Below are 57,671 nucleotides of genomic sequence, written 5' to 3'. Positions count from 1 at the left end.
TACGGAATAGAACGTCTTGCAATGTATATTCAGAGTGTCGATTCCGTTTATGATCTCGTCTGGACGGACGGGCCTCTGGGTAAAGTCACCTACGGTGACATCTATCATCAAAATGAAGTGGAACAGTCCACTTATAACTTTGAACATGCTGATGTGGACTTTTTGTTCAGCTTCTTCGATCAATGCGAAAAAGAGTGTCAGCATCTGCTGGCATTAGAAGCGCCACTCCCACTGCCTGCCTATGAGCGCATTCTCAAAGCAGGGCACGCATTTAACCTGCTCGATGCGCGTAAAGCGATCTCTGTCACAGAGCGTCAACGCTACATCTTACGGATTCGTAATTTGACCAAAGCAGTCGCAGAAGCTTATTACGCATCTCGTGAAGCGTTGGGCTTCCCAATGTGCAAAAAGCAAGACCAACAGGCATAAGGGGAGAGAAAAGCATGGCTAAAGAACTTTTAATCGAATTGGGAACGGAAGAACTCCCACCGACACAGCTTCGCACACTGGCTGAAGCGTTTTATCACAACTTTCAAGCTGAGCTGAAAACAGCTGATCTACCTTTTGAAACAATGCAGTGGTACGCCACACCACGTCGTCTGGCCCTGAAAGTTGCCGGTTTAGCGGAAAATCAACCCGATAAAGTCGTCGAAAAACGCGGCCCGGCAGTTACCGCCGCATTTGATGCTGACGGAAACCCAACTAAAGCGGCAGAAGGCTGGGCCCGTGGCAACGGGATTACCGTCGCACAAGCAGAACGGTTGACCACCGATAAAGGGGAATGGTTGCTGTTCAAGCAAGCAGTCAAAGGCCAGCCGGCAAAAGCCCTGATTGTTGAACTGGCAGCAAAAGCGTTAGCAAACCTACCAATTGCCAAACCGATGCGTTGGGGCGACCAAGACACCCAATTTATTCGTCCGGTCAAAACCCTGACCATTTTGTTGGATGAAGACTTGATCGAAGGGGAAATCCTCGGCGTTCAGTCAGGCCGGGTAATTCGTGGTCACCGCTTTATGGGTGAGGCCGAATTGACGCTCGAATCAGCAAGCCAGTATCCAGACATTTTGCAAGAACGCGGCAAAGTCATCGCAGATTACGAAACCCGTAAAGCAATCATTATCGCGGATGCCAAAAAAGCAGCGGCAGACGTTGGCGGGGTTGCCGATCTGGAAGAAGATTTGGTTGAAGAAGTTGCATCGCTGGTCGAATGGCCGGTCGTTTTAACTGCTTCTTTTGAAGAAAAATTTCTTAAAGTTCCTTCAGAAGCACTGGTTTACACCATGAAGGGTGATCAGAAGTATTTCCCGGTTTACGACGTCAATAAAAACCTGCTACCGAAGTTCATTTTCGTCTCGAATATTGAATCGAAAGAACCACGCCACGTCATTGAAGGGAATGAAAAAGTAGTTCGCCCCCGTCTCGCGGATGCGGAATTCTTCTTCAATAATGACCGCAAACGTCCGTTAATTGATCGTCTGCCAGAACTCGAAACGGCCATCTTCCAGAAACAACTGGGCAGCATCAAAGATAAAACCGACCGGATTGCGGTGTTAGCCGCCTATGTTGCAAAAAGCATTGGTGCCGATGTCGAGAAAACAACTCGCGCAGCGTTACTGGCAAAATGCGACCTGATGACCTCAATGGTGTTTGAGTTCACCGAGACTCAGGGCATCATGGGGATGCACTATGCCCGCCATGACGGTGAAGCGGAAGAGGTTGCTCTGGCACTCAACGAGCAGTATATGCCACGCTTTGCCGGTGATCGCCTGCCAAGTAATGCCATCTCATCGGCCGTTGCCATTGCCGATAAGCTTGACACCATTGTCGGGATTTTTGGCATTGGTCAGGCTCCGAAAGGGTCAGATCCATACGCCTTACGCCGTGCATCATTAGGCATTCTGCGTATCATCGTCGAAAACGGTTACCAGCTGGATCTGGTTGACTTAGTTGCCGAAGCGGCAGCGCAGTTCGGTGACAAACTCACCAACGCAAGTGTCGAACAGGAGGTGATCGAGTTTATGTTAGGCCGTTTCCGTGCCTGGTACCAAGATGAAGGGTTCAGTGTTGATGTCATTCAGGCGGTACTGGCTCGTCATCCGACGAAACCAGCTGATTTTGACCAACGGGTCAAAGCGGTTTCTCACTTCCGAACTCTCGATGCAGCAGATTCACTGGCTGCGGCCAATAAACGTGTCGGTAATATTTTGGCCAAATTTGACGGTCAACTGGCAGAAGAGGTAGACCTAGCCCTGCTTCAAGAAGGGGCAGAAGTGGCACTGGCAGAGAATGTCGCCGTTCTGAGTGAAGCGCTGGAACCGGCATTCGCGAACGGTGATTATCAGTCAGCGCTAAACCAGTTGGCGGCACTCAAAGAACCGGTTGACGCATTCTTTGAAGACGTGATGGTCATGGCGGATGATGAAGCCCTGAAAATCAACCGTCTGACACTGCTGAACAACTTACGGAATCTATTCTTAGAAATCGCGGATATTTCGGTATTGCAGAAATAATCCGATCAGACAGAAACAGCGTTCACAAAGCCCTGTTCATTCTGCATAATGCCGATCGTTTAAGAAAACTTGAATGATCCTAGGGTGGCCTCATAATCGGTCTCAGAGTAATTTCTGAGGCCGTTTTTTATGTCTGAATTTTCTCGCGAGTTACAAATCGCAGCTGAATTTCATTACCCTGAATCAATCGATTCATTTCAGAAAAATATTCCTATTGAATGGATTTCTGAAGCAGTAAAGCAAACTGGCCGTGCTGCGGTTAGAAAACGAAGATTTCCTGCGGAACAAGCCGTTTGGCTGGTGTTGGGGATTGGGCTAATGAGAAACCGCTCTATCAGCGACGTCTGCGATAAGCTTGAACTGGCCTTTCCTGATTCAAAGGGGGAACTTCCCCCTCTTGCGACTAGCAGTATTGTGAAAGCAAGGCAGCGTATCGGTTTTGAACCATTACGTTACTTATTCCATACCACCGCGACTGAGTGGGAAAAAGAAGATACCGCGACCTCAGTTTGTGGGCTGAAGGTTTTGAGTGTAGACGGAACTCAATTCAGGGTGCCTGAAACAAAAGATAATCAACAATTTGGCTATAGAAGTGCCACATCCACATTCCCTTCTGTATTAGCCGTCACATTAACGTCTACCCGAACTCATTTGGTATCCGATGTGGCTTTTGGCCCGATAACCAATAGTGAAATATCTTACGCTCAGCAACTTGTTGGCTCTGCGCCAGATAACTCACTCACTCTTTTTGATCGTGGTTTCTTATCAGCGGAGCTTTTCCAATCATGGCGCGGAGCTGGCAAGAATATCCATTGGCTGACACCAATCAAGAGTAAGTTCAGATATGAGGTTCTGGAGGAGTACTCTCCCTATGACAAACTCATCAAAATGCCGGTCTCTCCTCAAGCTCAAAAAGAATATCCTCATCTGGGACAAAACTGGCAAGCTCGCTTGGTACTCATTCCTGAGCCAAAAGGAGAAATCAAAGGCTTCATCACATCAATGGAATGCCCAGAAACCTATCCATTGAAGGAGATGGTCAAAGTATACTGGGAACGCTGGGAAATTGAGCAAAGCTACGGTGAGCTGAAACAGAATCAACTGGACAACACCACTGTTCTTAGAAGTCAGAAAGCGGAAGGGATTTATCAAGAGCTCTGGGGAGTTTTTATCTCTTACAATCTTGTCCGCTTAGAAATGAAAAGGATGGCAGAGTATTACGGTGTGGAACCACTCAGAATTAGCTTTATCAATGCGCTAAGACTGATACAAGATGAGTTTTTATGGTGTTCTGGCCGTACACCAGGGACGGTACCAAAGAAACTTCAAAACCTGAGAGAGAATGGCAAACGGTTCATCTTACCAGAGAAGAGAAAACGCAAACCGATACCAAGACAGGTACTCTACAAAGCCCCTCGTTATCCCTATAAGAAAAGAGTCGCTCGCTGTTAAGCGAGCGGCATTAGTTCATTCTGCAGGGCTTTTTTGTCTCCCCCGCTCACCGAAACAGTGCAAAAATGCACCAACGCAGTGACCGCCCCACCAGCAAAAAAATCAAAATATCAACCCAACCTAATTGTTATTTATAATAAATTTAATATTGGCATAGCCTTTGCTCTTTTCTCTCGTTAGTTGCGAAGAGCATAAGCAGTAGTATTTTTAATCACAATTTGTCAAATAGATGTCTAGGGTTCCGGCTGCCACGGCAGTGACTGGTCCGAGAGACGTCAACCTCAGCTGAGGTCACACGGAGGGACAAAAGCCCGGGAGGCCAACCAATTATATTATTGGTTATGTCTCTGATGCGCTTGTTCATACCGATGACCCACAGTGGAGGTGGTCTATGAAATTTTTCCTGAAACCGTATCTCACGGCACTCGTTTTATCTGTCACGCTCATATCTTCTCTTACGCTTTCCCGTCCGGCATCTGCCGAAGAAAAATCACAATTTACGTTAGCATGGTCGATTTATGTGGGTTGGATGCCATGGGATTATGCTGATTCCTCCGGCATTCTGAAAAAGTGGGCCGATAAATATGGAATTCAAATCAACGTCGTTCAGGTCAATGATTATGTTGAATCGATCAATCAATACACCGCAGGACAGTTCGATGCAACCGTGATGACCAATATGGATGCCCTGACGATTCCGGCAGCCAGTGGCGTTGATTCAACGGCTGTCATCGTCGGTGACTTTTCCGCGGGTAATGATGGCATAGTTTTAAAAGGCGCACATAAAACGCTGGCTGATATCAAAGGTCAGAATATCAATCTGGTCGAACTCAGCGTGTCACATTACCTGCTGGCTCGGGCACTTGAAGCCGTTGGCTTGTCAGAAAAAGATGTGCATGTCGTTAACACCTCCGATGCCGATATTGTCGCAGCCTATCAGACTCAGGATGTCACCGCTGTCGTCACTTGGAATCCATTACTCAGTGAAATTACCGCACTTCCCGACACCTCACTGGTATTTAACTCGGCAAAAATCCCCGGTGAAATTATCGATCTGCTGGTCGCCAATACCAAAACCCTGCAAGACAACCCCAAGTTTGCCAAAGCCCTGACCGGTGCGTGGTATGAAGTGATGTCAGTGATGAAATCACAAGACAAGGCCGACGCTGCCAAAACGATGATGGCGAAAGCATCAGGCACCGATCTGGCCGGTTATAACGCCCAACTACAGGCCACCCAAATGTTCTTCTCGCCTGCCGATGCGGTGCAATTTACCAACAGCGCTTCATTAATGAAAACCATGCAGAAAGTCGCGCAGTTCTCTTTTGATCACGGTCTGCTGGGCGAAGGCGCCCCGGATGCCAACGTTATCGGCATCGAAACGCCGACCGGGGTATTCGGTAATGCTGACAATATTAAGCTCCGCTTCAATCCGACCTACATGCAACTGGCGGCCGAACAAAAACTGTAATCGTGTGAAGTTGACTGTCGCACCGAACCAACTGTGGATCTGGAGTAGTTATGACCCGACTCATTAACCGGAAACCCTCACCGTTACTGCGCCTGATGTTAGGGGCTTTGCCCTTTGTGATTGTCCTTATCATCTACCTTGTCGCCTCGGATGCCCGTCTGAGCGTCAACCCGGCAGATAAATTGCTGCCCTCTTTCAGCAGCTTTGCCACTGCTGTTGAGCGGATGGCATTCACACCAAGCAAACGGACCGGAGAGTATCTGCTGCTCAACGATACACTAGCCAGCCTGCAACGGCTGGGTATCGGTGTCGGGTTGAGTGCGCTCATCGGTCTCTGTTTTGGGGTCGCCAATGGAATTCTCCCCCTGATCAGGTCTTCGTTGTCCCCTTTCGTGACTGCGATTTCCCTGATCCCTCCCATGGCGATCCTCCCCATTCTTTTCATCATGCTCGGGTTGGGAGAGGTCTCTAAAGTGACCCTCATCGTGATTGGGATCTGCCCCATCATCATCCGGGATATCCAGTTAAAAACCCAGTCACTTCCGGAGGAACAACTGATCAAAGCGCAGACCCTCGGAGGCAATAGCTGGCAAATGATTGTCCGCGTGATTGTCCCGCAAATCTTGCCACATCTCATCGATGCCGTCCGGCTGACGCTGGGCAGCGCCTGGCTGTTTCTGATTGCTGCTGAAGCAATCGTCGCCACCGAAGGGCTGGGATATCGGATTTTTCTGGTCCGGCGTTATCTGTCCATGGACATCATTCTGCCGTATGTCTTGTGGATTACCCTGCTGGCTTTTGCGATGGATTGGCTGCTCAGGCACCTCTCCCGCCGGCTCAGCCCATGGCATCACCAGACTCAGGGAGGGTAAGCAGATGAAACAACCGATGCTGCAAATCCGCAATCTGTGGAAAGAATACGACGATAACATCGTCCTTGAACGGCTCAACCTCAACGTCCATGAAGGCGAGTTTATCAGTATTGTCGGCGCCTCCGGCTGTGGTAAAACCACCTTTCTCAATCTGTTACTGGGAACCGAATCAGTCAGCCGGGGTGAGATTCTGCTCGACAGTCAACCGCTTCGGCAAGAACCCAGCGTCGAGCGGGGCATTGTGTTTCAGAAATATTCAGTCTTTCCCCACCTGACCGTACTGGAGAATGTCATGATCGGGCTGGAATTCGGCTGTTCTCAGTTGAGTGGTCACCTGTTGGGCCGTACATTTGGCCACCAGCGGCAACTGGCTCAGCAACAGGCTCGCGCCATGTTGGCACAAGTCGGACTCAGTCATGCCGAACATCAGTATCCCCACCAGCTCTCCGGGGGAATGCGCCAACGACTATCAATCGCTCAGTCACTGGTCAAACAGCCGCGCATTCTGTTACTGGATGAGCCATTCGGGGCGCTGGATCCCGGCATTCGTAAAGACATGCACGAACTGGTACGGAAGCTGTGGCAGGAACAACATCTGACGGTATTCATGATTACCCACGATTTGAGCGAAGGCTTCCATCTTGGCAGCCGGATTTGGGTGTTTGACCATCCGCGTATTGACCCACAATCACCGGAACGCTACGGCGCACAAGTGACCTTCGATATTCCTTTACATAAAACCGCGGCTCAATCCGATCAGACACTTCATCTGCTGACTGAACGTTTCAGTCCGGTGAGCCCACCGATTCCTGATGCAATCTGAGGAACGCACAATGTCTAATACAACCATATCTAATGAAAACGTGTCTAATGAAAAGATGCCGAATGAAAAAATAATGTCTTATACCAAACCGACGCAACCTTCAGCCCCAGAAGTTATTTTTACTGAAGTCATTCCCGGTGCCTCTCACTGGTCGATGAAAATACCACGCGGCTATACACTGACAGCGACCGATATTGAAGGTGGTGCGAATCTGAGTGTACTGTTTTACAACCCGGAAAATCTGCTGGAGCGCTACAATGCCCCCGATACACTCAAATGCCAGCACACCTTTAAACTCACGGCCGGCCACTGCCTTTACTCGGATATGGGGCGGATTTTTTGTCGCATCGAACACGATGATACCGGTTGGATCGACACCGTCTGTGGCGTCACCAATAAAGCCAAAGTAGCCCAAAAATGGGGAGAGCGCAGTTATCAAACTGACCGGAATCAATGGAAACAGAACGGCTATGACGCTCTGCTGGTTGAAGTTGCCAAATATGGCCTCGGCAAACGCGATCTGGCCGCCAATCTGAACCTGTTCAGCCAGGTGCGCACCGATGCGGCGGGTCACCTCATCTATGAGAAAGACCATAGCCAGCCCGGTGATAGTATTGCCCTGTATTTCGAAATGGAAACACTGGTCATCCTGACCACTTGCCCGCATCCGCTCAACCCGGCGTCTGAATATCCGTTTAAGCCCGTACAACTGACACTGACCCAATCCAGTGCAACCGCCATTCTTACCGAACCCGCACACGGAAAAGATGAAAATCAACGCGGTCTTGAAAATAACCGCCGCTACCACTGCACATCCCCTCAGGAGGTATTCTGATGATTATTGAAAGTTCACTACGCGCTGAAGATGCAATCCGCCGGGATACCGTTGCGGCCGGTGACTACTACATGAAAGTCGTTCATCAGGGGCAGACGGTCCGTATCCTTGATCTGGAAGGAAATCAGGCTGCGGATACTCTGTTTTACAACGCAAACAATCCGGCGGAACGCTACAGCGCCATCGATACGATTCGCGAACAAGGCAATGTCTATCTGACTGCCGGTAGCCGAATCCTCTCCGATCAGGGCAATCTGATGCTGGAAATTGTCGCTGATACGTGTGGCCGTCACGATACTCTGGGCGGTGCCTGTGCGACCGAAAGCAACACGGTTCGCTATGCGATCGACAAAAAATGTATGCACGCTTGCCGTGACAGCTGGCTACTGGCGGTCAGCGAACATGAAGAATTCGCCATGACCAAACGCGATATTACCCACAATATTAATTTCTTTATGAATGTGCCGATCACCGAATCCGGCGGTCTGACCTTTGAAGACGGCATCAGTGCACCGGGCAAATATGTCGAGCTCAAAGCAGCGATGGATGTCATTGTGCTGATTTCTAACTGCCCGCAACTGAACAATCCTTGTAATGCCTACAACCCAACGCCGATAGACGTGTTGGTTTGGGACATCTGAACCCTCGCCCGTCTGAAACCTGAGCCGGGGACGACCCCGATTCTGCTCACAATCCCCACGGGACGACCCGAAAACGACGGAATCACTTATGTTGAATAAGGTATTGATTGCTAACCGCGGTGCGATTGCCTGCCGGATTATCCGAACACTCAAGCAGATGAATATCGCCAGTGTCGCGGTATACAGCGAAGCGGATGCTGAAAGTCTGCATGTCCTTCAGGCTGACGAAGCCTATTCTCTCGGAGAAGGCGCTGCGGCCGCGACTTATCTCGATCAGCAAAAAATTATCGCGCTGGCGAAATCCTGCCAAGCGGATGCCATTCATCCCGGTTACGGTTTTCTGAGTGAAAACCCGGCATTTGTCACCTTATGTGAGCAGTCCGGCATCACTTTTCTCGGCCCCACGCCGGAGCAAATGACCATATTCGGCCTGAAACATTCCGCCCGGGCGATAGCCTCACAAGCCAATGTCCCCCTGCTGCCGGGCAGTGATCTCATCAGCCATCTTGAGGATGCACAAACACAGGCAGAACAAATCGGCTATCCGGTGATGCTCAAAAGTACCGCCGGGGGCGGGGGCATCGGCATGCAGCGATGCAACAATGCCGCGGAGTTGGCTCAGTCGTTTGACTCGGTACGACGACTGAGCGAAAACAATTTCAGTCACAGCGGCATTTTCTTAGAAAAATTTATCGAACAGGCCCGCCATATTGAAGTGCAAATTTTCGGTGACGGACAAGGACAAGTGATCGCGCTCGGTGAGCGGGACTGCTCGGCACAACGTCGCAACCAGAAAGTCATCGAAGAAACACCGGCCCCGAATCTGAGTGAAGCCACACGTCAGGCGCTGCGCCAGACCGCTATCCGGCTGGCAACCGCGGTGAACTATCGCAGTGCCGGAACTATTGAGTTCGTACTCGATCAGCAAAGCGAGCATTTCTATTTTCTGGAAGTGAATACCCGCTTACAGGTCGAACATGGCGTCACAGAAGAAGTCTTCGGTATCGATCTGGTCGAGTGGATGGTTCAGCAAGGCGCCGGCACACTCGACTTATCCGCATGGCAGCACGACAACCAGCCCAACGGTCATGCGATTCAGGTGCGCCTTTATGCGGAAGACCCGAATAAAAACTTCCAACCCAGTGCCGGATTAATCAGCCACGTCGAATGGCCGCAACTACCGGGTTTACGCATCGAACACTGGATCGAAGCCGGGGTAGACGTCTCCCCATATTTTGATCCGATGCTGGCAAAAATTATCGTTCACGGCGCGAATCGCGCTCAGGCACTGGATCGCATGATCCAATCCCTCCGCCAGATCAGTCTGTACGGCCCGGAGCATAACCAGTGTTATCTACAACAGCTGATTCAGACGCCATTATTCCAAGCGGGTAAGATTCTGACTCGCAGTCTGGATGACTTTGTTTATCAACCACAGACCGTCGATATTCTCAATGGCGGCACTCAGACGACGATTCAGGATTATCCGGGCCGTCGGGGTTACTGGCATGTCGGCGTACCACCCTCCGGGCCGATGGATTCTCTCAGCTTCCGGCTGGCCAACCAGTTGCTACACAATGATGACCATTGTGCCGGACTGGAGATCATCGTGACCGGTCCGATACTGCGATTCAACATGACCAAACAGATTGTTCTGACCGGTGCAGAGATTCAGGCCACGCTGGACGATAAACCACTGAAAATGGGCGCTATCACTGAGGTTCAAGCCGGTCAAACCTTACGGCTGGGTAAAATTACCGGCCCCGGAGCCCGCAGTTATCTGGCGGTTGAAGGTGGCTTTCAGTGTCCGGATTATCTCGGCAGCAAATCAACGTTTACCTTAGGTCAGTTCGGTGGGCATACCGGACGCGCCCTGCGTAGCGGAGATGTGCTGCATCTGGATCCGTCTCCGTCCGTCAGCCGACCGCAAAGCGTGACGGAACATCCGGCTGCCCTGCCGGAACTGTCCGACAGCTGGCAGATTCACGTCATATATGGTCCGCATGGTGCTCCGGATTTTTTCACCGATGAGGATATTCAGGCATTCTTTGCCGCCTGTTGGACGGTGCATTTCAACTCCAGCCGCACCGGTGTCCGTTTAGTCGGCCCGAAGCCGGACTGGGCCCGCCCGGACGGCGGCGAAGCCGGGTTGCACCCGTCCAACATCCACGACAATGCTTATGCGATCGGCACCATCGATTTTACCGGTGATATGCCGGTCATTCTGGGACCGGACGGCCCCAGTCTCGGCGGATTCGTCTGCCCGGCCACCGTGATCAAAGCTGATTTATGGAAAATCGGTCAGCTCAAAGCGGGTGATAAGGTTCACTTTGTGCCGGTTTCGCTGGCCGAAGCGGAAGATGCCGAGCAACGGCAACATGCACAGATCCGCCGGTGTCAGGTTGAGCCCTATCCATTCACACCAGCGCTGCCAGACACCCCGATTGTCGCCGAAATCCCGGCCTCAGCCAATCAGGAACAGGTCGTCTACCGCCAGTGCGGTGAAGATTTTCTGCTGGTGGAATACGGGCCTCAGGTGCTGGATATCCGGCTGCGTTTTCGCGTACACGCGCTCATGCTCAGACTGGAGCAACGCAAATTATCCGGTGTTCAGGAACTGACGCCGGGGATTCGCTCGCTGCAAATTCACTATGACAATCTGCATCTGCCCCGCCGACAACTGCTCGATACACTGATCGAATTAGAGCAACAACTGGGGGATATTGACCAGTTAACAGTGCCGGCGAGAATCGTTCATCTGCCGCTGTCCTGGGATGATGAAGCCACCCGGCTGGCGATTCGTAAATACGAAGAAGTGGTCAGAAAAGATGCGCCGTGGTGTCCGGATAATATTGAATTTATTCGCCGGATTAACGGCCTGCAATCGGTCGATGACGTTAAGCAGATCGTCTTTGATGCCAGCTATCTGGTGATGGGGCTAGGTGATGTGTATCTCGGTGCACCGGTCGCAACCCCGCTGGATCCGCGCCATCGACTGGTCACCACCAAATACAATCCGGCCCGGACCTGGACACCGGAAAACGCGGTCGGTATCGGTGGCTCGTATTTGTGTGTCTATGGAATGGAAGGCCCGGGCGGCTATCAGTTCATCGGGCGCACCTTACAGATGTGGAATCGCTACCGCACCACGCCTTACTTCCGACAACCCTGGCTGTTGCAATTTTTTGATCAGATTCGCTTCTATCCGGTCAGTGCCGATGAGCTACAAACCATTCGTCAGCAACATCCGCGAGGGCAGTACCCGTTAAAAATAGAAACCACGACTTTCTCGCTGGGTGAATACCAAAAGCTGCTTGAAAACCATGCCGATGCAATTGCGCAGTGCAAATCCCGTCAGCAAACGGCTTTCGAAGCTGAAAGACAGCGTTGGGCTGAGAGCGGTCAGGCTAATTTTATTGCTGAAGATGTCACGCTGGAAACCGAAACTGAGAGCTGGGCTGTCGATGAGGGCTGCGAAGCGGTGGAAAGTCATGTCACCGGTAATATCTGGCAAATACAGGTTCAGCCCGGCCAAACCGTCACGGCAGGTGAGACCATTGCGGTTCTCGAAGCGATGAAAATGGAGCTGGAAGTCACCTCACCGATCAGCGGCACCGTTGAGACCATTTGTCATACAGCCGGTTCACCGATTCAGGCCGGTCAGCCCATTTTAACCATAAGAACGGCTGAGTCAGCCAGCCTGACGACTCATCCCGTTTCATGATGTAAGGAAGCAAACCGATGACCATACTCACCATCTCACAATTACAGACCGCGTACCGCAGTGGAGATCTCTCGGTACGGCACTTTTTACATCAACAACTAAAGCTGGCTCAGGCAGACTCACACCAAGCCTGGATCAGTACCATCACCGCCGCACAACTCGATCAATACCTTGATGATTTGTCTGCCTGCGATGTAGACGAACTCCCGCTGTATGGCGTTCCTTTCGCCGTCAAGGACAATATCGATCTGGCGGGGCTGGCAACCACTGCCGGATGCGAAGCATATCGCTACCATCCGGAACATTCCGCGTTTGTGGTCGAACGCCTGATTGCTGCCGGTGCGATTCCGCTGGGGAAAACCAATCTGGATCAGTTTGCGACCGGGCTGGTCGGAACACGGAGTCCGTGGGGAGCCACCACCAACAGCTTCAATCCTGAATATATTTCCGGGGGCTCAAGTGCGGGCAGTGCCGTGGCAGTTGCCACCGGTCAGGTTCTGTTTGCGTTGGGAACGGATACCGCGGGTTCGGGTCGGGTGCCGGCCGCTTTCAATAATATTTACGGGCTCAAACCAACCAAAGGCGTACTCAGTTGCCGTGGGGTGGTGCCCGCCTGTCGCAGCCTCGACTGTGTCACTTTTTTTACCAGTCACGGTGAAGATCTGGCGTTGTTGCATCAGGTCGCTGCGACCTATGATCGTCAGGACAGCTACGCCCGACCGGATGTCCACCCGATTCATACGCTCCCGAAAGTTACATTTCAGGGACTACGTATCGGTGTACCACAACCGGAGCAACTGAATTTTTTCGGGAATCAGGCATACCAGACCAGTTTCGAACAGGTACTCGAGAGACTGACGGCTCTGGGCGCAGAACTGGTTCCGTTTGATTTATCGCCGTTTCTCGCCGCCGCTAAATTGCTGTATCAGGGGCCGTGGGTTGCTGAACGTTATGCTGCCATTCAGTCGTTTTTCGAACAGGATGCCTCACGCTGTCTGCCAGTGATTCAGACCATTATCGGCCAGGCCACACAGTTGTCAGCCGTGGATACTTTCCGAGGGTTTTATCAGTTGCAGGATTACCAAGTCACCTGTGATGCCCTGCTGGACAATGTCGATGTGGTAATCACACCAACCGCAGGAACGACCTACACGATTGAAGCGGTCAATCAGGATCCGGTCACACGTAACAGCAATCTTGGTTACTACACCAACTTCATGAATCTGCTCGATTACTGTGCCATTGCAATCCCGGGCGGATTCACCAACACAGCCATGCCATTCGGCTTTACCCTGTTTGCCCCGGCATTCTCCGACAGAAAGCTGATGGATCTGGCTTGCGAATGGCAACAACGTATCCGTTTACCCGTCGGAGCCAGTGGCCAGTATCCGCCTCAGACGTCGCACCTTGATCTGCTGGTCTGTGGGGCTCACATGCAGGGATTACCGCTCAACCACCAGCTCACCAGCGTGGGAGCAACCCTCAAACAACAGACTCACACAGCGGCAAACTACCGCTTGTATGCGCTGGCCGGCGATCCACCGCAACGGCCCGGTCTCGTCCGTCGTGAAACCGAAGGCACCAGAATTGAGGTTGAAATCTGGTCGGTGCCGATTCAGGCAATCGGTGCCCTGCTCGCTCAGATTCCACATCCGCTCGGACTGGGGACGGTTGAGCTGGCCGACGGTGACTGGGTGAAAGGATTTATCTGTGAACCGATCGGCCTCAGCGATGCCACAGATATCAGTCACTTTGGCGGCTGGCGAACCTATTTGCGCACATCCCCGGTTCAGAGGTAGCACACAACACGGTCTGTCAGCAAACCTGTACGAAATCCCCCCAAAGATGGAGGAGATAAAACAAGAGGTAAGAGTTGCTTTTCAAGCAAAAATCATTACGGTTAACTCAGGTATCGGTGCATTGTGGGTGAGTGCCGTAATCATCCTACTGATGTCCCGGCATCATTTCCGGTCACGAAAAGCGATTCTTTCCTATTACAAAAATATATCAGGTAATTCAGTCATGCAGTTCTCTTCGTTTGGTGAAAAATTTAACCGATACTCAGGTATCACTCAGCTCATGGATGATCTCAACACCGGCCTTCGCACTCCCGGAGCCATTATGCTCGGTGGCGGAAACCCGGCAGCAATCCCAGCCATGCTCGATTATTTTCATCAGGCGAGCCAGTCGCTGCTCGATAGCGGCGAGCTGGTTGCTGCCATGACAAACTACGACGGCCCGCAAGGAAAAGACGCCTTTCTGCGGACGCTGGCAGCGCTGCTGCGAGAAAACCTCGGTTGGGATATCTCAGAAAAAAACATCAGCCTGACCAATGGCAGTCAGAGCAGCTTTTTTCATCTGTTCAACTTGCTGGCAGGCAAACAACCGGACGGCTCACATAAGAAAATTTTGCTGCCTCTGGCCCCGGAATATATTGGTTATGGGGATGCCGGTATCGATGAAGATATTTTTATCTCTTACCGCCCGGAAATCGAGATGCTTGACGGGGGGCTGTTTAAATACCATGTCGATTTCGAACATCTGCAAGTAGATGATTCAATTGCCGCGATCTGTGCCTCCCGCCCGACCAATCCAACCGGCAATGTGCTGACAGACGAAGAAGTCCGTAAACTCGATCAACTCGCACGCCAGCACAATATTCCACTGATTATCGATAGTGCCTATGGCCTGCCGTTTCCCAATATTACTTTTGAAGATGTGACGCCGTTCTGGAATGAAAACACCATTTTATGTATGAGCCTGTCGAAACTCGGCTTACCGGGCGTCCGCTGCGGAATCGTGATAGCGAATGAAGAAATCACCCAAGCCATGACGAATCTCAGCGGGATTATTAATCTTTCCCCCAGCAGTATCGGCCCGGCAATCGCCAATTATATGATTGAACAAGGCGATCTACTGCGCCTCAGTGACCATGTAATCCAACCGTTCTACCGGCAAAAATCCCAACGCGCCATCAAACTGCTCCAACAGGCGATTCCTGACCCGCGTTTTCGGATCCACAAACCGGAAGGTGCCATCTTCCTCTGGCTATGGTTCGACGAACTGCCAATCACCACCATGGAACTCTATCAGCGCTTGAAAGATCGGGGGGTACTGATTATCCCCGGAGAGTATTTCTTTATCGGTCAGCAGGAAGAATGGGAACACGGTCATCAATGCTTGCGGATGAATTATGTGCAAGACGACGAACAGATGCAAAAAGGGATTGATATCATCGCAGAAGAAGTCACAAAGGCCTATGGGGAAGGGATTTAAGTATCAAGGGGGAATATCCCCCGTCCTATTTTATCCTATCAACGTGGCAAATCACTCGTCAGACGTGGTTTGCTGATAGACCTTCATCCCTCTTGCCTGATAGTTTGCCAGCGCATATTCGTGGTCAAGGGTACAAGTGTGAACCCAGACTCGCTGCGGGTTATCCCACCCCCATGCAGACTGAAGTGCATGGGTCAGCAGGTAACCGCCGAAGCCATGTCCCATAAAATCAGGTGCCAGGCCAAAATAAGCGATTTCAATATTCCCGTCAGCCTGTTGCTCTAGTTCATAATAACCGGCGATACTTCCCTGACTTAAAGCAAACCAAGTTCTCACCTGTGGCGATTCAGCGTATGCCTGCCATTCTTGCTCAGAAAGTGCCAGTTTATCTCGCCACAGCCACGGTTCACCGACTAACTGATAGAGATAACGGTTAAAGCGATAATTCTTGATTTGCGCTTCAATGACCTCAAAACCTTCCGGCTGGGGTTTTTCATTCAACGCCGCCAGCGAGTGCATTTCAAGATAGTATGTCGTGACTTCCGGTTCTTTCATTCCAACTCCGTCGGATCAAACTGTATTCTGATCAACTGATTGTATCAAAACTATCAACAAGAGTGGGGACAATGAAGAGAAAGATAAAGCACCGAGCATTCACCAAGATACCGACCACCGTTGAAGACGGTATCTTCACCAACAGAACGTTCATCCAGCTTAATGAGTCTTGAGTGATGCGCTGTGTCGCCGACGCAAGCGAGACTGAGCAAACCGCCACAGCTGTGGTAGGCGAAAACTGAGTAATACCACCCCAATGATGCCATAAAATGCAGCTTCGTAATAACTGGAACGAACCTGCCAGAACAGGTGAATCCACCCCAGAATCAGCGCAATATAGACCAGACGGTGCAGCGTTTGCCACCGTTTGCCGAGCCGTTTCATCCAACCTTTGGTTGAGGTGATCCCCAAGGCAATCAAAATCAGCAGTGCCGGAGCACCAACCAAAATATAAGGCCGCTTCACCAATTCCGAGCCAAACAAAGTCAGATTACCGCCTAGAATAAACTGGTAGTAAGCCAGCAGGTGCAACAATCCATAAAACAGCGCAAACAGCCCCAACATCCGTCGATGGGTCATCAGCCAACGCCATTTCAAATGCCGGACCAATGGTGAAACCATTAAGGTGATCAGCAGAAAGCGTAATGTCCAAAGTCCGGTTTCCAACACAATGGTTTTCGCCGGATCACCGCCTAAATTCTGAGTAAAAACACCCCAGACCAACAGTGACAACGGTGTACAGCCGAGTATAAACATCACGATACGACGGAAAGTAACCGGCATCTATTTCTCCTTACATACGTACTCGACGCTCAAAGCCTGCCACGACGTTAACGAACTCAATTAATAGTAACGGGCTAAATCCATCCCCTGATACAAAGGCGCAACTTCGTCATAACCATTAAATAGTCGTGTCGGAATAATATTCGGGCTTAATAACCCCGAAGGCAAACGCCGCTCTTCTTTCTGACTCCAGCGTGGGTGATCGACCTGTGGATTCACATTGGCATAAAACCCGTATTCATGTGGTGCTAATTGGCTCCATGTCGTCGGTGGCTGTTTTTCCGTCAGCTCGATTTTGACGATTGATTTGATACTTTTGAAACCATATTTCCATGGCACCACCAAGCGAAATGGGGCACCATTTTGATTCGGTAGGGTTTTGCCGTACAACCCCACCGCAATCATAGTCAACGGATGCATCGCCTCATCGATTCGCAATCCTTCGACATACGGCCAGTCAATCGAGCTAAACAAACTCTTCTGTCCCGGCATCTGTTCCGGGCGCTCTATCGTGGTAAAGGCGACATATTTGGCTTTACTGGTCGGTGCAAACCGCTTGAGTAATGTGGCTAAAGGAAAACCAATCCAGGGAATCACCATCGACCAGGCTTCCACACAGCGCAGACGGTAAATGCGTTCTTCCAGTGTGATTCCTTTGAGGAGATCTTCTAAATGATAGGTGCCGGCTTTCGCGACTTCACCACCGATTTCGACCTGCCACGGAAACGGCTGAAAATCCCCGCTGTCATCAACCGGATCACTTTTACCATAGCCAAACTCATAAAAGTTGTTGTACTGCGTGACATTTTTGTAAGGCGTTAAGGGTTCGTTGATGACTTGCTGATTTGCCTGCGCATCATTTAACTGCTGTTTCAGCCATTGCGGTGCATTCGGCTGGAATGTTCCGGCCTCCTGACTGGGTTTGGCCAGTACATTCAATGATGGGAGCAAGACGCTGGCACCGAGAGCGAGCGAACCTTGCATAAATTTCCGGCGAGAGCGATAAATGGCTTCCGGTGTCACATCAGCTTCGGTGAGCTGTGGTTTTTTCCTGATCAACATAAGCTATCCTTCCATGCTCTCATGAGAGTTGGTTATTAATTCGCCTTTACCAAACTGTATCGTGCAATGGTTATCTTAGCCAATACGAATGTGATAAATTCACGATGACTCAACAGCCTTTATGATAGTTAGACGGATAAAAGAGCAATTTATTACAGCCGGTTGGATGTTTTTTGGATATTTAATGCCACCAAATGATCATTCGATAGTGGTCTGTCCAATAATGGTAATGGTAAATGAGAGGCGATCAAAAAGAGCGCCTAAAGGCGCTCTTTCACAACTTTCCCTAACTGATCGTTATTCTTTATTTTCAATTAGGTTTTTACCGTTAATCGCAATTTTGCGTGGCTGCATTGCTTCTGGAATTTCACGTTCCAAATCAACATGCAGCAGGCCATTTTCCATGGTTGCACCCACGACCTTGACATAATCTGCCAACTGGAACTTACGTTCGAAGTTGCGTTCTGCAATGCCTTGGTAGATATAGGTTTTCTCATCTTCAGGTTTACGTTCACCTTGTACAATCAGGGTATTTTCCTGTTGGGTGATATCGAGGTCCTGTTCAGCAAATCCAGCGACAGCCATCGTAATCCGATACTGATTTTCGCCTTTTTGCTCAATATTGTATGGGGGATAACCTGAAGAGCCATTTTTTGCGTTGGCTGTTTCCATTAAATTAAACAGGCGATCAAAGCCAATGGCATTCCGGTATAAAGGTGTGAAATCGACAGTTCTCATATTTCTATCCTCTCTATGAAGCAATAGTTTCATGAATTTTTGTCCGACTATCTGTTCAGATGACCCAGAAAGCGAACAGTTGTACTTTGGTTAACTCACCTTCTCATCAGAGCAAGGCGGTCTTCCGATTCAGAGGCCCGGTTGGCATCCTCTTCATACCTAGATATATGGTCGTTCAAATTCGGATCAAGGGGATCAAATAAATTTTTTTAAAATTTTTTGTCTCCTTTCTCATATCCAATTGGTATCAAGTACAGACAAAAAAACAGCCACCGACTGGTAGCTGTTTTCCATAACTTTCCATAACAAGGTATGGTTTCTCATGAGAGGGATAGGCTAGACATCCAAGTTTGCAACTTTCAACGCATTGTCTTCAATGAAGGCACGACGCGGTTCAACTTGATCGCCCATCAGGGTCGTAAACAGCTCGTCGGCACCAACCGCATCATCAATGGTCACCTGCATCATCCGGCGTGTTTCCGGATCCATGGTGGTTTCCCACAGCTGATCGGGGTTCATTTCTCCCAGACCTTTGTATCGCTGTACCGCCAAACCACGGCGAGACTCTTTCATTAGCCATTGAACGGCTTCGGCAAAACTATTCACCAATTGAGTTCGCTCACCGCGCTGAATATACGCACCTTCTTCAATCAACCCGTTCAGTTCTTCAGATAAGGTAGCCAATGAGCCGTACTCTTTCGAATTCAACAGATCGACACTCAGCGTATATTCGTAAGTGACACCATGCGTACGAACCGTTATTTTCGGAGAAAAAATCCCGGTATCTTGATTTTGTTCGACCTTATAACTGTACTGACTTGCACCCACTTCTTTTGCATTGAGCTGCTCAATTAACTGTTTGGTCCAAGCTTCAACTTTATCGTGATCAGCACAATCGGTTTCCGTCAATCGAGGAATATAGATAAACTCGCCAACCAAAGCATATGGATAACGGCGGCTCATCCGTTCAATTAACTTCATCGCGGAATTATAACGCTGAACCAACCCTTCCAGCGCCCCACCAGACAGTGCAGGTGCATCAGGGTTGACATGGAATGATGCCCCATCCAACGCCAGTGAAATCTGATACTGGGTCATTGAATCTTCATCTTTAATATACTGTTCTTGCTTCCCTTTTTTGACTTTATACAACGGTGGCTGAGCAATATAAACATAACCCCGCTCAATCAACTCAGGCATTTGACGATAGAAAAAGGTCAACAATAAGGTACGGATGTGCGAACCATCAACATCGGCATCAGTCATGATAATGATGTTGTGATAACGCAGTTTGTCCGGATTATATTCGTCACGGCCAATGCCACAACCCAATGCAGTGATCAGCGTGGCAACTTCCTGAGAAGACAACATTTTATCAAAGCGGGCTTTTTCAACGTTAAGGATTTTACCTTTCAGCGGCAAAATTGCCTGATTCTTCCGGTTACGGCCTTGTTTGGCAGAACCACCAGCCGAATCACCCTCCACAATATAGAGTTCAGAAAGGGCCGGGTCTTTTTCCTGACAGTCCGCCAGTTTGCCCGGCAGACCGGCAAGATCCAACGCACCTTTACGGCGAGTCATCTCGCGCGCTTTGCGAGCCGCTTCACGGGCACGAGCAGCATCGATGATTTTCGAACAAACGATTTTGGCTTCGTTCGGGTTCTCAATCAGAAACTCGGACAATTTTTCACCCATTGTGGTTTCAACCGCAGATTTCACCTCTGAAGAAACCAGTTTGTCTTTTGTTTGGCTGGAGAATTTAGGATCCGGCACTTTCACTGAGATAACAGCTGTCAGACCTTCACGGGCATCATCACCGGATGTTGCGGTTTTCTCTTTCTTACTGAAGCCTTCTTTATCCATAAATGTGTTCAGCGTCCGAGTCAATGCTGCCCGGAAACCAGCCATGTGCGTTCCGCCATCACGCTGAGGAATGTTGTTGGTAAAGCAGAAAATACTTTCTTGGAAACTGTCATTCCACTGCATTGCGACTTCAACCGTAATGCCATCTTCCCGCTCCTGATTGAAGTGGAAAACTCTGTCATGGATCGGGGTTTTATTGCGATTCAGGTGCGAAACGAATGCCTTGATACCGCCTTCATACATGAAGTGATCCTGTTTGCTATCACGCTCGTCACTCAGCTTGATTGACACACCGGAGTTGAGGAAAGACAGCTCACGCAGACGCTTGGCAAGAATCTCATAGTGGAACTCGGTATTGGTAAATGTTTCGTTACTCGGCCAGAACCGGACCATCGTGCCGGATTTTTCGGTGTCGCCAACCACCGCCAGCGGTGCCTGAGGGACACCGTGACGATAGGTCTGAGTATAGATGTGTCCACCACGATAAATCGTCAGGACAACCTTTTCAGACAGCGCGTTCACGACCGAGATACCGACACCGTGCAAACCACCGGAAACTTTGTACGAGTTATCGTCAAATTTCCCGCCGGCGTGCAGCACCGTCATAATAACCTCTGCCGCAGAAACATTTTCTTCCTCGTGAAGCTCAGTCGGAATACCACGGCCGTCATCACTGACTGAGACGGAGTTATCTTCGTGAATCGTCACGATGATGTCTTTACAGTAACCCGCTAACGCTTCATCAATTGAGTTATCTACCACCTCAAAGACCATGTGGTGCAGACCCGTACCATCATCCGTGTCGCCGATGTACATCCCCGGACGCTTTCTGACTGCGTCCAGACCTTTCAGTACTTTAATACTCGATGAATCGTAATTATTCGACATGAGTTACTCTCTTTATTTTTTATCCTTGCTCTATCCGTCCTTGTTCCATGTGGAACAATTTGCTGTCCGACATACACATGTCATCCACCTGATCTCGGGTAATAGAGCTTACAAAAACTTGCGCTCCGGTCGCTTTTAAACAGTCTGCCAACCTTTTACGGCGCTCGCTGTCCAGCTCGGAAGCAAAATCATCAATGAGATAAATACATTGCTTACCCGTTAAGGATGTTAAGTGTTGTCCTTGTGCAACCCGTAGGGCACAAACCATCAACTTAAGCTGACCGCGCGACAAAACATCTTCAACCGGTGTACCGTTCACTTTTATTCTTAAATCCGCTTTATTCGGCCCACTGAATGTGTAACCCAACATTTTATCGCGTTCAAAATTTCTTTCGAGAAGCGTTTGATATAACGTCTCTTTTTCCCAGCCACGATAGTATTGTAACTGGATTTTAAATTCCGGTAAAAATGACTGACACAAAGCTTCTGCCACTGGCTTAATTTGTGCCACATAATCGGCACGCCATGCATCAATCTGCTCAGCCAGACGTGACAGTTCCGCATCCCAATATTTGAGTTCTCGATAGTCCGTCGCAGTTTTAAGTAACGCATTGCGTTGCTTATTCAGCCGACGAAAGCGTCCCCAAGCCTCAAAAAAAGCCACTACGGAATGAAATACTCCCCAGTCAAGAAATGCCCGTCGCTGTTTCGGACCATCCGTAAGCAATTCAAAGCCTTCAGGATGAATCAATTGCAGGGGTAATACCTGTGCCAGCTGAGCCAATTTTTGTCCGGACTGACCCCCTATTTTAACCTCAACCGAGCCATCGCGCTGCTTATTAATACCAATCGGTATCTCAATTTGGTCGGGGTTCAAAAAACGGCCATGGACAAACAGCTCCTGACACTCATTCTGGATCACTCGGCCGGTTAAACTACTTTTAAACGAGCGGCCGTGGCCGAGCATATAAATCGCTTCAAGGACACTGGTTTTACCGCTTCCGTTGGCCCCGATAAGAAAGTTAAAGCCTGATGATAATGAGATATCACAGGCTTTGATATTCCTAAATTGCTGAATCATTAAACGCGAAAGTGGCATACTTCAATCTATCGTTCGAATGTATTCATTGTCTGCTTAGACTTATAACCGGATCGGCATGACGACATACATAGCACTATCGTCTTCGACATTTTCGATCAAAGCACTGGCATTCGAATCTGACATCGACATTCGAACATTATCGCACTTCAATGTATTGAGGACATCCAGTACGTAACTAACGTTAAAGCCAATCTCAATCGGCTCACCTTCAAAATGAACATCCAACAATTCTTCCGCTTCTTCCTGCTCCGGGTTATTCGCAGTGATCCGCATGTCACTACCATCAATATTTAAGCGGACACCGCGGAATTTTTCATTCGACAGAATCGCAGCGCGAGAAAACGCATGACGCAAGACATCACAAGCAGCTACCAGAATTTTATTGGTACTCTGAGGCAACACTCGGCGATAATCAGGAAAACGACCATCGATCAATTTTGAGGTAAAAATAAACTGATTCACTTCAACACGGATGTTCGCGCTACCGATTTGCACGATGACCGGCTGTTCCGGCATATCGAGCAACTTGACCAGTTCAAGAACCCCTTTGCGCGGCACAATAATTTGTTGTGCCGCCAATGATTCGGATAAGGCAACTTGAGCAACGGCCATACGGTGACCATCGGTTGCCACTGAACGCAATGTTGTCTCTTCAATATCAAACAACATCCCGTTGAGGTAATAGCGAACATCCTGATTGGCCATCGAGAATTGCGTTTTTTCGATGAGTCCGCGTAAGTCCGCCTGCGATAAAGTAAGCGATAACTCACTCTGCCAGTCTTCAATATTCGGGAAATCTTTTGCCGGCAGCGTTGCCAAAGAAAAACGGCTGCGACCTGAACGAATCTGTAATCGATCTCCATCTAATAAAACTGAGATCACTGCATCATCGGGAAGTCCGCGACAAATATCGAGGAGTTTGCGGGCTGGCACAGTCACTCGGCCCGTTTCCACATCACCTTCCAGAGCAATTTTACCAACCAATTCAACTTCCAGATCGGTGGCCGTCAGCATGAGGGTATCACCTTCAACCGCCAACAACAGATTACCGAGGATCGGCAACGTTGTCCGTCCACCAACCGTTCCGGATACCTGCTGAAGCGGTTTAATCAAATTGCTACGTTCAATGGTAAATTTCATAGTTCGCTCTTTATTATATGTCACCCCACCGATCTGGTCGGGGGGATCGACCGACACCGTGCTATTTGTTCTGTATGACTATTTATTCCCGAGAAACATCAAGAAGAGAGCGTCCGAATCAAATTAGAATAGTCTTCCTTGATATCATGACTTTCTTCTCTGAGTTGCTCTATCTTCCGACAAGCATGAAGAACCGTCGTATGATCACGTCCGCCAAACGCATCACCGATTTCCGGTAAGCTATGGTTGGTCAGTTCCTTCGCTAACGCCATCGCTAATTGACGAGGCCGGGCAACCGAACGTGAACGACGCTTCGACAGTAAATCTGCAACTTTGATTTTATAATACTCAGCCACGGTTTTCTGGATATTATCAATCGTGACCAATTTTTCCTGTAAAGCCAATAAATCACGCAAAGCTTCACGAACAAAGTCAATCGTAATTGGCCGACCGGTAAAGTTAGCATTGGCAATGACACGGTTCAGCGCACCTTCCAGCTCACGGACATTTGAACGCAGTCGTTTGGCAATAAAGAAAGCAACCTCATCAGCCAGATGGATCTGGTGATCTTCTGCTTTCTTCATCAAGATGGCGACTCGCGTTTCCAATTCAGGAGGTTCGATCGCCACCGTCAAGCCCCAGCCAAAGCGGGATTTAAGACGATCTTCTACCCCGTGAATCTCTTTCGGATAACGATCTGAAGTCAGAATAATTTGTTGATTACCTTCAAGTAACGCATTAAAAGTATGGAAAAATTCTTCCTGAGAACGCTCTTTGTTGGCAAAAAACTGAATATCATCGATCAAAAGGGCATCGACACTGCGATAGTAGCGTTTAAATTCTTCTATAGCATTGTTTTGCAGCGCTTTTACCATATCCTGCACAAACCGCTCAGAATGCATATAAACCACTTTTGCTTGTGGATTATGATCAACGATCGCATTGCCAACCGCATGTAACAGGTGCGTTTTACCTAAACCGGTACCACCGTATAAAAAGAGGGGGTTATAGGCTGCTCCCGGATTATCAGAGACTTGTTTTGCCGCTGCGAGACCAAGCTGGTTCGATTTACCCTCAACAAAGTTATTGAACTTATGCTTCGGGTTCATATTCGATCGGTAATTAATCTCGATCGGTGCCGAATCATCATCCCAAGTTTTATGAACCGGTTTTCTGGCTTGCAATCGGGCTGGCGCTGAGGACTCGGCCGCAACATCTGCCGGTGTACGTATCGGTGTGCGTTTTTGCTCAGCAACCGGACGGTTGCCAATTTCAAAACGTAAACTTGGAATATCACTCCCACAATACTCGTTGAGAAGGCGATTGATGCTATTGAGATATTTATCCCGTACCCAATCAAGCACAAAACGGTTTGGGGCGAATAAAGTGAGAGTATTGTCATTGAGCTCGGCTTGCAGCGGTCGAACCCACATACTGAATTCTGTCGCAGGAAGCTCTTCCTGAAGCTGTTGCAAACATTGCAACCAAAGAGAAGATGACACTGTTCCCTCACTCTGATTAGATGATCGATAAAGACTGGCAATTCTACCTGTTGATCTTCAAGATCGCCAGCAATTGATCGTCAATCCTGTAAACTAGATCCAAGTTATTCACACTTTTTGGCCAATTTATTCTTGGATCTACCCTAAATGTCCCTAGTTTACCCACATGTACGTGCACAAAAGCGTGGATCTTACAAAGTTATCCCCAGCTTAGCACAATCACACTTTGTGAAATTGAACCGCTGTCGAATCCCGTGAAAGATCGTGATAAGAAACAAACATATGAATAAACACGCATATTTTATTATAGGTTATGACCCATAACTTATGGTTATTTCTTTTGTTATGCTATATGTCATTAAAATAGTCGCCCGAAAGATTTTGGAGATCAACATGAAAAAATGGTTTATTGCTGCAATTGCGGCTCTCGCTTTTACAACAATCAATGTCCATGCAGCAACAGAAGTTAAAGTCGGCATGTCCGGCCGCTACTTCCCGTTCACGTTTGTCAAAAAAGATGAACTACAAGGATTTGAAGTTGATCTATGGAAAGAAATAGCCAAGCGCAACGACTATCAAGTGAAATTTGTTACTGCAAGCTTCTCTGGTCTGTTTGGTCTATTGGAAACAGGACGAGTTGATACGATCTCAAACCAGATCACGATCACGGATGCTCGCAAACAAAAATATCTATTTTCAGACCCGTACGTGATTGATGGTGCACAGATAGCTGTACGCAAAGGGAATAATACCATCCACAGTCTGGATGACCTGAAAGGCAAAACCGTTGCGGTCAATTTAGGTTCCAACTTTGAGCAACTGTTGCGTGAGCACGATAAAGACAATCAAATCAACATCAAAACTTATGACTCAAGCTTTGAACAGGATGTTGCTTTGGGTCGAATCGATGCCTTCGTCATGGATCGTCTTTCTATTCTGGAAGTGATTCAAAAATCAGGGTTACCACTGCAACTGGCAGGAAAACCATTCGAAACTATTGAGAATGCCTGGCCTTTCCTCAATAATGAAAAAGGTAAGAAGCTTCAGGGTGAAGTCAACAAAGCACTCGCAGACATGCGCGCCGACGGAACTCTGAGCAAGATTTCAGAAAAATGGTTCAACACAGACATTACACAAAGATAATGAACCATCGGCATGATTCCTGATGAATCATGACACCAAATAAACCCACTGTCTGAATCAGCACAGTGGGTTTATTTTTAAACACACAGATGCATTGACACCAATATTCAGGAATCACTGACCTCTGCCAGTTGTTGATTTCCTGATAAAACAGAAGACACACATTATGGGTTTTGATTTTCAATATATGCTGGAGCTGATGCCAATCCTGCTTAAATATCTCGGCATTACAATAGAGTTAGCCTGCTGGGGCATGATACTTTCCATCATTTTATCGGTCATCATTGCGAATATCCGAGTCTTCCGTATCCCTGTTCTCGATCAGATTTGCCAACTTTATATCAGCTATTTTCGAGGCACACCGCTGCTGGTCCAGCTTTTCCTCTTTTATTATGGATTACCGCAAATTTTCCCGATCATGACCGGTATGGATGCCTACAGCGCAGCAATTCTCGGTTTGGCACTTCACTTTTCGGCCTACATGGCGGAAACCATCCGCGCTGCAATTATTGGCGTGGACAGAAGCCAAATGGAAGCGAGTCTGTCTATCGGTATGACGACCACTCAGTCGATGCGTCGTATCATTCTGCCGCAAGCCACCCGGATCGCTTTACCTTCTCTGATGAACTATTTCATCGATATGATCAAATCAACCTCACTGGCATTTACGCTCGGGGTTGCTGAAATCATGGCGAAAGCACAAATGGAAGCCTCTTCCAGCTTTCATTACTTTGAAGCCTTCCTCGCCGTCTCTTTCATTTACTGGGGAATCACCATTATCCTGACCCGGGTCCAGAGCTGGGCAGAACACAAACTCAATAAGGCGTATATGAGATGATCAAGTTAACCAATATTCATAAACGTTTCGGAGAGAGTGAAATTCTCAAAGGGATTGATCTTGAAATCAATCAAGGTGAAATCATTGTCATCATCGGATCGAGTGGCACCGGTAAATCAACACTGCTGCGCTGTGTGAATTTTCTTGAGAGTGCAGACCAAGGCACGATTACCATTGGTGATGTGAGTGTCGATAGTACCAATCCGAATAAAAATGATGTGCTGGCACTGAGACGCAAAACCGGATTCGTCTTTCAAAACTATGCTCTGTTTGCCCATCTCACCGCAAAACAAAACATTGCGGAAGGATTGATCACTGTCCTCGGCTGGAAAAAAGATCAGGCTTATGAGCGTGCTCAGCAGATTCTCAACGACATCGGGCTTGGGGATAAAGGTGATCAATATCCGGCATCACTTTCCGGTGGTCAGCAACAGCGAGTGGGAATTGGCCGGGCAATGGCTCAGGAGCCAGAACTACTATTATTCGATGAACCGACATCGGCTCTCGACCCGGAGTGGGTGGGCGAAGTGCTGAGTTTAATGAAAAAACTGGCCCGGGTTCATCAAACCATGCTGGTGGTCACCCATGAGATGCAATTTGCCAAAGAAGTCGCGGATCGCGTGATCTTTATGGCTGAAGGCAAAATTGTTGAACAAGGATCTCCACAGGATATCTTCGATAATCCACAGGATATCCGCTTGCAAAAATTCTTAAATCAGGTCGGGATCGAATAAGGATCCTTGAGATTTTATCCGTACAACGTATAATCGCCCGACCAAATTGAAATGAAGCGGCTTTGCTTTATATATCCGTTCTTGAAAACATCGGTTCTTGAAAACAGAGATAAAAGCAATTTATAAGCCAGAGATTCTGGCGCTTCGTTTCCCCAATTATTGACACCTTCGGTGGCAGTGATTACAATTCCGCCTCTTTGTTGCAAGGTGTCGGAATTTTCCCTCTTGTAAAAGGGGCAGAAAGAGCCCGACACCGGGTTTAACAAGAACCTAGAAACTACTGATCAGTAAGGTAAAAACAATGAAACGCACTTTTCAACCTACAGTTCTGAAGCGCAAACGTACTCACGGTTTCCGTGCTCGTATGGCAACTAAGAACGGTCGTAAAGTAATTAACGCACGTCGTGCGAAAGGCCGTGCACGCCTGTCAAAATAATCTGACTTATTTTGAACAAGTACGCTTTTCGTCGGGAGTTACGTTTGTTAACTCCCGAACACTACCGATACGTATTCCAGCAAGCCCATAGTGCTGGCTCGCCTCATTTTACCATCATTGCCCGTAAAAACGCTCTTTCCCACCCAAGACTGGGATTAGCCGTTCCGAAAAAACAGATAAAAACTGCCGTTGGGCGCAATCGTTTTAAGCGACTTGCTCGGGAAAGTTTTCGCCTGAAGCAGCACGAATTACCGCACAAAGACTTTGTCGTGATTGCGAAAAAAAGCGCTCAGGAACTCAGCAATGACGAAATAACAAAGCTGTTTGATAAACTATGGCAACGCCTGTCTCGCCCTTATCGTGGTTAGTCATCGGACTGATTTATCTATACAGATGGCTGATTAGCCCTCTGTTAGGACCACGTTGCCGATTTACACCGACCTGCTCCCGATATGCGATAGAAGCATTGAAAGCTCACGGTTTTGTAAAAGGATGTTGGTTATCAGGCAAACGTCTATTAAAATGCCACCCTCTGAATGAAGGGGGCTATGACCCCGTTCCACCTAACCCAAGACAAGACAGAGATAAATAACGATGGATTCTCAACGTAATATCCTGTTAATCGCTTTGGCGCTGGTTTCTTTCTTACTGTTCCAGAAATGGCAAGCAGCACAGAATCCAGCACCAACTGCGGTTGAGCAGACACAATCAAGTAGTTCAGTTCCTGCTGCTCTTCAAAGCTCTGATGAGTTTGAACCGGTATCAACTCAGGATGTTGCAGGAAAAATAGTGACCGTGAAAACGGATGTTCTCACGCTTTCCATCAATACGGTGGGCGGTGACGTAATCTCTGCAAAACTGAATCAATACTCCAAAGAACTGAATTCCGATCAACCTTTTGCGCTGCTGAAAAAGAACAGTGATTTTCAGTTTATCGCTCAGAGTGGTCTGATTGGTCCACAAGGGATCGATAAAAGAGACGGTCGCCCAACTTACCAAGTTGCCCAAAATAATTATCAACTGGCAGATGGTCAAGATGAGGTTCGCGTCCCGCTGACTTATCAGGCGAACGGCATTACCTATACCAAAACATTTATCCTGAAACGGAACAGCTATGCGATTGATGTTGATTTCAACGTCAATAACCAGTCAGGCCAAAATGCTGCTGTCGGCATGTATGCACATCTGCGTCAGACACTGGAAGCAACCGGAAGTAGCTTTGCCATGTCAACATACCATGGTGGTGCTTACTCGACGGAAAATACTCGCTACAAAAAGTTCAGCTTTAGTGACATGAAAGATCATGCACTCAATGAGACCTTGAACAATGGTCAAGGCTGGGCAGCAATGATCCAACACTATTTTGCTGCAGCGTGGATTCCACGTCAGGCACCGGATACGAAACTATTTTCTCGGGTAATGGCCAACCGTAATATTGGTGATATCGGGATCAGAGAACCAAACCGGATCATCGCAACAGGTGAAAGCACCGACTTCGATGCAACACTATGGATTGGCCCAAAACTGCAAGACCAAATGGCAGCAACCGCGCCAAATCTGGATCTCGTTGTGGATTACGGCTGGTTATGGTTTATTGCCAAACCACTGCATAGCCTGCTTTCCTTTATTCAGGGCATTGTCTCTAACTGGGGTATCGCGATTATCTGTCTGACCTTTATTGTCCGTGGTGTGATGTATCCACTGACCAAGGCTCAGTATACTTCCATGGCCAAAATGCGCATGCTGCAACCGAAGTTGCAAGCAATGCGTGAACGCATTGGTGATGACCGCCAACGCATGAGCCAGGAAATGATGGCGTTATATAAATCAGAAAAAGTGAACCCGCTGGGCGGCTGTTTCCCGATTCTTCTGCAAATGCCGATCTTCATCTCGCTCTACTGGGCGCTGATGGAATCTGTTGAGCTCCGCCATCAGCCGTTCTTTGGTTGGATTCACGACTTGTCTGCCCAAGACCCATACTACATCATGCCACTTTTGATGGGTGCCAGTATGTTTATGTTGCAGAAAATGAGCCCGACAACGGTTACCGATCCGATGCAACAGAAGATTATGACCTTTATGCCTGTCGCATTTACGGTTTTCTTCCTGTTCTTCCCATCCGGTCTGGTGCTTTACTGGTTGGTGTCAAACATCGTGACCCTGATCCAGCAAATGGTGATTTACAAAGCGCTGGAGAAGAAAGGTTTACACTCGAAGAAGTAAACCGGAACAATGCGAAAAGAGGCGGCCAAAGGGTCGCCTTTTTATTAGCGGCTGATTACAATGCCCATCATACGATCCATCATGACTATCCATAATGGATACTGCCTTTTTGACTGAACAGACCAATTCACTATGACTACAGACACAATCGTTGCACAGGCAACACCGACAGGCCGTGGTGGTGTCGGAATTATTCGCGTATCCGGCCCGAAAGCGGCTGACGTCGCCCAAGCGTTGACCGGCAAAATACTCCGGGCCCGATATGCAGAATATCTTCCCTTTCAGGATGAAGACGGCACCCAGTTGGATCAGGGAATCGCCTTGTTTTTCCCCAATCCCCATTCGTTTACCGGTGAAGACGTTCTTGAGCTCCAAGGACACGGTGGTCCCGTCGTCATGGATATGCTGATCCGCCGGATTCTCACTATTCCCGGTATTCGCACAGCGCGTCCCGGAGAGTTCTCAGAACGAGCGTTCCTCAACGATAAACTGGATCTCGCACAAGCAGAAGCCATTGCTGATTTAATCGATGCCAGTTCAGAACAGGCAGCCAAATCAGCCCTGCAATCGCTGCAAGGGCAATTCTCGACCCGAATTCATACGCTGGTTGAGTCTTTAATCCATCTGCGAATCTATGTTGAAGCTGCAATCGACTTCCCCGAAGAAGAGATCGACTTTCTGGCTGACGGTAAAGTGGCAGGCGATCTGCAAACGATTATCGATAACCTGAACATGGTCCGGCGCGAAGCCAGCCAAGGTGCACTGATGCGTGAAGGCATGAAAGTGGTGATTGCCGGGCGGCCCAATGCCGGCAAATCCAGCCTGCTCAATGCACTCTCCGGTAAAGAATCCGCGATTGTCACAGATATCGCCGGAACCACCCGGGACGTGCTGAGAGAGCATATTCACATTGACGGTATGCCACTGCACATTATCGATACCGCAGGGCTGCGGGAAGCTTCAGACGAAGTCGAACGCATCGGGATTGAGCGCGCTTGGGATGAAATCAAACAAGCCGATCGCGTTTTGTTCATGGTGGATGGCACCACAACCGACGCAACCGATCCCAAAGAGATCTGGCCTGATTTTGTTGATCGTCTCCCGGAAAGCATCGGCATGACAGTGATCCGTAATAAAGCGGATCAAACCAACGAAACGATGGGGATCTGCCACGTCAATGACCCAACATTGATCCGCCTGTCAGCAAAAACCAGCGAAGGGATCGAAGCCTTGAGAAGCCATCTCAAAGACTGTATGGGCTTCACCGGCAGCCAAGAAGGCAGCTTCATGGCCCGCCGCCGCCACCTCGATGCGCTGGATAAAGCCGCCGAGCACCTCGCCATTGGTCAGCAACAACTCGAAGGCTACATGGCCGGAGAAATCCTCGCAGAAGAACTGCGCATCACCCAGCAGCATCTCAATGAGATCACCGGTGAGTTTAGTTCTGATGACTTACTGGGACGGATCTTTTCGAGTTTCTGTATCGGGAAGTGAAGTCGCTTTTTAATCAGAGAAACGAGTGAAACCCTTCACAACAAACCAAGCCAATTATGGTCATTTTGGAATTTTGTTTATGAATCGGTTTTACTCCCTTTTACATACCTTACATACCTTACATACCTTTGCTTCATGCCTTGTTGCTTGCTATTCATGCCCAGTCAAAAAGTCCCATTACAAACTATTAAAAACTATCTATTCAATAAAATCAGAGCATTCTCCGGCACAATATCTCATCATAAAAAGAAAATGAAACTGAATGTATAATTAACTAAGTGATAAATTTAGAATAATTCCTCTCCAAGTCAGTGGGGCATCTATGGTGTCATCCCTTCAAGCCTGACCTTATAGGTTTTCTCCAAATAAACAACACCACGAAAATCGTATAAAGCAAAAAATCAACAACCACATCATTCTGAGGACAACAACCAAATGAAAAGCGGTCGGTATTGGGTAACATGGGCAAATTCACATGCAAAGAATAGCCAGAGTGTTGAGGCTCTTGAAGCTGGATTCAAAGCCAACGCCAAAGCTTTTATCAAAGCATTAACCGATGCTGGTGCAACCGTGAAAGTATCAACGACCAAAAGAAGCGCCAAACGAGCCTATCTGTTTCACTGGTCGTGGAAAATATCACAGGGGAAATGCAAGCCATCAGAAGCTAAAAAAATGTCTGGGGTTGATATTCAATGGGATCATAACGATCTGGCAAAAAGTAAGGCCGGCGCTCTGGAAATGGTCAAAGGGTTTGGGTTAGCCGTTCCTCCCAGAAGTATTTATCCACCTTCACTGACAAGTAATCATATTGCTGGAAAAGCTATCGATATGACCATTACATGGAGTGGTACAATCACGATCAAGAAAAACGATGGTACTAGTGTTAAAGTGACTTATATGAAAAATGTCAATGATAATACGGTATTGCACACTGTTGGAGCGTCTTATAGTGTTAAAAAGCTAAAAAGTGACGCACCACACTGGTCATATAATGGAAGATAAAATGAAACAATTATTACGCTTCAGCACTGTTTTGTTACTCACATCCTGCCATACAATACCAGAAAGCAATCATCACTCTGGTTTTCATGATATTGGCTGGATGCATGGTAAATGTCTGGCGATCAAAAATTCAAAACTGAAATTACCTGTTGAAGTCACTGTCGTTCATCTGGAAAACAACAATCAAATCACCCAGGGCCATGTCATCAATAAGGCCACATCGGCTGACAACTGTTATGCGCTAACAGAAGACAGAAAACAAATAAATATCGACAACGGCTATAGTTTTTATCAGGTCAGTTCAGAGAGTGATATTGGCTTGGCAATCGGACTGATTCATATTCCTGAGCCCAAAAAGTATAGTTACCATTACTGTACAACCAGCGAAGGAATTCAATACTCGATGAAACTTCAGGGAAACAGTGTCTGGCAAGGGTATTACTATCTTGGCTATGATTCAGAAGAAACCTGCTCAGCCGAAGCCAATCTCTGATCATACCTTCACGAGCCACATATTTTGCATCGACTCCATACAAAGAGCAGGTGCAAAAATCGGTTTATTCCAGCCAACCGCCTTGATCCCAGTTATCATATCCTATCGTTCCGCTTATGTTATGCCGCCAAATAATCTCCTTATAGCTTAATTCAAGGACTTCATTCATCTCTTCTTTATGATCAATAACAGTGTGAGGAAGTTTAAAACTGATTCCTGTAATCACTGCTTTTTTCAATTCAATAGAATAAAATTTTTCGTTATATCCCTGCTCATTGGTTCTGAAGAAGTCAATCACACAATCCAAATATTCTTGTTTAGCAAATGCCGTCGATAGTAGGGGGCTGGATTTATCAATATTTTTGATAATTTGAATCGGATGATGTGTCTTCCCGTGTTGGCCCTGATCTTTAAACATATTTTGTTCACAAGCCAGGATGGTAATTTCATCAGTATGAGTTTCCTGATATTTATTTCCCATTGAATCTTTAGTGTTACAACCACTGGAAATCATCCCTTGCTTCTCACCATTAACCGTCATATATGCTATATGTGCCATCTGCTCATACCCACCATTATGTAAATAATGAAATATGATGACTAACAGGAATGCTGTCTATAACTTCTTTATGAGATTAGTTGCAAAATGATTTTGTACCAAAATTTTACACATACAAATCAGTTGATTATCAATAATATTTTCTGACGCTGTTTACTTTTGATTTAGCAGCCACAGTAAAATCAGATCTTCATCCTTACATATAATAAAGGAGAGCCGCGCTCTCCTTTGCTTTTCAGGGTTACACCTCATCCTCTTGCTGTAACTGCATTTCATCAAAGGTAATCAGATTATTGAGGTACAGCAGCACTTCTCGCAGTTCGTGCTGGTTGGTTCCGGCATCGGTACACAGGCCGAGAAAATCGATCAGATAACCTCGGGCGGTCAGCGGTAAATTAGGGGTAAAGGTGTTGAAACTGGACATTTCACTCTCCTTGAGTTGATGAATGATTTCACCACCAGAGGAGGTTCGAATCTCGGAAGGTGGTGAGCTGAACGGGTTCGAACTACCGCACTCAAGGAAACGGTCTGACCGAAGCCAGCCTCATTCAGCCCACCATAATTAGATATGGCAAGACTGTGTATAGTAAAGTCAGTGCAGACTGACGTCTATACTCCTTAAGCTTGAATGCGGGGTTCGAATCCCGACGCCGGAGATCACCGACGTGTGTTCAGCTTAAACAGCCGCGGGGATTACAGCGACTCCCCAAAGAGAAATATTTGTTCTGACTCGAAGAAAGTCATCCTTTGGCCAACATCTTCATTACCTATTTTTACGAGTGATTTCACGGTTTGAGGGTGATACCTGTATATCAAAGTAGCGGCAGAGATGAGAATTACGCCAGCAGATCATATATTCGATGGATCCGCTTAAAAGCCGTCATGTTTTACAAAGAACACAACGATGATCCTCGATTGTTACTCATACAGTTACCCACACCAAACACACATGAGTATACAAAGATGATCATGATCTGAGGTCTCGTTCATGCACCGGTTAGTCTCACCCTATCCACACAATATACAGTTGTGTCTTTCTTTCCCGCTTCGGTTTGATTACTCTTATGTTGAAAATTTGTATCTCGACACATGTTTCTGATGAGATTTGGTGTCAATACGTTTTATCTAAAGCAATCAAAGCATTCCATTTGTGAAATTCCATTGTGAAGAGGATGAGTATGATCCATATCATTACGGGGAGCACGCTAGGCGGCGCTGAATATGTCGGTGATCATCTTGATGAGCTACTACAACAACAAGGACATGAAACCGAGATCCATAATCAGCCGGATTTAGCGGATATCCCAGCAGAAGGCATCTGGCTGATCATTACATCAACACACGGTGCCGGAGAATATCCTGATAATATTCAGCCGTTTATTCAAGCACTTCAGGATACGCCACCCAGAACGGACAAATTATCATTTGCTGTTGTCGCTATCGGTGATTCCAGCTATGACACATTTTGTGCTGCGGGAAAACATGCTTACGAGCTCATGCTCGATATCGGAGCAACTCCACTGACTGACTGCTATACGATTGATATTATTGAGCATCCGGTACCTGAAGATGCCGCAGGGGAATGGCTCTCTCAGCATATTGAACAATTCAGTTCATAATCAAATTGTGCATAAGTAGTTACCCACAGGGTGGTTAAAGCTGCCCTGAAATAGCTCCCAAGCTTTTCCACATCATCAATAACAAGCCAATTGAGATAAAATAGCCGCCAGTATCCTTTATCCGAACAAAATGCATACCATAAACATAATTAAGGTTAAGATATTGATTTAATTATTTTTGTTCATCATTTCTCAGAAAGGGAATATTAAAAAAGCGTGTTTTGATCACACTCAACTTGAGTAAGCCAGCATTGATCGCTTCTCTCAAATGCCTCGATGAAAGTAAATACGTCCAGATCAATCCCACCAGCCGCATCTCCGGTTTAAAACTTTGATCGAGTACTTCATTTGATTTTTTAACCAAAAATAACTGTGGATAAATATAGAAAGATCCAGTGCAAAAGCTATAGTTATCCCAATAACAACTTAGCATCATTACTAGGGCTGTGAATAAGTACTGTTTTTGATCCCAGCTAGTCCTCGATTTGATCAATGCTTGATCACAAGGATTGATCGCTCTGAAAGTGATGATCATGTTGATCATTTTAGGCTTATCCACAAAGATCCTCTTCCCTAATAGTAGATCTAATAAAAAGATCTATATAAAGATCTTATATATTTATAAGGTTCAAGGATCATGTGTAAAAGCACAAAATCAATTTTCTAACGGAGATAAAAAAGGTAGAATGCGACTCTTTTATTTCTTACACAGATCTGAATATCTGAGGTCGGTTCATGCTTTATCACGAAAATTTTGACGTCATTGTGGTTGGTGGCGGTCACGCAGGAACGGAAGCCGCTCTCTCATCTGCACGCACAGGACAAAAAACATTACTCCTAACGCATAATATTGATACGTTAGGACAGATGTCATGCAATCCAGCCATTGGTGGGATCGGGAAAGGTCATCTGGTTAAAGAGGTTGACGCTTTAGGCGGGCTCATGGCTCAGGCGATCGATCATGCAGGTATTCAGTTCAGAACTCTGAACGCTTCAAAAGGCCCGGCTGTACGGGCAACGAGAGCTCAGGCGGATCGGGCACTATACAAAGCGTATGTACGTCATGCGCTGGAAAATACTCCGAATCTGACGCTGTTTCAGCAAGCTGCCGATGATCTGATCGTCGAACAGGATCGAGTGATCGGGGTCGTAACCCAGATGGGGCTCAAATTCCACGCTAAAGCGGTTGTACTCACCGTCGGTACCTTTCTCGGTGGCAAGATCCATATCGGTATGGAAAACTACTCAGGCGGCCGTGCTGGCGATCCTCCGTCGATCGCATTGGCACAACGCTTACGTGAATTACCATTCCGAGTTGATCGTTTAAAAACGGGAACACCACCCCGGATTGACGCTCGTTCAGTTGATTTTTCTCAGTTAGCGGTACAGCACGGTGATGATCCAACACCGATCTTTTCATTTTTAGGTCGTCGTGATCAGCATCCGCGTCAAATTCCTTGCTACATCACTTACACCAATGAAAAGACACACGATGTTATCCGTAATAATCTGGATCGCAGTCCGATGTATGCGGGGGTTATTGAAGGCATTGGTCCACGTTACTGTCCGTCAATCGAAGATAAAGTCATGCGGTTTGCTGACAAAAATAGTCATCAGATCTTTATTGAACCGGAAGGGTTAACCACAACAGAATTATATCCAAACGGGATCTCCACCAGCTTACCGTTTGATGTGCAGGTGCAGATCGTGCGTTCTATGCAAGGCTTTGAGAATGCACATATTGTTCGTCCGGGATACGCAATTGAGTATGATTTCTTTGATCCGCGTGATTTAAAACAGACCTATGAAACTAAATTTATTCACGGGCTGTTTTTTGCCGGACAGATCAACGGCACGACTGGTTACGAAGAAGCCGCTGCGCAGGGATTGATGGCTGGTTTGAATGCGAGTTTGTATGCGCAAGAGAAAGAAGGTTGGAGCCCGCGTCGTGATCAAGCCTACATGGGCGTATTGATCGATGATCTGTCAACGCTCGGCACTAGCGAACCTTACCGGATGTTTACCTCTCGCGCCGAATATCGTCTGCTACTCCGTGAAGACAATGCTGATCTGCGTTTAACTGAAAAAGGTCGCGAGCTTGGTTTGGTCGATGATATACGCTGGGCTCGTTTCAACCAAAAGATTGAAAATATGGCGCGTGAGCGTCAACGTTTGAAAGATATATGGGTCAATCCGGAATCAACAGGTGTTGAGGCTCTGAATGAGATGCTCAAGACTCCGATTTCCAGAGAAGCCAGCGGTGAAGATTTATTACGTCGCCCGGAAATGACCTATGATTTACTGACGCGTCTGCCACAGTATTCTCCCGCGTTAGATGATCGTCAGGCTGCTGAGCAGGTCGAAATTCAGGTCAAATATGAGGGGTATATTCAACGTCAGCAAGACGAAATTGAAAAATCGCTGCGCCATGAAAATACCAAGTTGCCGATTGATCTGGATTACAGCCTTGTCAAAGGGTTATCGAATGAAGTTGTGCTAAAACTGAATACGGCAAAACCTGAAACGGTTGGTATTGCATCACGTATTTCTGGTATTACTCCGGCGGCTATTTCTATTTTGCTGGTTTATCTCAAGAAAAATGGGATGCTTAAGAAGGGAGAAGCAGCATAACATGGGGACGCTGGCAGCACGTCTGGCGCAGTTGATTGCACAGACAGATCTCACGGTAAGTGAACATCAGATGATGCTTCTGCTCGGATATGTTGAGCGTTTGAACAAATGGAATAAAGCTTATAATTTGACATCGGTTCGCGATCCGGAAGACATGTTGGTGAAACATATCATGGATAGTATCGTTGTAAGTCCTCACTTACCCGGTAATCACTTTATAGATGTCGGTACTGGGCCGGGATTGCCCGGTATTCCACTGGCGATTATGAACCCTGATAAGCGTTTCATTTTGCTGGATAGTTTAGGCAAACGGATTCGGTTTATTAAACAGGTGATTTATGAATTGAACATTCATAACGTGACACCGGTTCAAAGCCGAGTTGAAGATTTCCAGCCGGAAGATAAATTTGATGGTGTGCTCAGCAGAGCATTTGCTTCCATGGTAGATATGGTAAATTGGTGTCACCACCTCCCTAAAGCAGATGGTGGAGTTTTTTTGGCATTGAAAGGACAAATACCGCATGATGAGATAGATATGCTTCCTGAATGGTGTTTTGTGACGGATATCCAATCTTTAGCCGTTCCTGAACTCGAAGGTGAGCGTCATCTTGTAATCTTATCGCGCAAGGAATAGACAACGAGGCATGCCGTGGGAAAAATAGTAGCAATCGCCAACCAGAAAGGTGGTGTTGGTAAAACAACGACTTGTGTCAATCTTGCTGCCTCTATGGCGGCAACGAAACGTAAGGTATTAGTGATTGATCTTGACCCGCAGGGCAACGCAACAATGGCAAGCGGTGTTGATAAGTACCAGATTGATTATACCGCTTACGATTTATTAGTTGAGGAAGTACCGTTTCAGGAAGTTGTCTGTCAAAAGACGACTGGCCGTTATCATCTGATCGCTGCAAACGGTGATGTGACAGCTGCGGAAATCAAACTGATGGAAGTTTTTGCCCGTGAAGTCCGGCTGAAAAACATACTCTCTTCGGTTCGTGATAACTATGATTTCATCTTTATTGATTGTCCTCCCTCTCTTAACCTCCTTACAATCAATGCGATGGCTGCTGCGGATTCAGTTTTAGTACCAATGCAATGTGAGTATTTCGCGCTTGAGGGATTAACGGCCCTGATGGATACCATTAGTAAGTTGGCAGCTGTTGTGAATAGTAATCTGAAAATCGAAGGGTTACTGAGAACGATGTACGATCCTCGTAATCGACTCTCCAATGAGGTATCCGATCAATTAAAACAGCACTTTGGTGATAAAGTGTATCGTACCGTTATCCCACGTAATGTTCGTCTTGCTGAAGCGCCAAGTCATGGTAAACCAGCAATGTATTACGATAAATATTCTGTTGGTGCCAAGGCTTATCTCGCATTAGCCGGAGAGATGTTGCGCCGAGATGAAGTCATTGCATAACCCAAAAGGAATCCGCTTACATGTCTAGACGTGGTTTAGGAAAAGGTTTGGATGCGTTGCTTTCGACAAGTTCTATGGCAAGAGAAAAGCAACAAATGGCGACTCAGAGTCAAACGATGTCATCCGACGGTGAATTAGCTGAAATTTCTATCGCCCACCTGAGACCCGGAGTATATCAACCCCGGAAAAATGTATCTCCTGAAACATTGGAAGAACTATCGGCTTCGATTCAGGCGCAGGGAATCATCCAACCGATCGTTGTACGGCCGATTGATAACGGAAATTATGAAATTATTGCCGGAGAACGGCGGTGGAGAGCGGCCAGACATGCAGGCCTGAAGCAGGTCCCTTGCTTAGTCAAACATGTGGAAGATCGTGCGGCCATAGCCATGGCTCTGATTGAGAATATTCAGCGGGAAGATCTGAACGCGATTGAAGAAGCTCAAGCACTGGAGCGATTGCAAGACGAATTTAAACTGACTCATCAACAAGTTGCTGATGCGATTGGTAAATCCCGGACAACGGTGACAAATTTATTGCGTTTGAATCAGCTTGATGAAGTCGTCAAGTCTCTGGTTGCTGAGAAAAAACTAGAAATGGGCCATGCGCGTGCGCTGCTGATGTTAGAGGGAGAGGCTCAGGCTGAGATTGCCAGTCAAGTCGCGAAAAAGCAGTTAACCGTTCGTCAGACAGAACAACTGGTCAAGAAAGAGCTGTCGCCTAAAACTGAAAAACAGAAACCTATTGTAACGAATCATGCATTGAATTTATCCGACAGATTGGGTGAAATGCTGCAGGCGAAAGTTTCTGTGAACTTTTCTGATAAAGGGCAAGGGAAAATCACCATCAGTGTTGCTGACAGCCAAGCTTTGGAAGAAATATTGCAATCATTGACTGCAAAACTAGAGTCATAACCCCCATAGAACAGATATGTTTATTTTTGCAATCATTGATTTACATTTTATGGGTTTTTGTGATGTATCTAGAGGAATTGTAGGTCCGGCTTTATTGTAAAAGGTAAAGGCGGATGTATAATCGGCCTATAGTTAACGGGTGGTAACTTATGTTAAATAAATGGTTTATTCTGTCATTTTCGTGGCAGTTAGCCTTTTTTATAATATTAGCTACCATTGTCGGCTATGTGCTGGATGAGAAAAGTGGTATTTCCGCTTTTCTTGGGGGACTTACGTACATCGTACCTTCACTATTGGCGAATTTATATATGCATAGAAAGTTGGACCGCGAAGACAATGCGGGTCTGGATGTTGGTCGTGCATATATGGGCAATCTATACAAATTAATGATGACCGCTGGCGTTTTAGTGTTTATTTTTAGGGAAATTGACATAAATGCCGGGGTTCTTATTGTGTCTTATTGTCTGGCAAGTGTGGTGCAGTTCGTAACGTCATTTTTTTCAATCAACCGTGAATAGATAGGATATTCAATGTCTGGTTCAGGTGAAACCACTCTAACCTCTCAAGAATATATCTCTCACCACCTGACCTTTTTAAGTTCAGGAGACGGCTTTTGGAGTTTGAATATAGACTCAATGGCTATTTCTGTGCTTTTGGGGGTTGGCATGCTTTGGCTATTTTTTCGAGTCGCCAAAAATGCAACAAGTGGTGTCCCCGGGAAACTACAGTGTTTCATCGAGATGATCGTTGAATTCGTAGACGGGACTGTCAGAGATGTATTCAGCGGAAAAAGTGCGTTAATTGCTCCATTGGCGATAACCATTTTCGGATGGGTGTTCCTGATGAACTTAATGGACTTGATCCCGGTAGATTTTCTTCCTCATGCAGCAAGCTTAGTTGGAATCCACTATCTTCGTGTCGTTCCTTCTGCCGATGTCAATATTACGCTATCGATGGCGTTGGGTGTCTTTGTTTTGATTCTGTTCTACAGCTTCAAAATTAAAGGGCCAATCGGGTTTGCAAAAGAGCTAACACTGCAGCCATTCAATCATTGGGCATTCATTCCAATCAACTTGATTTTGGAAGGGGTGACTTTGATTTCGAAGCCGGTATCACTGGGTCTTCGTTTGTTCGGTAACATGTATGCGGGTGAATTGATCTTTATATTGATTGCCGGATTGTTACCGTGGTGGTCACAGTGGGTGTTGTCAGTGCCTTGGGCTATTTTCCATATACTGATCATCACATTACAAGCATTTATCTTCATGGTATTGACGATAGTTTATCTGTCTCAAGCTTCTGAAGATCACTAATTCAACTTAATCAATCAGAAACTCAATTAGTATAAAACTTGGAGTCAATAATGGAAAACTTGAACATGGATCTGCTGTATCTTTCAGCGGCAATCATGATGGGCTTGGCAGCAATTGGTGCAGCAATCGGCATCGGTATGCTGGGTGGTAAGTATCTTGAAGGTGCTGCTCGCCAGCCAGATCTTATCCCACTTATCCGTACTCAGTTCTTTATCGTGATGGGTCTTGTGGACGCGATTCCTATGATCTCTGTCGGTCTAGGTTTGTACGTCATGTTTGCGGTTGCCGGTTAAGTTAGCACAGTAGATTTGTGTCTATAAATTGGCTGGTGTTTTTAATTATTTGCAAACATAGAAGGAGTCTGCGGTGAATATAAACGCAACTCTGCTAGGTCAGGCTATTGCGTTTGCTCTCTTTGTTTGGTTTTGCATGAAATATGTATGGCCACCATTGATGGCAGCGATTGAAGAACGTCAGAAAAAGATTGCTGACGGTCTATCAGCTGCTGAGCGCGCTGAAAAAGACCTCGATTTAGCGAAAGCGAATGCTTCTGAACGTATCAAAGAAGCCAAGCAAGCAGCGGCTGAAGTCATTGAACAGGCGAATAAACGTAAAGTACAAATTCTTGATGAAGCGAGAGATGAAGCCATTGTTGAGCGTAATCATTTGATTGCTCAGGCTGAAGCTGAAATTGAGTCTTTGCGTATTCGTGCCAGAGATGACTTGCGTAAACAGGTTGCTGCTCTTGCTGTGGCTGGAGCTGAGAAGATTCTTGAGCGTTCTATTGATAAAGATGCGCATAAAGATATTCTCGATAGCATTACTGCGAAACTTTAATTAGGGGGGCGCAAATGTCTGATTTGACAACAATAGCACGCCCCTATGCTAAAGCAGCATTTGACTTTGCGGTAGAAAAAGGGCAACTCAACGAATGGGGTGAGATGCTTACTTTTGCTGCTGAAATCACTAAAAACGAACAGATCCATGAGCTACTGAGTAGTTCTATGGCTGCCGATAAGTTGGCAGAAATTTTTGTTGCAGTTTGTGGTGAACAGTTTGATGAATACGGTCAAAACCTGATTCGGGTGATGGCTGAAAATGGGCGCTTAAGAGCGCTCCCTGATGTTTGTGAACTGTTTTTCGTGTTGAAAAAAGAGCATGAAAAACAGGTGGAAGTTGAAGTTGTTTCGGCAACGGAGCTTTCCGCAGAACAAAAAGCAGAGATCAGCAGCAAACTGGAGCAGCGCCTCGAGCGCAAAGTTCAGCTGAATTGCAGTATAGATGAGGCCCTACTCGGTGGGGTAATTATTCGAGCCGGAGACTTAATCATCGATAACTCAGTACATGGCCGTTTGAGCCGTCTGAGCGATGCATTACAGTCTTGATGGGGATTGGAGCATGCAACTTAATTCCACGGAAATTAGCGATCTAATTAAACAGCGTATTGAACAATTCAATGTTGTTAGTGAAGCTCGCAATGAAGGTACTATCGTCTCGGTAAGCGATGGTATTATCCGCATCCACGGCCTGAAGGACGTGATGCAAGGTGAAATGATCGAATTACCGGGTGGCCGTTATGCCTTAGCACTTAACCTTGAGCGTGACTCGGTTGGTGCGGTTGTAATGGGCCCGTATGCTGACCTTAAGGAAGGCACAAAAGTTACAGGTACAGGTCGGATTCTTGAAGTACCAGTTGGTCCTGAAATGCTTGGTCGTGTGGTAAACACACTGGGTGAGCCAATTGATGGTAAAGGTCCAATTGATGCGAAATTGACTTCTCCAGTAGAAGTGATTGCACCTGGTGTTATCGATCGTAAATCGGTTGATCAACCTGTTCAAACTGGTTACAAATCTGTTGACTCAATGATTCCTATCGGTCGTGGTCAGCGTGAGTTGATTATCGGTGACCGTCAGACTGGTAAAACAGCTATGGCGATTGACTCGATTATCAACCAGAAAGATTCTGGTATTTATTCTATTTATGTTGCGATTGGACAGAAAGCTTCCACGATTGCTAACGTTGTGCGTAAGCTTGAAGAGCATGGCGCATTAGCGAACACAATCGTTGTTGTTGCTTCTGCTTCTGAATCTGCGGCACTGCAATATCTGGCGCCTTATGCCGGATGTGCAATGGGTGAATACTTCCGTGATCGTGGTGAAGATGCACTGATTGTTTATGATGATCTGTCAAAGCAAGCCGTTGCTTATCGTCAGATTTCTTTACTATTGAAGCGCCCACCGGGCCGTGAAGCATTCCCTGGGGATGTATTCTACTTACATTCTCGTTTGCTTGAGCGTGCATCACGTGTCAGCGAAGGGTATGTAGAAAAATTCACAAACGGTGAAGTGAAAGGTAAGACAGGTTCTTTAACAGCATTGCCTATCATTGAAACTCAGGCTGGTGACGTTTCTGCATTTGTACCGACAAACGTAATCTCGATTACCGATGGTCAGATCTTCCTGCAAACAGAATTGTTTAACGCGGGGGTTCGTCCTGCTGTTGACCCGGGTATCTCGGTATCTCGTGTGGGTGGTGCTGCTCAGACGAAAATTATCAAGAAACTCTCTGGTGGTATCCGTACGGCACTTGCACAGTATCGTGAATTGGCTGCGTTTGCTCAGTTCTCTTCTGATCTGGATGATACGACGAAGAGACAGCTGGATCATGGTCAGAAAGTTACTGAACTGATGAAACAGAAGCAATACTCACCGATGTCCGTTTTTGAACAGGCACTGGTTATCTTTGCTGCGGAACGCGGTTATCTTGGAGATATTGAGTTAAATCGACTCCTCGATTTTGAAGCCGCACTACTGTCGTTCGCTCGTAATCAATATGCTGATTTAGCAGCTGAGATCAACAAGACAGGTGCTTATAACGATGACATCGAAGCGCAGCTGAAGAAGCTGGTCGATGAGTTTAAAGCAACTCAAACTTGGTAATCAAAGTCGGTGGCTTGATTGCCACCAACTAATGGAGAGTGACGATGGCCGGCGCAAAAGAGATACGTAGTAAAATCGGGAGTGTGAAAAGCACTCAGAAGATTACGAAAGCGATGGAAATGGTAGCGGCTTCTAAAATGCGTCGTAGTCAAGATGCAATGGAGTCTTCCCGTCCATACGCGGAAACAATGCGTAAAGTGATCGGTCATGTGGCAAACGCAAATCTGGAATATCGTCATCCGTATCTGGAAGAGCGTGAAGCCAAACGTGTTGGTTATATCATCATTTCTACTGATCGTGGATTGTGTGGTGGCTTGAACATTAACTTGTTCAAAAAAGCCCTGCTGGATATGCAATCCTGGTCGGAGAAGAATGTTGACGTTGAATTGGCCGTTATCGGTTCAAAAGCGACAGCGTTTTTCTATAACAGCGGTGCAAAAGTTGCTGCTCAGACTTCCGGATTAGGAGATGTTCCATCTTTGGAAGACTTGATCGGCTCTGTTAATGTGATGCTGAAAAAATATGATGAAGGTGAGTTGGATCGCCTCTATGTTGTGTTTAACCGTTTTGTGAACACCATGGTGCAAGAACCAACGATCGATCAATTGCTACCTTTGCCTAAATCAGACAGTAAAGAAGTTAAGCGTGAGCATTCATGGGATTACCTCTATGAACCTGAACCGAAACCTCTACTCGATATGTTGTTGCAACGTTACGTAGAGTCTCAGGTTTATCAAGGGGTAGTTGAGAATCTTGCTTGTGAGCAAGCTGCTCGAATGGTTGCTATGAAAGCTGCAACTGATAATGCGGGTAACCTGATCGAAGATCTGGAACTTGTGTATAACAAAGCGCGTCAAGCTGCGATTACACAAGAACTGTCGGAAATCGTGGGCGGCGCAGCTGCGGTTTAAGTGAAGGTCAAATAAATAGTTTAGAGGATTAACGATGGCTACAGGTAAGATCGTACAGATCATTGGTGCAGTAGTCGACGTAGAGTTCCCACAGAGTGCTGTACCTAGTATTTACGATGCTCTGAATGTTGTCGATGCTAAAGAACGTTTGGTTCTTGAAGTTCAGCAACAACTAGGCGGTGGCGTGATTCGCGCCATCGTTATGGGTAGCTCGGATGGTTTACGTCGTGGAATGACAGTAGAAAATACTGGCGCTCCAATCTCAGTACCTGTCGGTACTAAAACGTTAGGTCGTATCATGAACGTTTTAGGTGATGCGATTGACGAACGTGGTGATATCGGTGCAGAAGTAACGTACTCAATTCACCGTGAAGCGCCAAGCTACGAAGAACAGTCAAGTGCGACTGAGCTTTTAGAAACAGGTGTTAAGGTTATTGACTTGATTTGCCCGTTTGCGAAAGGGGGGAAAATCGGTCTGTTCGGTGGTGCTGGTGTTGGTAAGACCGTCAACATGATGGAGCTGATCAATAACATCGCACTGCAACACTCGGGTTTGTCTGTATTTGCCGGGGTAGGTGAGCGTACTCGTGAAGGGAACGATTTCTACTTCGAAATGCAGGAAGCGGGTGTTGTTAACATCGAAAAACCTGAAGAATCTAAGGTAGCGATGGTTTACGGTCAGATGAACGAACCACCGGGTAACCGTCTGCGTGTTGCCCTGACTGGTTTGACAATGGCTGAGAAGTTCCGTGACGAAGGTCGTGATGTACTTCTGTTTATTGATAACATCTACCGCTATACCTTGGCGGGAACAGAAGTTTCAGCATTGTTGGGTCGGATGCCTTCTGCGGTAGGTTATCAGCCGACACTGGCAGAAGAAATGGGTGTGCTGCAAGAACGTATCACGTCAACTAAAACTGGTTCTATCACGTCTGTACAGGCGGTATATGTCCCAGCGGATGACTTGACTGACCCGTCACCAGCGACAACATTTGCCCACTTGGATGCAACGGTTGTATTGAACCGTAACATCGCGGCAATGGGTTTGTATCCGGCGATTGACCCGCTAGATTCAACGTCTCGTCAGCTTGATCCACTCGTTGTTGGCCAAGAACATTACGATGTTGCTCGTGGTGTTCAGTCAACACTTCAACGCTATAAAGAGTTGAAAGATATCATTGCGATTCTGGGTATGGATGAGCTTTCTGAAGACGATAAGCTGGTGGTTGCTCGTGCACGTAAGATCGAGCGTTTCCTGACTCAGCCTTACCACGTTGCAGAAGTATTTACTGGTGACCCGGGGATTTACGTCCCTCTGAAAGAAACCCTGCGTGGTTTCAAAGGTCTCCTTTCCGGTGAATATGATGACGTTCCTGAACAAGCGTTTATGTACTGCGGTGCAATTGATGACGCTGTTGAGAATGCGAAGAAGCTATAAGGCTGACTAGGAGGCGATATGGCATCAATACCCTTTCATCTGGATGTTGTCAGTGCTGAGAAGAAAATTTTCTCTGGCATGGTTGAAACATTTCAGGTGACCGGTAGCGAAGGTGAACTTGGTATTTACCATGGTCACGCACCGCTTCTGACCGCTATAAAGCCTGGTATGGTGCGTATTGTGAAGCAGCACGGCCACGAAGAAATTATTTATGTTTCTGGTGGTATAGTGGAAGTTCAGGCAAGTACTTCAACAGTACTTGCTGATACAGCCATTCGTGGTGAAGATCTAGACGCAGCAAAGGCGGAAGAAGCCAAACGTCGTGCTGAAGAGAAAATTCAGAATCATCAGGGCGGGATGGACTTCGCACAGGCGGCCAGTGAACTGGCTAAAGCCATTGCTAAGCTACGAGTAATCGAGCTGGTTAAAAAGCGTCGTTAAACCATTTATGACGTTTAAAAAGGCGACTTTCAGTCGCCTTTTTTGTTTTCTCTCAAAAATTCTTGCTGATGATTTAACTATTGGCGATTTCCCATATAAAATCAGAAGTCTCTTTCCGATTCAGTATAAAGGTAGTCCATGAAATTCAGTGCCGTGATTTTAGCCGCGGGAAAAGGAACCCGGATGTATTCTCAGTTGCCCAAGGTTCTCCATACGTTGGCAGGTAAACCGATGGTGAAACATGTGATTGATACATGTCAGGGAATCGGTGCTCAGCAAATTCATCTTGTTTATGGGCACGGTGGCGAGTTGATGCAGCAACAGCTTTCAGCCGAATCAGTTAATTGGGTATTGCAGCCACAGCAGTTGGGAACAGGCCATGCGGTTGATCAGGCTGCTCAATATTTTCAGGACGACGAACAGATCATTGTCTTGTATGGTGATGTTCCGCTGATTTCGGAAGAGACGATCGACAATTTACTGGCTTCACAGCCACAAGGTGGGATCGCATTATTAACCGTTGTTTTAGACAATCCGACGGGATATGGAAGAATTATCCGTCACAATGATGCTGTCGTTGCCATTGTTGAGCAAAAAGATGCTTCAGAAGCAGAACTGTCGATTCAAGAAGTGAATACCGGTGTGCTGGTGGCTTCAGGGAAAGATCTGAAACGCTGGCTGTCCGGATTAGAGAATAATAATGCTCAGGGTGAGTATTATTTGACGGACGTGATTGCTGCTGCTCACGCTGAAGGCCAAGTAATTCAGGCCGTTCACCCGCTCGATCCTATGGAAGTTGAAGGGGTGAATGATCGGGTTCAGCTTTCACGGCTGGAAAGAGCTTATCAGCACTCTCTGGCGAATAAACTGTTAACACAGGGGGTTATGCTGCGGGATCCGGCCCGGTTCGATCTCAGGGGGCAGTTGCAGTGTGGCCATGATGTCGAAATTGATGTCAATGTCGTCATTGAAGGTAGTGTTTCGCTGGGAAACAATGTGATTATCGGAGCCGGTTCTGTGTTGAAGGATTGTGAGATTGATGACAACACAGTGATTCGTCCATACAGCGTAATTGAAGGGGCTACCGTCGGAGAAATGTGTACGATTGGTCCGTTTGCTCGTTTGAGACCGGGTGCTGAATTAAAAGATGATGCACACGTCGGTAATTTTGTAGAAATTAAAAATGCACGTTTAGGCCAAGGTTCGAAAGCCAATCACCTCACTTATCTGGGCGATGCGGAAATCGGTGATCGTGTGAACGTTGGTGCCGGGGTAATTACCTGTAACTATGACGGTGCCAATAAACATAAAACCGTGATTGGTGATGATGTATTTGTCGGATCTGACTGTCAGCTGGTGGCGCCGGTCACGATTGAAGATGGTGCTACTATTGGGGCGGGGACAACATTAACGCGCAATGTTGCTCAGGGTGAGTTGGTGATTACCCGGGCGAAAGAGCGCCGGGTTGAAGGCTGGCAAAGACCGGTGAAGAGCAAGCCATGATTGGATGGCCGATGGTTCAGCATGAATAAACGCTCATTGCTGAAAAAGGCTCCTGTTAGGAGCCTTTGTTGTTTAAGAGAATATGAGCTCAACTAGCGGACGCGTTCAAAAATCGTCGCAATGCCTTGCCCCATCCCGATACACATGGTTGCCAGACCAAACTGGACATCCTGATGTTCCATCACATGTAATAGTGTTGTGGATATTCTGGCGCCTGAGCATCCCAGCGGGTGGCCTAATGCAATCGCACCCCCCCATAAATTCACTTTATCATCAAAGTTATCTGTCAGTTCAAATTGCCGGATACAGGAAAGTGCTTGTGCTGCAAAGGCTTCATTGAGTTCAATAACGTCAATATCATGCAGAGATAGTCCGGCTCTTTTTAGTGCCTTGCGGGTCGCAGGGACGGGGCCGATTCCCATCACGGAGGGTTCACATCCCGCGACTGCCATCGCTCGAATCTTCGCTCGGATGGGTAATCCGAGTTGCTGCGCTTTCTCTTCTGTCATCACAATCATTGCCGATGCTCCGTCTGATAAGGCTGAAGAGGAGCCGGCTGTGACCGTGCCGTTGGCTGGGTCGAAAACTGGTTTGAGCGACGCCAGAGAATCGAGAGATGCATCACGACGAATGACTTCATCCTCTTGCAGAGATATCAGTGCGCCCTGTTCGTCGTGGCCTTGGGTGGGTACGATTTCCCGTTGAAATAGCTTGTTCTCTGTTGCTTGTGTCGCTCTCTGGTGGGAGCGCAGGGCAAACTGATCTTGAGCATCTCGGCTGATCTGGTGTTGTTTTGCCAGCATTTCAGCGGTCAACCCCATCATGCCGGCTGCTTTCGCTGCATGTTTGCTCAGGCCGGGATGCATATCAATCCCATGGGTCATCGGCACATGCCCCATATGTTCAACGCCACCGATGAGACAAATCTCGGCATCCCCGGCAGAAACGGATCTTGCCGCATCATGCAAGGCCTGCATCGACGAACCACACAGACGATTGACTGTGACAGCACCGATTTCAAACGGCAGTCCGGCTAGAACCGCAGCATTGCGCGCAATATTCATTCCCTGTTCAAGGGTTTGCTGAACACATCCCCAATAGATATCTTCAATATCAGCCACCGGTATTTGTGGATTACGTTGAATCAGTGCCTGCATCAAATGGGCTGACAGTGTTTCTGCGCGAGTATGGCGAAACACGCCTTCTTTGGAGCGGCCCATCGGCGTACGGATACAATCCACGATCACTGCTTGCTTACTCATGCGATTACCCTCTCTCTGATTCTGATTTGTCATGGTGGATGGGATAGAAAACTCTTGCTTGATGAGCCATTACTTCGAGAGATTTCGGCACGTGATAGAGTTCTCCAAAGCGCTGGTATGACTGAGCAGTTTGGATATATTGTGTAATACCGATGGTATCCAGATAGCGGCAAACACCACCTCTGAATGGTGGAAAGCCAAGTCCGTATACCAGTGCAATGTCTGCTTCGGCGGGAGAGGAGATAATATTTTCCTCCATGCAGAGAATGACTTCATTCATCATCGGAATCATCATGCGATCCATGATCATTTGTTTGTCTGTGACAGGCAACGGTTCTCCCGATGCGTAGACAAGCTGGTAGATGTCAGGTGATAACACTTTCTGGCTCTTACCTCGTTTATCCGTATAGTAGTGATAAAAGCCTTCACCGGTTTTCTGACCAAATTTTTTCGCCTCATAAAGCCGGGTAATAATGTTGTCCGGGGATGATTTCATTCGGGTTGGATAAGCTTGGCAAATCACCTGTTGTGCGTGATACGCGATGTCGATACCGACAACATCGAGTAAATAGGCAGGCCCCATCGGCCAGCCAAAATCTTTCTCCATGATTTTATCAATTTGGACAAAGTCGTACCCTTCATCGAGCAACTGACAAAAGGCCAGAAAATAAGGAAAGAGAACGCGGTTGACAAAAAATCCGGGACAATCGTTAACGACAATCGGGGATTTACCCATATGGGCAGCAAAAGCCACGACCGTATCAATGGTTTCGTCACTGGTTTCTTTGCCACGAATAATTTCAACCAGCGGCATTTTATGCACCGGATTAAAGAAATGCATGCCACAGAACTTGTCAGGCCTTGAGAGTCCCGCTGCTAATTGGGTAATCGGAATCGTTGAGGTATTTGAGGTCAGAATGGTATTGGCGGTAACCTTTTCTTCAATCTCTTTCAGGACAGACGATTTGATTTTAGGGTTTTCAACCACGGCTTCAACAATAACATCCACATCTTCTATACCGGCATAGTTAAGTGTTGGCCGTATTGAAGCAAGGGTGTTAGCCATGTCCCGCGGAGACAATTTACCTCTTTTGACCCCTTGCTCTAACAGTTGAGCACTATGATTCATGCCCAGTTTCAGAGAGTCAGGTACGATATCTTTTAAAACAGCAGGGATCCCTTTAATCGCGGATTGGTAAGCAATCCCGCCACCCATCACGCCTGCGCCAATCACGGCACTGTGACTGACAGGGTGGGTCAGTGACTGTTTCGCTTTTTTGGCGAGGCCTTTAATATATTGGTCATTAAGATAAATACTGACCAATGCGGCCGCTTGATCGGATTTTGCCAGGGTAACAAAGTTCTTCCGCTCGATGTTTAGTGCTTCATCTCTGGACAGTGTTGCTGAAGATTCAATCGTCTCAATCGCTAAAAATGGTGCCATATAGTGAGTGCTTACTTTTTGATGGGTCATTCCCTTGGCTGTCGAAAAGACCATCAGACGTTCTACGGGTGATAAAGTAAGCGGTGCACATTTCTCCTGACGTGCTTTCTTCCAATCAATCTTATTGTGAATTGCATCGTCCAGTGTTCGTCTTGCTGTTGCGGCAAGCGCTTCTTCTGTTGTGATGGCATCGACCAGCCCGACAGAGAGTGCGTGCTCGGCACTGAATATTTTGGCCTGAACAATCGCTTCTAAGGCGTTATCCGCACCGATTAATCTTGGCAGACGGACACAACCACCGAATCCGGGCATGATTCCCAGTCTTGTTTCCGGTAAGCCAATTTTGGTTGACCGGGCGGCAACACGAAAATCAGTAGCGAGTACACACTCACATCCGCCACCAAGGGTATATCCACACAGGGCTGAGATTGTCGGAACCGGCAGATCTTCAAGTTTACAGAAGATTTGATTGGCATAGTGAAGCCATTGTTCCAGTTCATCACTCGGGTACTGAAATAAGCCTAAAAACTCATTGATATCGGCCCCGACGATGAAACTTTCTTTATCGGATGTCAGTACTAAGCCTTTGAGTCCCGGAAAGCCTTGGATTGCATCCAATGCTTTATCCAAGTGGCTTAGCGTTGCCGTATCAAGCGTATTGACCGATAGAGGTGTGCAAAACTGCAGCTCAAGGATACCACCTTCTATTTCCTTTACCTGCAATGTCTTTGACTGAAAGATCATGAATTTATCTCCTGACATGCATTTATAGTAAGTCAACTGGTACGATGACTTGTTTTAGTATTCAAAAAGTGTGGGCACAAGTTGAGATAACTGCAATAAATGAAAAGATAAATTCCATTTTTTTAGATCCGCAGCACTTTTCTTTATGGTCGTGCTAGACTGTTACGCTGATTTGATTTGATGTGATGCTAAGTTATCCGATGAATGATCAGCCTTATGCGATTCCTGCTGCTTCTGTTCGTTATGATGAAGAGATTAAAAAAAGTCTGTTTATGACTTTTCTTCAGCATACGCCGGGGATTGAATCTGCTAAGGCCTTTATTGAGCAGATCAAAAATCACTACCCTGATGCGAGGCATCATTGTTGGGCTTTTGTCGCCGGGCGACCTGATAACTCAATGAAATGGGGATTTAGTGATGATGGTGAACCATCAGGTACCGCAGGAAAACCGATTTTAGCGCAGTTGTCGGGTGCGCAAGTCGGAGAAATTACCGCGGTGGTTGTGCGTTACTATGGTGGGGTGAAGTTGGGAACCGGTGGATTAGTCAAAGCTTATGGCGGCGGTGTTCAGCAAGCGCTTAAGCAACTTCAAACAATCGAAAAAAAAATCACCAAGACATTAAACTTGGCGCTAGACTATGGGTTGATTCCTTTGGCTCAATCCGTTATTCAGCAATTTGGTGCTCAGGAGCTAGCAGCACAGTATCTTCAGCGAGTTGTTATCACGATTGAGATTGAAATTCGATATATTGAAGCGTTTACCCAAGTGATAACCAATAAAAGTAGTGCAAGAGTTCTTGTGAGTTCAGATGATGAACTAAACAACTAAGGTCAGAATCAGCCATATCATCATGCAATTTCGTTCTATTATCCGTATAGTCGGATTACTCCTTGCCTTATTCAGTGTTTCTATGCTGGCGCCTGCGCTGGTGGCTCTAATCTATCGGGATGGTGCCGGCGTCTCGTTTGTAACGACTTTTTTTGCTTTGCTCCTCTGTGGGGCAGCTATCTGGTTTCCGAACCGTAACCATCGACATGAATTAAAATCTCGCGATGGCTTTTTGATTGTGGTTTTGTTCTGGACCGTTATCGGTAGTGCCGGGGCGATTCCGTTTTTTATTTCGGAGAATCCTAATATTTCTCTGACGGATTCTTTTTTTGAATCTTTTTCTGCCCTGACAACCACCGGAGCGACAGTCATTGTCGGGTTAGATGAGTTGCCCAAAGCCATTCTATTTTATCGCCAGTTTTTACAGTGGTTCGGGGGGATGGGGATCATTGTTCTCGCGGTCGCGATTCTTCCCGTTCTTGGTATCGGGGGGATGCAGCTCTACCGGGCTGAAATCCCCGGCCCTGTGAAAGATACCAAAGTCACCCCTCGTATTGCCGAAACAGCAAAAGCGCTCTGGTATATCTACCTAGGGATCACGGTCGTTTGTGCTTTTCTGTATTGGCTCGCGGGGGTGACCTTCTTTGATGCGATGTGTCATAGTTTCTCCACGATTGCGATCGGTGGTTTCTCTACGCATGATGCCAGTATGGGGTACTTCAATAGTCAGGCGATTAACCTGATAACGGTTGTTTTTCTGTTGATATCCTCTTGTAATTTTACGTTGCATTATGCGGCATTTGCTTCCGGCGGTATCCATCCGAAGCTCTACTGGAAAGATTACGAATTCAGAACGTTTTTGTTTATTCAGGCTATGCTGTTTGTAACTTGCTTTTCCGTTTTATTGCTTCATCAGCAATACGATTCGGTTGCTGAAGTTTTTGATAAAGCACTATTTCAGAGTGTTTCAGTCTCAACCACGGCCGGATTTACCACTACGGGATTTTCTGATTGGCCGCTTTTTTTACCGGTATTGTTACTCTTCTCTTCATTTATCGGCGGGTGTGCCGGATCCACGGGCGGTGGATTGAAAGTGATCCGGATTCTGTTATTGACCTTACAAGGTGGGCGAGAAATGAAACGTCTTGTCCATCCGCGAGCCATCTATCCGATTAAGCTCGGGGATAAGGCCTTATCTCCACGCGTGATTGATGCTGTATGGGGATTCTTTTCCACCTATACGCTGGTCTTTGTTTTATGTATGTTGGCTTTAATTGCGACGGGAATGGAAGAGTTAAGTGCATTTTCTGCTGTTGCCGCAACATTGAATAACCTTGGTCCGGGGTTGGGTGAAGTGGCTGTCCATTTTGGTGATATTAATGATAAAGCAAAGTGGATCCTCATTATTTCCATGTTATTTGGGCGATTAGAAATCTTTACATTGCTTGTCCTGTTCACACCTGCATTTTGGCGTAACTAAGAGGAATAATTGTGAAGAAAGTTCTCTGTCTGTATTCAACCCGAGAAGGACAGACCAAAAAAATTGTTGAACATATAATTGCACAGCTTGAAGGCTATCAGTGTGAGTATGTTGATTTACATCTGAACCCAAAACTAAATTTGGCGCTTTACGATAAAGTGCTAATCGGTGCATCAATTCGCTATGGCCGGCTCAATAAATCTCTTTACCAATTTATTGAGAACCACCATCAACAGTTAGATGAAGCAAAAGCCGCTTTTATTTGTGTCAACTTAACCGCGCGAAAAGAAGACCAAAAAAAAGATACGCCTGAAGGCAGTGCTTACATTCAGACTTTTTTACGTAAATCTATCTGGCAGCCTCAAATGATAGGTGTGTTCGCCGGTGCACTACGTTATCCAAGATATCGTTTTTTTGATCGGGTCATGATTCGATTCATAATGAAGATGACCGGTGGTGAAACGGACACATCAAAAGAAGTCGAATATACAAATTGGAATAAAGTAGAAATATTTGCGCAAAAGTTTAAACAAATGTAGATAAAACAGGCATGTTGAGTGAAATACATACATTTATAGACGTGTGAATCATTGTTTTGAAAAAACTTGCAAAAAGGGCTTGCCAATCGAAAAGCGATGCCTATAATGCCCCCTCGCTGACACGGAATCGCGGAGAGAAATCCCCGGCTGTGTGAGTCCGGTCTTCACCGAAAGATAAATCTGAAAAAAGTGTTTGACACCAAGATTTATCCCGCTAGAATGACCGCCTCTTCGAACGGAGAACGTTTGGAAGAATCGCTCTTTAACAATATAGACCAATCAATCTGTGTGGGCACTCGTCGATAAATATCCAAAAAGATTTTATCAATGAATCGAGTGACCAATTCAAGTTGGAGCAGGCAACTGTTATCAATAAGAGCACAGTCAATTCAACATTACTTATGTAATGTCACTTTTTGCTTCTGCTTTTAAAAAGCGGAGACAAAAAGCAGTATTCATTGAGCCGACACTTCGGTGTCACAAAAACTTTAATTGAAGAGTTTGATCATGGCTCAGATTGAACGCTGGCGGCAGGCCTAACACATGCAAGTCGAGCGGTAACAGGAGAGAGCTTGCTCTCTTGCTGACGAGCGGCGGACGGGTGAGTAAAGTCTGGGAAATTGCCCTGATGTGGGGGATAACCATTGGAAACGATGGCTAATACCGCATGATGTCTACGGACCAAAGAGGGGGACCTTCGGGCCTCTCGCGTCAGGATATGCCCAGATGGGATTAGCTAGTTGGTGGGGTAAAGGCTCACCAAGGCGACGATCCCTAGCTGGTCTGAGAGGATGATCAGCCACACTGGAACTGAGACACGGTCCAGACTCCTACGGGAGGCAGCAGTGGGGAATATTGCACAATGGGCGCAAGCCTGATGCAGCCATGCCGCGTGTATGAAGAAGGCCTTCGGGTTGTAAAGTACTTTCAGCAGTGAGGAAGGATGATGCTTTAATAGAGTCTCATTTTGACGTTAGCTGCAGAAGAAGCACCGGCTAACTCCGTGCCAGCAGCCGCGGTAATACGGAGGGTGCGAGCGTTAATCGGAATTACTGGGCGTAAAGCGCATGCAGGTGGTTTTTTAAGTCAGATGTGAAAGCCCGGGGCTTAACCCCGGAGTTGCATTTGAAACTGGGAGGCTAGAGTACTGTAGAGGGGGGTAGAATTTCAGGTGTAGCGGTGAAATGCGTAGAGATCTGAAGGAATACCGGTGGCGAAGGCGGCCCCCTGGACAGATACTGACACTCAGATGCGAAAGCGTGGGGAGCAAACAGGATTAGATACCCTGGTAGTCCACGCTGTAAACGATGTCTACTTGGAGGTTGTGGCCTAGAGCCGTGGCTTTCGGAGCTAACGCGTTAAGTAGACCGCCTGGGGAGTACGGTCGCAAGATTAAAACTCAAATGAATTGACGGGGGCCCGCACAAGCGGTGGAGCATGTGGTTTAATTCGATGCAACGCGAAGAACCTTACCTACTCTTGACATCCAGAGAAGCCGGAAGAGATTCTGGTGTGCCTTCGGGAGCTCTGAGACAGGTGCTGCATGGCTGTCGTCAGCTCGTGTTGTGAAATGTTGGGTTAAGTCCCGCAACGAGCGCAACCCTTATCCTTGATTGCCAGCACTTCGGGTGGGAACTTCAGGGAGACTGCCGGTGATAAACCGGAGGAAGGTGGGGACGACGTCAAGTCATCATGGCCCTTACGAGTAGGGCTACACACGTGCTACAATGGCATATACAGAGGGCAGCTAACTTGCGAGAGTGTGCGAATCCCAAAAAGTATGTCGTAGTCCGGATTGGAGTCTGCAACTCGACTCCATGAAGTCGGAATCGCTAGTAATCGTAGATCAGAATGCTACGGTGAATACGTTCCCGGGCCTTGTACACACCGCCCGTCACACCATGGGAGTGGGCTGCAAAAGAAGCAGGTAGTTTAACCTTCGGGAGGACGCTTGCCACTTTGTGGTTCATGACTGGGGTGAAGTCGTAACAAGGTAGCGCTAGGGGAACCTGGCGCTGGATCACCTCCTTACGTAAAGATATTTGAGATGAGTGTCCACACAGATTGATTTGGTTTATAA

The 57,671-nt window shown here is 47.1% G+C and carries 52 protein-coding genes, 1 rRNA gene and 1 riboswitch (1 of these 54 only partly in view); of the genes, 40 read left to right on the top strand and 13 right to left on the bottom strand.

The genetic code is table 11. The features are described 5' to 3' along the window. The 11 genes from glyQ to VRK_RS19620 all read left to right on the top strand — a co-directional run. A protein-coding gene (glyQ, locus tag VRK_RS19670) for a glycine--tRNA ligase subunit alpha (protein ID WP_059123242.1) crosses the window boundary here: on the top strand, nt 1-429 show its final stretch. 495 nt of this gene lie to the left of the window's left edge; the window shows 429 of its 924 coding nt (coding positions 496-924); its start codon lies beyond the left edge, outside the window; its stop codon occupies nt 427-429. Nucleotides 430-443: 14 nt separating this feature from the next. Continuing rightward, nucleotides 444-2,510: a glycine--tRNA ligase subunit beta gene (gene glyS, locus VRK_RS19665; protein WP_059123183.1), complete on the top strand. Its 2,067-nt coding sequence runs from the start codon at nt 444-446 to the stop codon at nt 2,508-2,510. Nucleotides 2,511-2,639: 129 nt separating this feature from the next. Next, entirely contained in the window at nt 2,640-3,962 is a 1,323-nt protein-coding gene (locus tag VRK_RS19660) for an IS4 family transposase (RefSeq protein WP_059120061.1), read from the top strand. 222 nt (nt 3,963-4,184) lie between these two features. Continuing rightward, nucleotides 4,185-4,282, top strand: a riboswitch (guanidine-I (ykkC/yxkD leader). A 71-nt stretch (nt 4,283-4,353) separates the two neighbouring features. Continuing rightward, entirely contained in the window at nt 4,354-5,433 is a 1,080-nt protein-coding gene (locus VRK_RS19655) for a putative urea ABC transporter substrate-binding protein (protein WP_059123182.1), read from the top strand. A gap of 50 nt (nt 5,434-5,483) precedes the next feature. Continuing rightward, a complete protein-coding gene (locus tag VRK_RS19650; protein WP_059123181.1) occupies nt 5,484-6,305 on the top strand; it encodes an ABC transporter permease in 822 nt (273 codons plus the stop codon). A gap of 4 nt (nt 6,306-6,309) precedes the next feature. After that, entirely contained in the window at nt 6,310-7,128 is an 819-nt protein-coding gene (locus tag VRK_RS19645) for an ABC transporter ATP-binding protein (RefSeq protein ID WP_059123180.1), read from the top strand. A 73-nt stretch (nt 7,129-7,201) separates the two neighbouring features. Continuing rightward, on the top strand, nt 7,202-7,963 hold the full coding sequence (locus VRK_RS19640) for an urea amidolyase associated protein UAAP1 (protein WP_082671480.1): 762 nt from the start codon (nt 7,202-7,204) through the stop codon (nt 7,961-7,963). After that, complete coding sequence (locus tag VRK_RS19635) at nt 7,963-8,604, top strand: urea amidolyase associated protein UAAP2 (RefSeq protein WP_059123179.1); 642 nt, start codon at nt 7,963-7,965, stop codon at nt 8,602-8,604. Before VRK_RS19640 ends, VRK_RS19635 begins: the two co-directional genes overlap by 1 nt. An 88-nt stretch (nt 8,605-8,692) precedes the next feature. After that, nucleotides 8,693-12,328, top strand: a complete 3,636-nt coding sequence (gene uca, locus VRK_RS19630; RefSeq protein ID WP_059123178.1) for an urea carboxylase — start codon at nt 8,693-8,695, stop codon at nt 12,326-12,328. A gap of 17 nt (nt 12,329-12,345) precedes the next feature. Beyond that, nucleotides 12,346-14,127, top strand: a complete 1,782-nt coding sequence (gene atzF / locus VRK_RS19625) for an allophanate hydrolase (RefSeq protein WP_059123177.1) — start codon at nt 12,346-12,348, stop codon at nt 14,125-14,127. Between the two features lie 223 nt (nt 14,128-14,350). Next, nucleotides 14,351-15,604: a valine--pyruvate transaminase gene (locus VRK_RS19620; protein ID WP_059123240.1), complete on the top strand. Its 1,254-nt coding sequence runs from the start codon at nt 14,351-14,353 to the stop codon at nt 15,602-15,604. Nucleotides 15,605-15,655: 51 nt separating this feature from the next. On the opposite strand, the gene VRK_RS19615 is transcribed toward VRK_RS19620, so the two are convergent. From VRK_RS19615 to dnaA, 8 genes are all read right to left on the bottom strand, one after another. Then, a complete protein-coding gene (locus tag VRK_RS19615; protein ID WP_059123176.1) occupies nt 15,656-16,159 on the bottom strand; it encodes a GNAT family N-acetyltransferase in 504 nt (167 codons plus the stop codon). Nucleotides 16,160-16,318: 159 nt separating this feature from the next. Then, on the bottom strand, nt 16,319-16,942 hold the full coding sequence (locus VRK_RS19610; RefSeq protein WP_059123175.1) for a protein-methionine-sulfoxide reductase heme-binding subunit MsrQ: 624 nt from the start codon (nt 16,940-16,942) through the stop codon (nt 16,319-16,321). 60 nt (nt 16,943-17,002) lie between these two features. Continuing rightward, nucleotides 17,003-18,004, bottom strand: coding sequence for a protein-methionine-sulfoxide reductase catalytic subunit MsrP (msrP, locus tag VRK_RS19605; protein WP_059123174.1), 1,002 nt, complete (start codon nt 18,002-18,004; stop codon nt 17,003-17,005). Between the two features lie 297 nt (nt 18,005-18,301). Continuing rightward, nucleotides 18,302-18,742: an Hsp20 family protein gene (locus tag VRK_RS19600; protein WP_059123173.1), complete on the bottom strand. Its 441-nt coding sequence runs from the start codon at nt 18,740-18,742 to the stop codon at nt 18,302-18,304. 336 nt (nt 18,743-19,078) lie between these two features. Further along, complete coding sequence (gene gyrB / locus VRK_RS19595) at nt 19,079-21,493, bottom strand: DNA topoisomerase (ATP-hydrolyzing) subunit B (RefSeq protein ID WP_059123172.1); 2,415 nt, start codon at nt 21,491-21,493, stop codon at nt 19,079-19,081. A gap of 19 nt (nt 21,494-21,512) precedes the next feature. Continuing rightward, nucleotides 21,513-22,592 carry a DNA replication/repair protein RecF gene (recF, locus tag VRK_RS19590; protein WP_059123171.1) on the bottom strand — a complete coding sequence of 360 codons (1,080 nt, stop codon included), beginning with the start codon at nt 22,590-22,592 and terminating at the stop codon, nt 21,513-21,515. A gap of 42 nt (nt 22,593-22,634) precedes the next feature. After that, entirely contained in the window at nt 22,635-23,735 is a 1,101-nt protein-coding gene (gene dnaN / locus VRK_RS19585; RefSeq protein WP_059123170.1) for a DNA polymerase III subunit beta, read from the bottom strand. A gap of 98 nt (nt 23,736-23,833) precedes the next feature. Beyond that, on the bottom strand, nt 23,834-25,237 hold the full coding sequence (gene dnaA / locus VRK_RS19580) for a chromosomal replication initiator protein DnaA (protein WP_059123169.1): 1,404 nt from the start codon (nt 25,235-25,237) through the stop codon (nt 23,834-23,836). A 393-nt stretch (nt 25,238-25,630) separates the two neighbouring features. Here dnaA and VRK_RS19575 point away from each other — a divergent pair, with 393 nt between their 5' ends. The 10 genes from VRK_RS19575 (at nt 25,631) to VRK_RS19535 (ending at nt 33,600) form a co-directional block, all read left to right on the top strand. Further along, nucleotides 25,631-26,380: an amino acid ABC transporter substrate-binding protein gene (locus VRK_RS19575; RefSeq protein ID WP_059123168.1), complete on the top strand. Its 750-nt coding sequence runs from the start codon at nt 25,631-25,633 to the stop codon at nt 26,378-26,380. 166 nt (nt 26,381-26,546) lie between these two features. Continuing rightward, nucleotides 26,547-27,218 carry an amino acid ABC transporter permease gene (locus tag VRK_RS19565; protein ID WP_059123166.1) on the top strand — a complete coding sequence of 224 codons (672 nt, stop codon included), beginning with the start codon at nt 26,547-26,549 and terminating at the stop codon, nt 27,216-27,218. Then, nucleotides 27,215-27,952 (top strand): amino acid ABC transporter ATP-binding protein, encoded by a 738-nt coding sequence (locus VRK_RS19560; protein ID WP_059123165.1) that lies wholly within the window; start codon nt 27,215-27,217, stop codon nt 27,950-27,952. Before VRK_RS19565 ends, VRK_RS19560 begins: the two co-directional genes overlap by 4 nt. 301 nt (nt 27,953-28,253) lie before the next feature. Next, on the top strand, nt 28,254-28,388 hold the full coding sequence (gene rpmH, locus VRK_RS20780; RefSeq protein ID WP_005378825.1) for a 50S ribosomal protein L34: 135 nt from the start codon (nt 28,254-28,256) through the stop codon (nt 28,386-28,388). An 11-nt stretch (nt 28,389-28,399) separates the two neighbouring features. Further along, the gene (gene rnpA, locus VRK_RS19555) at nt 28,400-28,756 is read left to right on the top strand and encodes a ribonuclease P protein component (RefSeq protein ID WP_077335504.1); all 357 of its coding nucleotides are present in this window, start codon (nt 28,400-28,402) and stop codon (nt 28,754-28,756) included. Further along, nucleotides 28,723-28,980, top strand: a complete 258-nt coding sequence (gene yidD / locus VRK_RS20775) for a membrane protein insertion efficiency factor YidD (RefSeq protein ID WP_074374016.1) — start codon at nt 28,723-28,725, stop codon at nt 28,978-28,980. The genes rnpA and yidD overlap by 34 nt, the downstream gene beginning before the upstream one ends. Before the next feature lie 2 nt (nt 28,981-28,982). Next, nucleotides 28,983-30,611, top strand: a complete 1,629-nt coding sequence (yidC, locus tag VRK_RS19550) for a membrane protein insertase YidC (RefSeq protein WP_059123163.1) — start codon at nt 28,983-28,985, stop codon at nt 30,609-30,611. 132 nt (nt 30,612-30,743) lie between these two features. Next, nucleotides 30,744-32,105 carry a tRNA uridine-5-carboxymethylaminomethyl(34) synthesis GTPase MnmE gene (gene mnmE / locus VRK_RS19545; protein WP_059123162.1) on the top strand — a complete coding sequence of 454 codons (1,362 nt, stop codon included), beginning with the start codon at nt 30,744-30,746 and terminating at the stop codon, nt 32,103-32,105. Nucleotides 32,106-32,540: 435 nt separating this feature from the next. Then, nucleotides 32,541-33,107, top strand: a complete 567-nt coding sequence (locus VRK_RS19540; RefSeq protein WP_059123161.1) for a hypothetical protein — start codon at nt 32,541-32,543, stop codon at nt 33,105-33,107. Nucleotide 33,108: 1 nt separating this feature from the next. Further along, nucleotides 33,109-33,600 carry a hypothetical protein gene (locus VRK_RS19535; RefSeq protein WP_059123160.1) on the top strand — a complete coding sequence of 164 codons (492 nt, stop codon included), beginning with the start codon at nt 33,109-33,111 and terminating at the stop codon, nt 33,598-33,600. Nucleotides 33,601-33,664: 64 nt separating this feature from the next. On the opposite strand, the gene VRK_RS19530 is transcribed toward VRK_RS19535, so the two are convergent. Together VRK_RS19530 and VRK_RS19525 are read right to left on the bottom strand one after the other, a co-directional pair. After that, nucleotides 33,665-34,159, bottom strand: a complete 495-nt coding sequence (locus VRK_RS19530) for an Hcp family type VI secretion system effector (RefSeq protein WP_059123159.1) — start codon at nt 34,157-34,159, stop codon at nt 33,665-33,667. A gap of 241 nt (nt 34,160-34,400) precedes the next feature. Further along, nucleotides 34,401-34,583, bottom strand: coding sequence for a hypothetical protein (locus VRK_RS19525; protein ID WP_059123158.1), 183 nt, complete (start codon nt 34,581-34,583; stop codon nt 34,401-34,403). A 754-nt stretch (nt 34,584-35,337) separates the two neighbouring features. On the opposite strand from VRK_RS19525, the gene mioC reads away from it, so the two are divergent. Further along, on the top strand, nt 35,338-35,778 hold the full coding sequence (gene mioC / locus VRK_RS19520) for an FMN-binding protein MioC (protein ID WP_059123157.1): 441 nt from the start codon (nt 35,338-35,340) through the stop codon (nt 35,776-35,778). A 172-nt stretch (nt 35,779-35,950) separates the two neighbouring features. Here the strand turns inward: mioC and VRK_RS19515 are convergent, their stop codons facing one another. After that, a complete protein-coding gene (locus tag VRK_RS19515) occupies nt 35,951-36,337 on the bottom strand; it encodes a hypothetical protein (protein WP_059123156.1) in 387 nt (128 codons plus the stop codon). A 176-nt stretch (nt 36,338-36,513) separates the two neighbouring features. On the opposite strand from VRK_RS19515, the gene mnmG reads away from it, so the two are divergent. The 14 genes from mnmG to glmU all read left to right on the top strand — a co-directional run bounded on the left by mnmG (nt 36,514) and on the right by glmU (nt 49,292). Continuing rightward, nucleotides 36,514-38,409 carry a tRNA uridine-5-carboxymethylaminomethyl(34) synthesis enzyme MnmG gene (mnmG, locus tag VRK_RS19510; RefSeq protein ID WP_059123155.1) on the top strand — a complete coding sequence of 632 codons (1,896 nt, stop codon included), beginning with the start codon at nt 36,514-36,516 and terminating at the stop codon, nt 38,407-38,409. A gap of 1 nt (nt 38,410) precedes the next feature. Then, on the top strand, nt 38,411-39,043 hold the full coding sequence (gene rsmG / locus VRK_RS19505; protein WP_059123154.1) for a 16S rRNA (guanine(527)-N(7))-methyltransferase RsmG: 633 nt from the start codon (nt 38,411-38,413) through the stop codon (nt 39,041-39,043). Nucleotides 39,044-39,058: 15 nt separating this feature from the next. Continuing rightward, the gene (locus tag VRK_RS19500) at nt 39,059-39,832 is read left to right on the top strand and encodes a ParA family protein (RefSeq protein ID WP_059123153.1); all 774 of its coding nucleotides are present in this window, start codon (nt 39,059-39,061) and stop codon (nt 39,830-39,832) included. Between the two features lie 20 nt (nt 39,833-39,852). Then, nucleotides 39,853-40,746: a ParB/RepB/Spo0J family partition protein gene (locus VRK_RS19495; protein ID WP_059123152.1), complete on the top strand. Its 894-nt coding sequence runs from the start codon at nt 39,853-39,855 to the stop codon at nt 40,744-40,746. Nucleotides 40,747-40,895: 149 nt separating this feature from the next. Beyond that, the gene (locus VRK_RS19490) at nt 40,896-41,264 is read left to right on the top strand and encodes an ATP synthase subunit I (protein ID WP_059123151.1); all 369 of its coding nucleotides are present in this window, start codon (nt 40,896-40,898) and stop codon (nt 41,262-41,264) included. Between the two features lie 12 nt (nt 41,265-41,276). Then, a complete protein-coding gene (gene atpB / locus VRK_RS19485; RefSeq protein WP_059123150.1) occupies nt 41,277-42,059 on the top strand; it encodes a F0F1 ATP synthase subunit A in 783 nt (260 codons plus the stop codon). A 50-nt stretch (nt 42,060-42,109) separates the two neighbouring features. Continuing rightward, nucleotides 42,110-42,352, top strand: a complete 243-nt coding sequence (gene atpE / locus VRK_RS19480; RefSeq protein WP_038180493.1) for a F0F1 ATP synthase subunit C — start codon at nt 42,110-42,112, stop codon at nt 42,350-42,352. 73 nt (nt 42,353-42,425) lie between these two features. After that, nucleotides 42,426-42,896: a F0F1 ATP synthase subunit B gene (gene atpF / locus VRK_RS19475; RefSeq protein ID WP_038180496.1), complete on the top strand. Its 471-nt coding sequence runs from the start codon at nt 42,426-42,428 to the stop codon at nt 42,894-42,896. A 14-nt stretch (nt 42,897-42,910) separates the two neighbouring features. Then, entirely contained in the window at nt 42,911-43,444 is a 534-nt protein-coding gene (atpH, locus tag VRK_RS19470) for a F0F1 ATP synthase subunit delta (protein WP_059123149.1), read from the top strand. Between the two features lie 13 nt (nt 43,445-43,457). Next, on the top strand, nt 43,458-44,999 hold the full coding sequence (gene atpA / locus VRK_RS19465; protein ID WP_059123239.1) for a F0F1 ATP synthase subunit alpha: 1,542 nt from the start codon (nt 43,458-43,460) through the stop codon (nt 44,997-44,999). 44 nt (nt 45,000-45,043) lie between these two features. After that, nucleotides 45,044-45,910, top strand: coding sequence for a F0F1 ATP synthase subunit gamma (gene atpG / locus VRK_RS19460; RefSeq protein ID WP_059123148.1), 867 nt, complete (start codon nt 45,044-45,046; stop codon nt 45,908-45,910). A gap of 34 nt (nt 45,911-45,944) precedes the next feature. Further along, nucleotides 45,945-47,348, top strand: coding sequence for a F0F1 ATP synthase subunit beta (gene atpD, locus VRK_RS19455; RefSeq protein ID WP_059123147.1), 1,404 nt, complete (start codon nt 45,945-45,947; stop codon nt 47,346-47,348). A gap of 18 nt (nt 47,349-47,366) precedes the next feature. After that, nucleotides 47,367-47,789, top strand: a complete 423-nt coding sequence (locus VRK_RS19450; RefSeq protein WP_059123146.1) for a F0F1 ATP synthase subunit epsilon — start codon at nt 47,367-47,369, stop codon at nt 47,787-47,789. Between the two features lie 138 nt (nt 47,790-47,927). After that, complete coding sequence (gene glmU, locus VRK_RS19445) at nt 47,928-49,292, top strand: bifunctional UDP-N-acetylglucosamine diphosphorylase/glucosamine-1-phosphate N-acetyltransferase GlmU (RefSeq protein ID WP_059123145.1); 1,365 nt, start codon at nt 47,928-47,930, stop codon at nt 49,290-49,292. A 92-nt stretch (nt 49,293-49,384) separates the two neighbouring features. Here the strand turns inward: glmU and fadA are convergent, their stop codons facing one another. Both fadA and fadB read right to left on the bottom strand, forming a co-directional pair. Beyond that, nucleotides 49,385-50,554: an acetyl-CoA C-acyltransferase FadA gene (gene fadA / locus VRK_RS19440; protein WP_059123238.1), complete on the bottom strand. Its 1,170-nt coding sequence runs from the start codon at nt 50,552-50,554 to the stop codon at nt 49,385-49,387. A 4-nt stretch (nt 50,555-50,558) separates the two neighbouring features. Continuing rightward, nucleotides 50,559-52,742, bottom strand: a complete 2,184-nt coding sequence (gene fadB / locus VRK_RS19435) for a fatty acid oxidation complex subunit alpha FadB (protein WP_059123144.1) — start codon at nt 52,740-52,742, stop codon at nt 50,559-50,561. Between the two features lie 200 nt (nt 52,743-52,942). On the opposite strand from fadB, the gene VRK_RS19430 reads away from it, so the two are divergent. From VRK_RS19430 to VRK_RS19415, 4 genes are all read left to right on the top strand, one after another. Further along, nucleotides 52,943-53,572 (top strand): YigZ family protein, encoded by a 630-nt coding sequence (locus tag VRK_RS19430; protein WP_059123237.1) that lies wholly within the window; start codon nt 52,943-52,945, stop codon nt 53,570-53,572. 22 nt (nt 53,573-53,594) lie between these two features. Beyond that, nucleotides 53,595-55,052 (top strand): TrkH family potassium uptake protein, encoded by a 1,458-nt coding sequence (locus VRK_RS19425; RefSeq protein WP_059123143.1) that lies wholly within the window; start codon nt 53,595-53,597, stop codon nt 55,050-55,052. Nucleotides 55,053-55,063: 11 nt separating this feature from the next. Next, nucleotides 55,064-55,591, top strand: coding sequence for a menaquinone-dependent protoporphyrinogen IX dehydrogenase (gene hemG / locus VRK_RS19420; protein ID WP_059123142.1), 528 nt, complete (start codon nt 55,064-55,066; stop codon nt 55,589-55,591). Between the two features lie 489 nt (nt 55,592-56,080). Next, nucleotides 56,081-57,622 (top strand): 16S ribosomal RNA (locus VRK_RS19415). The last annotated feature ends 49 nt before the right edge of the window (nt 57,623-57,671 follow it).

This window comes from Vibrio sp. MEBiC08052 (assembly GCF_001506075.1).
Classification (GTDB): domain Bacteria; phylum Pseudomonadota; class Gammaproteobacteria; order Enterobacterales; family Vibrionaceae; genus Vibrio.
This window is presented reverse-complemented; position numbering and strand designations above follow the sequence as displayed.

Excerpts from the sequence above, each read along its gene's own strand:
- glyS (WP_059123183.1), top strand. The coding sequence starts at position 444 with ATGGCTAAAGAACTTTTAATCGAATTGGGAACGGAAGAACTCCCACCG.
- VRK_RS19660 (WP_059120061.1), top strand. The coding sequence starts at position 2,640 with ATGTCTGAATTTTCTCGCGAGTTACAAATCGCAGCTGAATTTCATTAC.
- VRK_RS19655 (WP_059123182.1), top strand. The coding sequence starts at position 4,354 with ATGAAATTTTTCCTGAAACCGTATCTCACGGCACTCGTTTTATCTGTC.
- VRK_RS19650 (WP_059123181.1), top strand. The coding sequence starts at position 5,484 with ATGACCCGACTCATTAACCGGAAACCCTCACCGTTACTGCGCCTGATG.
- VRK_RS19645 (WP_059123180.1), top strand. The coding sequence starts at position 6,310 with ATGAAACAACCGATGCTGCAAATCCGCAATCTGTGGAAAGAATACGAC.
- VRK_RS19640 (WP_082671480.1), top strand. The coding sequence starts at position 7,202 with ATGTCTTATACCAAACCGACGCAACCTTCAGCCCCAGAAGTTATTTTT.
- VRK_RS19635 (WP_059123179.1), top strand. The coding sequence starts at position 7,963 with ATGATTATTGAAAGTTCACTACGCGCTGAAGATGCAATCCGCCGGGAT.
- uca (WP_059123178.1), top strand. The coding sequence starts at position 8,693 with ATGTTGAATAAGGTATTGATTGCTAACCGCGGTGCGATTGCCTGCCGG.
- atzF (WP_059123177.1), top strand. The coding sequence starts at position 12,346 with ATGACCATACTCACCATCTCACAATTACAGACCGCGTACCGCAGTGGA.
- VRK_RS19620 (WP_059123240.1), top strand. The coding sequence starts at position 14,351 with ATGCAGTTCTCTTCGTTTGGTGAAAAATTTAACCGATACTCAGGTATC.
- VRK_RS19615 (WP_059123176.1), bottom strand. The coding sequence starts at position 16,159 with ATGAAAGAACCGGAAGTCACGACATACTATCTTGAAATGCACTCGCTG.
- VRK_RS19610 (WP_059123175.1), bottom strand. The coding sequence starts at position 16,942 with ATGCCGGTTACTTTCCGTCGTATCGTGATGTTTATACTCGGCTGTACA.
- msrP (WP_059123174.1), bottom strand. The coding sequence starts at position 18,004 with ATGTTGATCAGGAAAAAACCACAGCTCACCGAAGCTGATGTGACACCG.
- VRK_RS19600 (WP_059123173.1), bottom strand. The coding sequence starts at position 18,742 with ATGAGAACTGTCGATTTCACACCTTTATACCGGAATGCCATTGGCTTT.
- gyrB (WP_059123172.1), bottom strand. The coding sequence starts at position 21,493 with ATGTCGAATAATTACGATTCATCGAGTATTAAAGTACTGAAAGGTCTG.
- recF (WP_059123171.1), bottom strand. The coding sequence starts at position 22,592 with ATGCCACTTTCGCGTTTAATGATTCAGCAATTTAGGAATATCAAAGCC.
- dnaN (WP_059123170.1), bottom strand. The coding sequence starts at position 23,735 with ATGAAATTTACCATTGAACGTAGCAATTTGATTAAACCGCTTCAGCAG.
- VRK_RS19575 (WP_059123168.1), top strand. The coding sequence starts at position 25,631 with ATGAAAAAATGGTTTATTGCTGCAATTGCGGCTCTCGCTTTTACAACA.
- VRK_RS19565 (WP_059123166.1), top strand. The coding sequence starts at position 26,547 with ATGGGTTTTGATTTTCAATATATGCTGGAGCTGATGCCAATCCTGCTT.
- VRK_RS19560 (WP_059123165.1), top strand. The coding sequence starts at position 27,215 with ATGATCAAGTTAACCAATATTCATAAACGTTTCGGAGAGAGTGAAATT.
- rpmH (WP_005378825.1), top strand. The coding sequence starts at position 28,254 with ATGAAACGCACTTTTCAACCTACAGTTCTGAAGCGCAAACGTACTCAC.
- yidD (WP_074374016.1), top strand. The coding sequence starts at position 28,723 with ATGGCAACGCCTGTCTCGCCCTTATCGTGGTTAGTCATCGGACTGATT.
- yidC (WP_059123163.1), top strand. The coding sequence starts at position 28,983 with ATGGATTCTCAACGTAATATCCTGTTAATCGCTTTGGCGCTGGTTTCT.
- mnmE (WP_059123162.1), top strand. The coding sequence starts at position 30,744 with ATGACTACAGACACAATCGTTGCACAGGCAACACCGACAGGCCGTGGT.
- VRK_RS19540 (WP_059123161.1), top strand. The coding sequence starts at position 32,541 with ATGAAAAGCGGTCGGTATTGGGTAACATGGGCAAATTCACATGCAAAG.
- VRK_RS19535 (WP_059123160.1), top strand. The coding sequence starts at position 33,109 with ATGAAACAATTATTACGCTTCAGCACTGTTTTGTTACTCACATCCTGC.
- VRK_RS19530 (WP_059123159.1), bottom strand. The coding sequence starts at position 34,159 with ATGGCACATATAGCATATATGACGGTTAATGGTGAGAAGCAAGGGATG.
- VRK_RS19525 (WP_059123158.1), bottom strand. The coding sequence starts at position 34,583 with ATGTCCAGTTTCAACACCTTTACCCCTAATTTACCGCTGACCGCCCGA.
- mioC (WP_059123157.1), top strand. The coding sequence starts at position 35,338 with ATGATCCATATCATTACGGGGAGCACGCTAGGCGGCGCTGAATATGTC.
- mnmG (WP_059123155.1), top strand. The coding sequence starts at position 36,514 with ATGCTTTATCACGAAAATTTTGACGTCATTGTGGTTGGTGGCGGTCAC.
- rsmG (WP_059123154.1), top strand. The coding sequence starts at position 38,411 with ATGGGGACGCTGGCAGCACGTCTGGCGCAGTTGATTGCACAGACAGAT.
- VRK_RS19495 (WP_059123152.1), top strand. The coding sequence starts at position 39,853 with ATGTCTAGACGTGGTTTAGGAAAAGGTTTGGATGCGTTGCTTTCGACA.
- VRK_RS19490 (WP_059123151.1), top strand. The coding sequence starts at position 40,896 with ATGTTAAATAAATGGTTTATTCTGTCATTTTCGTGGCAGTTAGCCTTT.
- atpB (WP_059123150.1), top strand. The coding sequence starts at position 41,277 with ATGTCTGGTTCAGGTGAAACCACTCTAACCTCTCAAGAATATATCTCT.
- atpE (WP_038180493.1), top strand. The coding sequence starts at position 42,110 with ATGGAAAACTTGAACATGGATCTGCTGTATCTTTCAGCGGCAATCATG.
- atpH (WP_059123149.1), top strand. The coding sequence starts at position 42,911 with ATGTCTGATTTGACAACAATAGCACGCCCCTATGCTAAAGCAGCATTT.
- atpA (WP_059123239.1), top strand. The coding sequence starts at position 43,458 with ATGCAACTTAATTCCACGGAAATTAGCGATCTAATTAAACAGCGTATT.
- atpG (WP_059123148.1), top strand. The coding sequence starts at position 45,044 with ATGGCCGGCGCAAAAGAGATACGTAGTAAAATCGGGAGTGTGAAAAGC.
- atpD (WP_059123147.1), top strand. The coding sequence starts at position 45,945 with ATGGCTACAGGTAAGATCGTACAGATCATTGGTGCAGTAGTCGACGTA.
- VRK_RS19450 (WP_059123146.1), top strand. The coding sequence starts at position 47,367 with ATGGCATCAATACCCTTTCATCTGGATGTTGTCAGTGCTGAGAAGAAA.
- glmU (WP_059123145.1), top strand. The coding sequence starts at position 47,928 with ATGAAATTCAGTGCCGTGATTTTAGCCGCGGGAAAAGGAACCCGGATG.
- fadA (WP_059123238.1), bottom strand. The coding sequence starts at position 50,554 with ATGAGTAAGCAAGCAGTGATCGTGGATTGTATCCGTACGCCGATGGGC.
- fadB (WP_059123144.1), bottom strand. The coding sequence starts at position 52,742 with ATGATCTTTCAGTCAAAGACATTGCAGGTAAAGGAAATAGAAGGTGGT.
- VRK_RS19430 (WP_059123237.1), top strand. The coding sequence starts at position 52,943 with ATGAATGATCAGCCTTATGCGATTCCTGCTGCTTCTGTTCGTTATGAT.
- VRK_RS19425 (WP_059123143.1), top strand. The coding sequence starts at position 53,595 with ATGCAATTTCGTTCTATTATCCGTATAGTCGGATTACTCCTTGCCTTA.